Origin of the sequence: Serinibacter arcticus (genome assembly GCF_003121705.1) — a bacterium.
Taxonomy (GTDB): Bacteria; Actinomycetota; Actinomycetes; order Actinomycetales; family Beutenbergiaceae; genus Litorihabitans.
On the sequence record NZ_PYHR01000002.1, the window covers coordinates 3,450,894 to 3,508,080 of the forward strand.

At 71.2% G+C, this 57,187-nt stretch carries 55 protein-coding genes and 1 pseudogene (2 of these 56 only partly in view); 43 read left to right on the forward strand and 13 right to left on the reverse strand.

Annotation, left to right across the window (positions count from 1 at the left end; translation table 11 throughout):
• The 7 genes from C8046_RS15355 to C8046_RS15385 all read left to right on the forward strand — a co-directional run.
• Window positions 1-518: the 3' portion of a LacI family DNA-binding transcriptional regulator gene (locus tag C8046_RS15355; protein WP_109230193.1), read on the forward strand. It extends 490 nt beyond the left edge of the window; only the last 518 of its 1,008 coding nucleotides appear in the window; its start codon lies off the left edge, out of view; the stop codon is at window positions 516-518.
• 192 nt (window positions 519-710) lie between these two features.
• Entirely contained in the window at window positions 711-2,627 is a 1,917-nt protein-coding gene (locus C8046_RS15360) for a glycoside hydrolase family 127 protein (RefSeq protein WP_109230194.1), read from the forward strand.
• A gap of 74 nt (window positions 2,628-2,701) precedes the next feature.
• A complete protein-coding gene (locus C8046_RS15365) occupies window positions 2,702-4,342 on the forward strand; it encodes an extracellular solute-binding protein (protein ID WP_109230195.1) in 1,641 nt (546 codons plus the stop codon).
• Window positions 4,343-4,483: 141 nt separating this feature from the next.
• Window positions 4,484-5,380, forward strand: coding sequence for an ABC transporter permease (locus tag C8046_RS15370; RefSeq protein ID WP_235866356.1), 897 nt, complete (start codon window positions 4,484-4,486; stop codon window positions 5,378-5,380).
• A gap of 16 nt (window positions 5,381-5,396) precedes the next feature.
• Window positions 5,397-6,299, forward strand: coding sequence for a carbohydrate ABC transporter permease (locus C8046_RS15375; RefSeq protein ID WP_109230197.1), 903 nt, complete (start codon window positions 5,397-5,399; stop codon window positions 6,297-6,299).
• Window positions 6,296-7,051, forward strand: a complete 756-nt coding sequence (locus C8046_RS15380) for a YesL family protein (protein ID WP_109230198.1) — start codon at window positions 6,296-6,298, stop codon at window positions 7,049-7,051. Before C8046_RS15375 ends, C8046_RS15380 begins: the two co-directional genes overlap by 4 nt.
• Entirely contained in the window at window positions 7,048-9,144 is a 2,097-nt protein-coding gene (locus tag C8046_RS15385; protein ID WP_109230199.1) for a TIM-barrel domain-containing protein, read from the forward strand. Before C8046_RS15380 ends, C8046_RS15385 begins: the two co-directional genes overlap by 4 nt.
• A 49-nt stretch (window positions 9,145-9,193) precedes the next feature.
• On the opposite strand, the gene C8046_RS15390 is transcribed toward C8046_RS15385, so the two are convergent.
• Complete coding sequence (locus C8046_RS15390; protein ID WP_109230200.1) at window positions 9,194-10,381, reverse strand: hypothetical protein; 1,188 nt, start codon at window positions 10,379-10,381, stop codon at window positions 9,194-9,196.
• 327 nt (window positions 10,382-10,708) lie between these two features.
• Here C8046_RS15390 and C8046_RS15395 point away from each other — a divergent pair, with 327 nt between their 5' ends.
• The 17 genes and pseudogenes from C8046_RS15395 (at window position 10,709) to pstB (ending at window position 30,004) form a co-directional block, all read left to right on the forward strand.
• Window positions 10,709-13,231, forward strand: a complete 2,523-nt coding sequence (locus tag C8046_RS15395) for an alpha/beta hydrolase-fold protein (protein WP_235866357.1) — start codon at window positions 10,709-10,711, stop codon at window positions 13,229-13,231.
• Complete coding sequence (locus C8046_RS15400; protein WP_109230202.1) at window positions 13,228-13,428, forward strand: hypothetical protein; 201 nt, start codon at window positions 13,228-13,230, stop codon at window positions 13,426-13,428. Before C8046_RS15395 ends, C8046_RS15400 begins: the two co-directional genes overlap by 4 nt.
• Window positions 13,429-13,595: 167 nt before the next feature.
• Complete coding sequence (locus C8046_RS15405) at window positions 13,596-14,702, forward strand: LacI family DNA-binding transcriptional regulator (RefSeq protein ID WP_235866358.1); 1,107 nt, start codon at window positions 13,596-13,598, stop codon at window positions 14,700-14,702.
• Window positions 14,703-14,902: 200 nt separating this feature from the next.
• Entirely contained in the window at window positions 14,903-15,799 is an 897-nt protein-coding gene (locus tag C8046_RS15410) for a carbohydrate ABC transporter permease (RefSeq protein WP_199224500.1), read from the forward strand.
• Entirely contained in the window at window positions 15,796-16,665 is an 870-nt protein-coding gene (locus C8046_RS15415) for a carbohydrate ABC transporter permease (protein WP_109230204.1), read from the forward strand. Before C8046_RS15410 ends, C8046_RS15415 begins: the two co-directional genes overlap by 4 nt.
• Window positions 16,666-16,697: 32 nt before the next feature.
• The gene (locus C8046_RS15420) at window positions 16,698-18,053 is read left to right on the forward strand and encodes an ABC transporter substrate-binding protein (RefSeq protein WP_109230205.1); all 1,356 of its coding nucleotides are present in this window, start codon (window positions 16,698-16,700) and stop codon (window positions 18,051-18,053) included.
• A gap of 130 nt (window positions 18,054-18,183) precedes the next feature.
• Window positions 18,184-19,695: an alpha-N-arabinofuranosidase gene (locus C8046_RS15425; RefSeq protein WP_109230206.1), complete on the forward strand. Its 1,512-nt coding sequence runs from the start codon at window positions 18,184-18,186 to the stop codon at window positions 19,693-19,695.
• Window positions 19,696-20,008: 313 nt separating this feature from the next.
• Entirely contained in the window at window positions 20,009-20,869 is an 861-nt protein-coding gene (locus C8046_RS15430; protein ID WP_109230207.1) for a transglutaminase-like domain-containing protein, read from the forward strand.
• Window positions 20,870-20,924: 55 nt separating this feature from the next.
• Window positions 20,925-21,377 (forward strand): hypothetical protein, encoded by a 453-nt coding sequence (locus C8046_RS15435; RefSeq protein WP_235866493.1) that lies wholly within the window; start codon window positions 20,925-20,927, stop codon window positions 21,375-21,377.
• The gene (locus tag C8046_RS20060) at window positions 21,338-21,580 is read left to right on the forward strand and encodes a hypothetical protein (RefSeq protein ID WP_235866494.1); all 243 of its coding nucleotides are present in this window, start codon (window positions 21,338-21,340) and stop codon (window positions 21,578-21,580) included. Before C8046_RS15435 ends, C8046_RS20060 begins: the two co-directional genes overlap by 40 nt.
• On the forward strand, window positions 21,580-22,482 hold the full coding sequence (gene mshD, locus C8046_RS15440) for a mycothiol synthase (protein WP_109230981.1): 903 nt from the start codon (window positions 21,580-21,582) through the stop codon (window positions 22,480-22,482). The genes C8046_RS20060 and mshD overlap by 1 nt, the downstream gene beginning before the upstream one ends.
• Window positions 22,483-22,562: 80 nt before the next feature.
• The gene (locus C8046_RS15445) at window positions 22,563-24,797 is read left to right on the forward strand and encodes an RNA degradosome polyphosphate kinase (protein WP_109230208.1); all 2,235 of its coding nucleotides are present in this window, start codon (window positions 22,563-22,565) and stop codon (window positions 24,795-24,797) included.
• 34 nt (window positions 24,798-24,831) lie between these two features.
• Window positions 24,832-25,839, forward strand: coding sequence for an NUDIX hydrolase (locus tag C8046_RS15450; protein WP_109230209.1), 1,008 nt, complete (start codon window positions 24,832-24,834; stop codon window positions 25,837-25,839).
• Window positions 25,840-26,051: 212 nt separating this feature from the next.
• Window positions 26,052-27,185: a phosphate ABC transporter substrate-binding protein PstS gene (gene pstS / locus C8046_RS15455; protein WP_328587610.1), complete on the forward strand. Its 1,134-nt coding sequence runs from the start codon at window positions 26,052-26,054 to the stop codon at window positions 27,183-27,185.
• 128 nt (window positions 27,186-27,313) lie between these two features.
• A pseudogene (gene pstC / locus C8046_RS15460) lies at window positions 27,314-28,272 on the forward strand (phosphate ABC transporter permease subunit PstC).
• A 1-nt stretch (window position 28,273) separates the two neighbouring features.
• Window positions 28,274-29,182 (forward strand): phosphate ABC transporter permease PstA, encoded by a 909-nt coding sequence (gene pstA / locus C8046_RS15465; protein ID WP_109230210.1) that lies wholly within the window; start codon window positions 28,274-28,276, stop codon window positions 29,180-29,182.
• Window positions 29,183-29,224: 42 nt separating this feature from the next.
• Window positions 29,225-30,004, forward strand: coding sequence for a phosphate ABC transporter ATP-binding protein PstB (pstB, locus tag C8046_RS15470; RefSeq protein WP_109230211.1), 780 nt, complete (start codon window positions 29,225-29,227; stop codon window positions 30,002-30,004).
• Between the two features lie 82 nt (window positions 30,005-30,086).
• Here the strand turns inward: pstB and C8046_RS15475 are convergent, their stop codons facing one another.
• The 3 genes from C8046_RS15475 to C8046_RS15485 all read right to left on the reverse strand — a co-directional run bounded on the left by C8046_RS15475 (window position 30,087) and on the right by C8046_RS15485 (window position 32,782).
• The gene (locus C8046_RS15475) at window positions 30,087-31,100 is read right to left on the reverse strand and encodes an inorganic phosphate transporter (RefSeq protein WP_109230212.1); all 1,014 of its coding nucleotides are present in this window, start codon (window positions 31,098-31,100) and stop codon (window positions 30,087-30,089) included.
• Window positions 31,101-31,103: 3 nt separating this feature from the next.
• On the reverse strand, window positions 31,104-31,736 hold the full coding sequence (locus C8046_RS15480) for a DUF47 domain-containing protein (RefSeq protein ID WP_109230213.1): 633 nt from the start codon (window positions 31,734-31,736) through the stop codon (window positions 31,104-31,106).
• Between the two features lie 272 nt (window positions 31,737-32,008).
• Window positions 32,009-32,782 carry a winged helix-turn-helix transcriptional regulator gene (locus tag C8046_RS15485; protein ID WP_109230214.1) on the reverse strand — a complete coding sequence of 258 codons (774 nt, stop codon included), beginning with the start codon at window positions 32,780-32,782 and terminating at the stop codon, window positions 32,009-32,011.
• 101 nt (window positions 32,783-32,883) lie between these two features.
• Here C8046_RS15485 and C8046_RS15490 point away from each other — a divergent pair, with 101 nt between their 5' ends.
• The 7 genes from C8046_RS15490 (at window position 32,884) to dtd (ending at window position 37,428) form a co-directional block, all read left to right on the forward strand.
• A complete protein-coding gene (locus C8046_RS15490; protein ID WP_109230215.1) occupies window positions 32,884-33,624 on the forward strand; it encodes a hypothetical protein in 741 nt (246 codons plus the stop codon).
• A 185-nt stretch (window positions 33,625-33,809) separates the two neighbouring features.
• Window positions 33,810-34,400, forward strand: a complete 591-nt coding sequence (locus tag C8046_RS15495) for an FABP family protein (protein WP_109230216.1) — start codon at window positions 33,810-33,812, stop codon at window positions 34,398-34,400.
• Window positions 34,401-34,407: 7 nt separating this feature from the next.
• Window positions 34,408-34,719 carry a hypothetical protein gene (locus tag C8046_RS20065; protein ID WP_328587611.1) on the forward strand — a complete coding sequence of 104 codons (312 nt, stop codon included), beginning with the start codon at window positions 34,408-34,410 and terminating at the stop codon, window positions 34,717-34,719.
• Window positions 34,692-35,555: a YgfZ/GcvT domain-containing protein gene (locus C8046_RS15500; protein ID WP_328587612.1), complete on the forward strand. Its 864-nt coding sequence runs from the start codon at window positions 34,692-34,694 to the stop codon at window positions 35,553-35,555. The genes C8046_RS20065 and C8046_RS15500 overlap by 28 nt, the downstream gene beginning before the upstream one ends.
• On the forward strand, window positions 35,552-36,631 hold the full coding sequence (locus tag C8046_RS15505; RefSeq protein WP_109230217.1) for an FUSC family protein: 1,080 nt from the start codon (window positions 35,552-35,554) through the stop codon (window positions 36,629-36,631). Before C8046_RS15500 ends, C8046_RS15505 begins: the two co-directional genes overlap by 4 nt.
• Window positions 36,632-36,641: 10 nt before the next feature.
• A complete protein-coding gene (locus C8046_RS15510; RefSeq protein ID WP_158277235.1) occupies window positions 36,642-36,998 on the forward strand; it encodes a DUF2516 family protein in 357 nt (118 codons plus the stop codon).
• A gap of 4 nt (window positions 36,999-37,002) precedes the next feature.
• Complete coding sequence (gene dtd / locus C8046_RS15515; RefSeq protein ID WP_109230219.1) at window positions 37,003-37,428, forward strand: D-aminoacyl-tRNA deacylase; 426 nt, start codon at window positions 37,003-37,005, stop codon at window positions 37,426-37,428.
• Between the two features lie 222 nt (window positions 37,429-37,650).
• Here the strand turns inward: dtd and C8046_RS15520 are convergent, their stop codons facing one another.
• Window positions 37,651-38,091 carry a VOC family protein gene (locus tag C8046_RS15520; protein ID WP_109230220.1) on the reverse strand — a complete coding sequence of 147 codons (441 nt, stop codon included), beginning with the start codon at window positions 38,089-38,091 and terminating at the stop codon, window positions 37,651-37,653.
• A gap of 241 nt (window positions 38,092-38,332) precedes the next feature.
• Between C8046_RS15520 and C8046_RS15525 the strand changes: the two genes are divergently transcribed.
• The 3 genes from C8046_RS15525 (at window position 38,333) to C8046_RS15535 (ending at window position 42,272) form a co-directional block, all read left to right on the forward strand.
• Window positions 38,333-40,879 carry an ATP-dependent Clp protease ATP-binding subunit gene (locus C8046_RS15525; protein ID WP_109230221.1) on the forward strand — a complete coding sequence of 849 codons (2,547 nt, stop codon included), beginning with the start codon at window positions 38,333-38,335 and terminating at the stop codon, window positions 40,877-40,879.
• 168 nt (window positions 40,880-41,047) lie between these two features.
• Complete coding sequence (locus tag C8046_RS15530; protein WP_109230222.1) at window positions 41,048-41,608, forward strand: hypothetical protein; 561 nt, start codon at window positions 41,048-41,050, stop codon at window positions 41,606-41,608.
• 130 nt (window positions 41,609-41,738) lie between these two features.
• Complete coding sequence (locus C8046_RS15535; RefSeq protein WP_109230223.1) at window positions 41,739-42,272, forward strand: acyl-CoA thioesterase; 534 nt, start codon at window positions 41,739-41,741, stop codon at window positions 42,270-42,272.
• Between the two features lie 35 nt (window positions 42,273-42,307).
• On the opposite strand, the gene C8046_RS15540 is transcribed toward C8046_RS15535, so the two are convergent.
• Window positions 42,308-43,528, reverse strand: a complete 1,221-nt coding sequence (locus C8046_RS15540; RefSeq protein ID WP_109230224.1) for an MFS transporter — start codon at window positions 43,526-43,528, stop codon at window positions 42,308-42,310.
• A 76-nt stretch (window positions 43,529-43,604) separates the two neighbouring features.
• On the opposite strand from C8046_RS15540, the gene C8046_RS15545 reads away from it, so the two are divergent.
• The 9 genes from C8046_RS15545 (at window position 43,605) to C8046_RS15585 (ending at window position 50,107) form a co-directional block, all read left to right on the forward strand.
• Entirely contained in the window at window positions 43,605-43,985 is a 381-nt protein-coding gene (locus C8046_RS15545; RefSeq protein WP_109230225.1) for an L-rhamnose mutarotase, read from the forward strand.
• A 7-nt stretch (window positions 43,986-43,992) separates the two neighbouring features.
• Entirely contained in the window at window positions 43,993-44,670 is a 678-nt protein-coding gene (locus tag C8046_RS15550) for a DsbA family oxidoreductase (RefSeq protein WP_109230226.1), read from the forward strand.
• Window positions 44,667-44,879, forward strand: coding sequence for a hypothetical protein (locus C8046_RS15555; protein ID WP_109230227.1), 213 nt, complete (start codon window positions 44,667-44,669; stop codon window positions 44,877-44,879). Before C8046_RS15550 ends, C8046_RS15555 begins: the two co-directional genes overlap by 4 nt.
• A gap of 153 nt (window positions 44,880-45,032) precedes the next feature.
• On the forward strand, window positions 45,033-46,103 hold the full coding sequence (locus tag C8046_RS15560) for an ABC transporter substrate-binding protein (RefSeq protein ID WP_235866359.1): 1,071 nt from the start codon (window positions 45,033-45,035) through the stop codon (window positions 46,101-46,103).
• Between the two features lie 25 nt (window positions 46,104-46,128).
• Window positions 46,129-47,190, forward strand: a complete 1,062-nt coding sequence (locus C8046_RS15565; protein ID WP_109230228.1) for a FecCD family ABC transporter permease — start codon at window positions 46,129-46,131, stop codon at window positions 47,188-47,190.
• Window positions 47,187-48,272, forward strand: a complete 1,086-nt coding sequence (locus tag C8046_RS15570; RefSeq protein WP_109230229.1) for a FecCD family ABC transporter permease — start codon at window positions 47,187-47,189, stop codon at window positions 48,270-48,272. Before C8046_RS15565 ends, C8046_RS15570 begins: the two co-directional genes overlap by 4 nt.
• Entirely contained in the window at window positions 48,269-49,117 is an 849-nt protein-coding gene (locus C8046_RS15575; RefSeq protein ID WP_109230984.1) for an ABC transporter ATP-binding protein, read from the forward strand. The genes C8046_RS15570 and C8046_RS15575 overlap by 4 nt, the downstream gene beginning before the upstream one ends.
• A gap of 46 nt (window positions 49,118-49,163) precedes the next feature.
• Window positions 49,164-49,499 (forward strand): hypothetical protein, encoded by a 336-nt coding sequence (locus tag C8046_RS15580; protein ID WP_109230230.1) that lies wholly within the window; start codon window positions 49,164-49,166, stop codon window positions 49,497-49,499.
• A 65-nt stretch (window positions 49,500-49,564) separates the two neighbouring features.
• Entirely contained in the window at window positions 49,565-50,107 is a 543-nt protein-coding gene (locus C8046_RS15585; RefSeq protein ID WP_109230231.1) for a GNAT family N-acetyltransferase, read from the forward strand.
• Here C8046_RS15585 and C8046_RS15590 read toward each other — a convergent pair.
• The 7 genes in view from C8046_RS15590 to C8046_RS15625 are tightly spaced (at most 53 nt apart) and all read right to left on the reverse strand, a layout consistent with a single transcriptional unit that may run on beyond the window.
• Window positions 50,095-51,588 carry an HsdM family class I SAM-dependent methyltransferase gene (locus C8046_RS15590; RefSeq protein ID WP_109230232.1) on the reverse strand — a complete coding sequence of 498 codons (1,494 nt, stop codon included), beginning with the start codon at window positions 51,586-51,588 and terminating at the stop codon, window positions 50,095-50,097. The two genes, C8046_RS15585 and C8046_RS15590, sit on opposite strands and share 13 nt — an antisense overlap.
• Window positions 51,589-51,632: 44 nt before the next feature.
• On the reverse strand, window positions 51,633-52,049 hold the full coding sequence (locus C8046_RS15595) for a DUF5615 family PIN-like protein (RefSeq protein WP_109230233.1): 417 nt from the start codon (window positions 52,047-52,049) through the stop codon (window positions 51,633-51,635).
• Window positions 52,033-52,677, reverse strand: a complete 645-nt coding sequence (locus tag C8046_RS15600) for a DUF433 domain-containing protein (protein ID WP_109230234.1) — start codon at window positions 52,675-52,677, stop codon at window positions 52,033-52,035. Before C8046_RS15600 ends, C8046_RS15595 begins: the two co-directional genes overlap by 17 nt.
• Before the next feature lie 53 nt (window positions 52,678-52,730).
• Window positions 52,731-53,753 carry a restriction endonuclease gene (locus C8046_RS15605; RefSeq protein ID WP_109230235.1) on the reverse strand — a complete coding sequence of 341 codons (1,023 nt, stop codon included), beginning with the start codon at window positions 53,751-53,753 and terminating at the stop codon, window positions 52,731-52,733.
• Window positions 53,750-54,919 carry a hypothetical protein gene (locus tag C8046_RS15610; protein WP_109230236.1) on the reverse strand — a complete coding sequence of 390 codons (1,170 nt, stop codon included), beginning with the start codon at window positions 54,917-54,919 and terminating at the stop codon, window positions 53,750-53,752. Before C8046_RS15610 ends, C8046_RS15605 begins: the two co-directional genes overlap by 4 nt.
• Window positions 54,916-56,253 carry a restriction endonuclease subunit S gene (locus C8046_RS15615; protein WP_109230237.1) on the reverse strand — a complete coding sequence of 446 codons (1,338 nt, stop codon included), beginning with the start codon at window positions 56,251-56,253 and terminating at the stop codon, window positions 54,916-54,918. The genes C8046_RS15610 and C8046_RS15615 overlap by 4 nt, the downstream gene beginning before the upstream one ends.
• Window positions 56,250-57,187 carry the 3' end of a DEAD/DEAH box helicase family protein gene (locus tag C8046_RS15625; RefSeq protein ID WP_199224501.1) on the reverse strand. It continues 1,831 nt past the right edge of the window, so the window shows 938 of its 2,769 coding nt (coding positions 1,832-2,769); its start codon lies beyond the right edge, outside the window — the gene reads right to left on this strand; it ends in the stop codon at window positions 56,250-56,252. The genes C8046_RS15615 and C8046_RS15625 overlap by 4 nt, the downstream gene beginning before the upstream one ends.

The following is a 57,187-nucleotide window of genomic DNA, read 5'->3' on the forward strand; positions in this document are numbered from 1 at the left end:
AGGGGGCGCACGCCGTCGCGACCCACCTCCTCGAGCAGGGCCGGCGGCGCATCGCACTGGTGTGGAACGCGACCTCGCACGACGGGCCCGACGGCGAGCGCTTCGAGGGCTACCTGCGCGCGCTGGCCGAGCACGGGCTCACCCACGACCCCCTGCTCTTCACCACGGGGTCGGACTGGGACCGCCGGATGTCGGGCTACGAGGCCATGGTGGCGCTGCTCCGCTCGGGCGCGAGGTTCGATGCCGCCCTGTGCGTCAACGACGCCGTGGCGGTGGGGGCGATGCGCGCGCTGCGCTCCCACGGGCGCGAGGTTCCGGGCGACGTCGCCGTGACCGGCTTCGACGACACCGCCGAGGGAGAGTTCACGACGCCGTCGCTGACGTCGGTCAATCCGCGCAAGGCGGAGATGGTCGCGCACGCCGTCCGGATGCTCGTGGACCGGCTGGACGGCTTCGACGGTCCGTCGCGGTCCGTCCGCACGGGCGCCGATCTGGTCGTCCGCGCCTCGAGCGGTTGAGGCCCCGCGCCCCACGACGCGACCCCGCACCGGTCGGGCGCCCGTCCCGTTCGGCCCGAGAACTTTTTCTTGTCCTGCCGTTGACAACGCTGAATCAACGGGCAAGACTCCCTGCAGACCTCGGACGGGACCGACGCAGATGTCGGTCAGGGATCCGGGGGAACGCCCACCTCTGGTCGAGGGAGACCATCCGTGCCCACCGCCGCTGCCCGTTCCGGCCCCGTGTCGTCCGTCGCCCCGGCCGCGCCCGTCGCCGCCGTCGCCGACCACCGCGGGCTCGATCTCGCCGCCGTCCGTCTGACGCACGGCCCGCTGGCCGAGTGGCAGGAGCTCAACGCCGCCGCGACGATCCCGCACTGCATCGCGCAGCTCGAGACCTCGGGCGTGCTCGACAACTTCCGCCGCGTCGTCGGCGAGTCCGGCGCGGAGTTCCGCGGTTTCTGGTTCGCCGACTCCGACCTGTACAAGGTGATCGAGGCCGTCGGGTGGGAGATCGCCCGCACCGGTACCGAGGAGTTCGACGCGTGGCTCGACGACGTCGTCGGCCTCGTGGCCCGCACGGCCGAGCCGAGCGGCTACGTGCACACCTACATCCAGGGCGTCGCTCCCGAGAAGAAGTTCGTGCAGCTCGAGCTGACGCACGAGATGTACGTGCTCGGCCACATGATCCAGGCTGCCGTGGCGCTCAGCCGGGCGAACGGGCGCGACGACCTGCTGCGGCTCGCCCGGTCCTTCGCCGACCTGGTCGACCGTCGCTTCGGCCCCGGTCGCGAGGACGGGATCTGCGGCCACCCCGAGATCGAGACGGCCCTGGTCGAGCTCTACCGGCACACGGGCGAGGAGCGCTACCTGCGGCTGGCCGAGCGCATGGTGGACCTGCGCGGCCGCGGCCTGCTCCCGGTCGGTGGGCTCGGGGCCAGGTACTTCCAGGACCACGCCCCGGTGCGGGAGGCGACCTCCGCCGTCGGTCACGCCGTCCGCCAGCTCTACCTCAACGCCGGTGTCACCGACGTCTACCTCGAGACCGGTGACGCGACGCTGATGTCGGCGATGGACGCCCAGTGGGCGAGCGTGCACGAGCGCAAGATGTACATCTCGGGCGCCTTCGGCTCGCGCCACCGGGACGAGGCCTTCGGCGACGACTACGAGCTGCCCAGCGAGCGCGCCTACGCGGAGACGTGCGCCACCATCGCCGACCTGCACTGGACGTGGCGGATGCTGCTGGCCGGCGGGGCGGCCGGCGCCGCGACCTTCGCCGAGACGATCGAGCGCGAGATCCACAACGCCCTCGCCGCGTCGATCGACGCCAGCGGGACCCGCTTCTTCTACTCCAACCCGCTGCAGCAGCGCCCCGACCGCTACAGCGAGGAGAACGCCCCGCGCACGCGCACGCCCTGGTACGTCTGCGCGTGCTGCCCGCCGAACATCGCCCGCACCGTCGCCCAGCTGAGCTGCTACGTCGCCAGCTCGACGGCGGACACGCTGTGGGTGCACCTCCTCGCCGGCGCGGAGATCGACCTCCCGGAGCACCTGGGTGACGGCGTGCTGCGGATCGAGACCTCCTACCCGGCGGACGGCGCGGTGCGCCTGTCGGTGCACGGCCAGGTGGTCGACGGCGCACGGCTGGCCGTGCGGATCCCGTCCTGGTCGTCGGCGAGCGAGGTGCGCGACGACGACGGCGCCGCGGCCGCAGCGACCGACGGCTACGCCGTGCTCCCGCTCACCGCCGGGGCCACCTACGACCTCGACCTCGACCTGGCGCCACGCTTCACCCGGGCGCACCACCGCGTCGACGCCGTGCGCGGGACGCTGGCGATCGAGCGCGGACCGCTCGTCTACTGCATCGAGCAGGCCGATCTCGACGGCGTCGAGGTCGACGACCTCGTCCTCGTGCCGGGGGCGGGCGTCGCGGAGGGCGAGGGCACCGCGCTCACCGTGACGTGCGCCGTCGTGCCCGGCGGCGACGCGCTCTACCCGGCGGCCGGAGCGCCGCCGACGGCTGCCGCGGACCATCCGGCGACGGTCACCGCCACCGCCATCCCCTTCGCCACCTGGGGCAATCGCGCCCCGGGTCCGATGCGGGTCTGGATCCCCGTCCAGACCTTCTGACCCGCCGCGCGAGGGACCCCCGTCCCTCGCCGAACCCTGGCGAGCCCCCTGGCTCACCGTCTCGAGGAGGAGACATGTCACGGAATGCGCGAGCACCTCAGGTCGTGCGAGGACGGGCCGCAGCCGCGGCGTCCGTCGTCGCGGCGCTGAGCCTGGTCCTGGCCGCGTGCAGCGGCGGTGGCGACGACGGCTCGGACGGGGAAGATCCTGCGGACGGCTCTCCCGCCGAGCTCACGATCATGGTGATCAAGCACCCCCTGACCAAGCCGATGGCCGAGATGGGCTGGGTCTCCCAGCTCGAGGAGCGGGCGAACGTCTCGATCACCTGGGAGGAGGTCGCGGCCGACTGGGACCAGAAGAAGAACCCGATGCTCGCCGCCGGTGACGTGCCCGACCTGATCATCGGCAACAACGCGATCACCGACGCCGACCTGTCCACGTTCGGCTCGCTGTTCGAGGACCTCAGCGACGACCTCGACGCGCTGCCGAACGTGCAGGCCCTGTTCGAGGAGGTGGACGGCGCCGAGTCGTTGGCCACCCAGACGAGCGGCGAGGTGTTCTCGATCCCGAGCTACAAGCGCTTCTGGCCGACGGCGATCACGCACCAGTACATCAACCAGCAGTGGCTGGACACGCTCGGTCTGGAGCAGCCGACGACGTGGGACGAGCTCTTCGACGTCCTGGTCGCGTTCAAGGAGGGGGACCCGAACGGGAACGGCCAGGCGGACGAGATCCCGATGGACTTCGCGCCTGTCGGCACGACCGGCTTCGGCTACTTCAACCCGTCCGCGCTCCTGGGGAGCACGGGTCTGCCGATCTCCGGCGGGGGCGGCGAGGGCTACTTCCTCGAGGACGGGGAGGTGAAGAACTTCTTCACCGACGAGCGCTACCGCGACACGGTCGAGTTCCTGCACCGCTGCTGGGAGGCCGGACTCATCAGCAACGAGGCCTTCACCCAGGACTACTCCACCTACCAGTCGGTCGCCCGCGGGACGGGCGACGAGGCCAGGGTCGGGTTCTCCTGGGGCTGGTCGGGCTCCGACCGCTTCGGCCCCGGGGTGTACGAGCAGTACGAGGCCGTGGCGCCCCTGCTCGCGGAGGAGGGTCAGTCCGCCCCCGTGCGCTGGTCCTACGACTTCGAGAACCTGACGCGGAACGCGATCACCATGGCGGCGGACACCCGGAGCAAGGACGCGGCGCTGCGGGTCATCAACGAGTTCTACAGCCCCGACATGTCGATCCAGGTGCTGTTCGGAGACATCGGGCCGAACGTCGAGCAGGTCTCGGACACCGAGTTCACGGTCCTGCCGCCGGCGGACGAGAACCTGGACCCGTCGACCTGGAAGTGGACGTCGTCGATCGCCGACAACGGGCCGATCTACCTGCGCGAGGACATGGAGGTCGAGCTCCCGACCGACCTCGCCGAGGCCGTCGAGGACGCGCTGCCGCTGGAGGTGGCGTTCGAGGACTTCGACGTCGACACCAACGTGTACCCGAGCCTGTTCATCCACATGAGCCAGGCGGACATCAGCTCGACGGCCCTGAACAACACCGGGATCCTCGGGGTCGCGATGCCCAAGTTCGCCGAGTTCGTCACCACCGGCGGCGCGACCGACCAGTGGGACACCTACGTCTCGCAGATCGAGGGCCTCGGCGTCCAGCAGAACATCGACATCATGCAGACCTACTACGACGAGTACATGGCATCCAAGTAGCCACGCCCTGCCGGGACCGGCCGCGGCAACGTGGCTGCGGCCGGTCCCGGGCCCCTCACGAAACGAGATGTCATGGCAGCTGTGCTCGAGAGACCACCCGCGGAGGTGGCGGTTCGCCGCCGACCCTCGCGCGGTGCACGCGTGAAGAGGCATTTCGCCCGGCAGTGGCAGCTGTGGGCGATGCTCGCACCGGCGATCGTCGTCACCGCGATCTTCGCCTACGGCCCGATGTACGGGATCCAGCTCGCCTTCCGCGAGTTCGACTTCGCCGCCGGTCTGACCGGCGGGGAATGGGTCGGGCTGAAGTACTTCCAGCAGTTCTTCGACTCGCCGCAGTTCTGGACGTTGATGCGGAACACGGTCACGATCAGTCTGACGACCCTGGTCTTCGGGTTCATCGCCCCCATCGCGCTCGCCCTCCTCATCAACCAGGTGATCGGGGTACGGCGCAAGCGGTTCACCCAGACGGCGACCTACCTGCCGCACTTCATCTCGATCGTGGTGATCGTGGGCATGCTGCAGGTGTTCCTCTCACCCAGCACCGGGCTGATCACACGTTTCCTGGAGAACTTCGGCATCACCGGGGTGAACTTCCTGGGTGACACCTCGACCTTCGTCCCCGTCTACGTCATCTCCGAGGTGTGGCAGCACTGCGGGTGGAACAGCATCATCTACCTCGCGGCGCTCGCGAACGTCGACACCCAGCTCTACGAGGCCGCGCGGATCGACGGGGCGAGCCGTTTCCAGATCATCCGGCACGTCGACATCCCGGCCCTCATCCCCACGATGGTGATCCTGTTCGTCCTGAACATGGGTGGGGTCCTCAACACGGGCTTCGAGAAGATCTTCCTGATGCAGAACACGCTGAACCTGCCCGTGTCGGAAGTGATCTCGACCTACGTCTACAAGATCGGCATCGTCGGCAGCCAGTTCAGCTACTCCACGGCGATCGGGCTGTTCAACACGATCATCAACTTCGCGTTCCTCGTGGGCGCCAACCAGCTGGCGAAGCGTGTCGCCAACACGAGTCTCTGGTGACGGGGAGGGAGGCATCATGCTCAGCAGGCTGAAGAACCGCACCCCGGGGGACCTCGTGTTCTCCGCCTTCGTGGCGGTCACGCTCGCCGTGGTCGTCTACGTGACCCTGTACCCGATCTTCTTCGTGGTGATCGCATCGATCAGCGACCCGGCCCAGGTCAGCGCCGGCAACGTCTCGTTCTGGCCCCAGGGCGTCAACTGGTTCGGCTACGAGCAGATCCTCGCCGACCAGCGCGTCTGGACGGGCTACCGCAACACGATTCTCTACACGGTGGTGGGCACCGCGGTGAACATGCTCGTCACCATCCCGGCCGCCTACGCGCTGTCGCGGCGCGAGTTCGCCGCACGCAGGCCGCTCATGTTCTTCTTCGCTTTCACGATGTTCTTCAACGGCGGTCTGATCCCCACCTACCTGCTGTACCGGGACCTGGGTCTGCTGAACAACATGTGGGTGTTCATCCTCCCGTCGGCCCTCAACGTCTACAACCTGATCATCGCCAGGGCGTTCTACGAGAACTCGATCCCGGAGGAGCTCCACGAGGCGGCGACGCTGGACGGGGCCACGTACTTCTCGTTCTTCTTCAAGATGGCGATCCCGCTGTCCAAGGCGATCCTGTCCGTGATCATGCTCTACTACCTGGTCCAGCACTGGAACGACTTCTTCACCGGCCTGGTCTTCATCCGCGACTACGACAAGCAGCCGCTGCAGATCGTGCTGCGGGACATCCTGATATCGAACACGGCCTTCGCCGGGGGCGCCGGTGGCGCCGGCGGAACGGGCGGCGGCTACGGCCAGCAGTTCGCCGACCAGATCAAGTACGGCGTCATCGTCGTCTCCACCCTCCCGGTGGTGATCCTCTACCCCTTCCTCCAGAAGTACTTCGAGAAGGGCGTGATGATCGGGTCGGTGAAGGGATGAGGGGCCTGCTGCGTCTCAACGTCACCGTCGGCGACGTCGGGCGGCGTCTCGCGTACCTGCAGCTGCTCTGGCTCGCGTACACGCTGCTGGGGGGCGTCGTCCTCGGCGTCGCCCCCGCCACCGCGGCCGTGCACGCCGTGCTCAGGCGCGACCTCATGGTCGCGTCGGAGGTGCCGGGCGCCCACGTGCGGCCCCGGCTGTGGCGGGAGTTCGGAGCGGTGTGGCGACGGGAGCTCGTCTCGGCGAACGTGCTGGGACTGCTGCTGGCGCTGGCCTGGTCCGTGGTCGTCTACGACCACCGGGCGCTGCGGAACGTGCAGCTCGCCGCCGGTCCGGTGCTGGAGGTCGTGCTCTGGGTGGTCACCGCCGTCCTGGTCGTGGTGACCTCGACCGTCTTCCTGGTCCACGCGCACTTCTCGGGCGGGCCGGCCTCGCTGGTCCGGCGCTCGCTCGTCCTCGCGCTCGGGCGTCCGCTCGTGGGGATCGCCGCGGCGGGGATCGTCGTGGCGACGTTCTGCCTCTACTACCTGCTCCCCGGCCTCGCCGTCGTGTTCGGCGTCGTCGCCCCCGCGGCCGCGATCGTGACCCTGGTCTGGCGCTCCGGCGTGCTGCCGGTGCCGGACGTCGCGGAGGGTCTGGTGCCCGACGGGGACTCGGCACCCGCCCTGGACTCGGCACCCGCCCTGGACTCGGCGCAGGCCGCGCCGGTCACGGTCCCGCTCCGCACCCTCGACCCTGGAGTCCCTCGATGACGACGACGCCGTCCGGCGCGCACGCCACCCCTGTCGACCCCGTCACCCACCCCGCCCTCACCGTCGACGGCGCCCGGCTCACGTGGCGGGGTGACGGGGAGACCCTCGTCGTCGAGCCCTGGGGGCCGAGCTCGGTACGGGTCCGCTCACGTCTGTCCGGGGAGATCCTGGACACCGCGTGGGCGCTGCTGCAGCCGGCCGAGGAGGTCCCGTCGGCCGAGATCGAGGTGCGCCCCGACGGCGCGACGCTGGTCAACGGCGAGATCCGTGTCGTGCTGACCGCCCACGAATTCCACGACTACCAGGCGGGGTGCACGCGATCCACGGCCCGGCTCGCGTTCTACCGACGCGAGGAGCTCCTGCTGGAGGAGGAGCCGCCCGGCGGCGCGCTCAAGCGCCGCGCCCGACGGTGGGATCCGCGCGGTGGCACCCACCGGGTGGACGCCTCGTTCGTCTCCCCGCGGGCGGAGAAGCTCTACGGGATGGGGCTCTACCAGCAGGACGTCCTCGACCTCAAGGGTGCGACCCTCGAGCTCGCGCACCGCAACTCCCAGGCCAGCGTGCCGTTCGTGATGTCGAGCGCCGGGTACGGGTTCCTGTGGCACAACCCCGCCGTCGGCACGGCGACCTTCGCGACGAACCGGACCTGCTGGAGCGCGGAGTCCACCTCTCAGCTCGACTACTGGGTGACGGTGGGCGACACCCCGGCGGAGATCGCCTCGAGCTACGCCGACGCGACCGGCCACGCGCCGATGATGCCGGAGTACGGGCTGGGGTTCTGGCAGTGCAAGCTGCGGTACTCCTCCCAGGAGGAGCTGCTCGCCGTCGCGCGCGAGCACCGCCGTCGCGGTCTTCCCATCGACGTGATCGTCGCCGACTTCTTCCACTGGCCGCTCATGGGTGACTTCCGGTGGGAGGAGGAGTTCTGGCCCGATCCGCCGGCGATGATCGCCGAGCTCCGTGAGCTCGGGATCGAGCTCATGGTCTCGGTCTGGCCCCAGGTGTCGCTGGAGTCGGAGAACTTCGCCGAGCTCGCGCGACGGGGCTGTCTCGTGCGCTCCGACCGCGGCGTCGACATCCAGATGTCCTTCGAGGGCCCCTCCCGATTCCTCGACGTCACCAACCCGGAGGCCCGGGCGTGGCTGTGGGAGAAGCTGCGCGTCAACTACGAGGGCGTCAACCTGTTCTGGCTGGACGAGGCCGAGCCCGAGTTCGCCGACTACGACTTCGCCGCGTACCGGTTCGCCACGGGGGAGGTCCTCGAGGTCGGCAACACCTACCCGCAGCTGTTCTCCCGCGCGGTGCACGACGGTCAGGTCGCCGACCGGGCGGGGACCCCCGCCGCGGCGACCGGTCCGGTCAACCTCGTGCGGTGCGCGTGGGCGGGTTCGCAGCGCTACGGCGCGCTGGTCTGGTCGGGTGACATCCACTCCTCCTTCGCCTCGATGCGGCGGCAGATCACGGCCGGCATCCACATGGGGGTGGCGGGAATCCCGTGGTTCACCACGGACATCGGCGGCTTCGGCGGCGGCCGCATCGACGACCCGGCGTTCCACGAGCTGCTCGTCCGCTGGTTCCAGATGGGCACGTTCATGCCGGTCATGCGGCTGCACGGCGACCGCGGACCGCAGCACGCGGTCACGGCGGCCGACGGATCGCGTCGCTCACCGTCCGGCGCCGACAACGAGCTCTGGAGCTACGGCGAGGAGGTCTACGTCGTCCTCGCCCGCTACGCCGAGCTGCGCGAGGCCCTGCGCGACTACACGCGCGAGACGATGGCGCTGGCACACCACGAGGGGCAGCCGGTCATGCGGGGCCTGTTCCACGAGTTCCCCCACGACCCGGCCGCCTGGGACGTGGCCGACCAGTTCCTCTTCGGCGCCGACGTGCTCGTCGCCCCCGTGGTGGAGGCCGGGGCCCGTGAGCGCGAGGTGTACCTGCCCGCAGGCGCCCGCTGGACGGACCTTGAGAGCGGCCAGGTGCACGACGGCGGGACGTGGGTCCGCGCCGACGCGCCCCTGGATCGCACACCGGTGTACCTGCGCGACGGCGCGCTCGCCCATCTCGTGGGTGCGGGGTCGCAGGGGGGCTGAGGGGCGTCGTCGTCGCTTCCACCCCGGTCGGGGGAGGGGACGCCGCGCGCTACCCCCGGGCCCTCTCCTCGTCGCGGTCCGACGAGGTCGAGGTCGCCGCCTCGACAGCCTCCTTGATGCGGGCCTCGACCGCGAGGTCGCGACGACGACGCACGCGTCGCCGCAGCAGCAGTCCGCCGACGAGGAGGACGATCGCGGCCAGCTGGGACCACGGGAGGGTCCATGCCGAGTAGGTGACCTGCGCCTGGGGCAGGTCGCCCGGGATCTCGTCCGCCCCCACGGTCGTCGGGACGACGGTCAGCGTGCCGGTCGTCCGGAACGTCGGCCAGGTCCGCGGTGCCACCGTGGTGACGACGGACTGCCGGGGCAGGATCTCGTCGTGGGTCTCCGCCACGCTGCTCCGACCGGTTCCCAGGACACCGGCCTGCTCCACGGTCTCACCCGACCCGAGCCGGACGTTCCCGGTGTTGGCGACCGTGTAGGTGACCGTGAGCGTCCCGGCCGCGAACGGGTTCCACGACGGGCTCCAGCGGATCTCGTCGACCACGGGTTCCAGCGTCGGCGCGAGATCGCCGGTGACGCGCAGGTGCGCCCGGACGCCGACCCGGCTGACCATCTGGACCTCCCCGTCGGGGCTCTGGGCGAGCTCCGCGACGATGCCTGCCGGGTGGTCGCCCGGGGTGGCCTCGCCGGGGACGGTGATCGTGACAGGAAGGACGACCGTGGACTCCGGGGCGATCTCGAGGGTGATCCCGCCCCCGTCCCGCGGGGCGGCGTTCTCGATCGCACCGATCTCGATCCAGGAGCCGCTGCCGTCCGTCTGCGGTTCGCCGGGAGGGACGAGGTCGAAGGCGCCGTCCTCGGTGACGGTGCCGTCGCTCGCGTAGACGTCGAAGGTGACGGCCTGCGGGCTGAAGTTCGTGACGGCGACGTGGTCCGTCGCCGCGGTCCCGGGGTCGATCCCGTGGCGCAGCGAGACGCGGGGGTCCGGACCCTCGGCGGTGGCGGGGGAGATCGTCCAGGTGACCGACGCTCCCGCCCCCGCCTCGGCGCTCGCTGCCGCGGCGCCCTCGTCCGCCGGCGCCGCGCCGGCCGGGGCGGTGAGCGCCACGGAGGTGAGCGCGACGGAGGTGAGCACCACCGTCGGCACGATGATGAGCCGCGCGCGGCGGACCGTGCCGAGCGCTCGCGAGCGGAGGGTCGTCCGCGAGGTGGGATGGGGGATGGCTCGCGACATCGGATGGGCTCCTCACAGGTGCGGGCGGCCTGCCGGGAACCGCGTCGTCGTGGACGGGTTCGGCGGGCCGGGGCGATCTACAACGTCGTAGAAGCGACCGGTAGCAGTCTCGCCAGTTGCCGTCGGGGCGTCAAGAGGGAGTCGGGGGGAACTGCCTCGAGGAATCTCGAGCTCGACGGTTGACAGGTCCGCGAGGTGGGCCGACGATGGTCGCGACCCATCTACGACGTTGTAGAAGTCAGACGGGGGCGTTCTACATCGTAGTAGAAGCGTCGTTCGACCCGTCCGCCCCACGGCGGTCTCGGGCCCCAACGAGAGGAATCAACGGTGATCGACACTCGGAAGAATCGTCCCCCGACGGGACGTGCGGGAGGGGTGCGGCCGGGACGACGGCTGGCCGCCATGGCGCTCGGGGCGGGCCTCGTCCTCGCCGGGACCGCAGCGATCGGGGCTCCGGCCTCGGCCGCGACCCCCTGGCTGACCGTGGACGAGGACGGCTTCGCGCGGTTCTCGGTCTCGGTGACCGACGTCGAGGCCGCCGTCGGCCAGGACGTCAGTCAGATCGTGGCCGAGGGCAACTTCGGCCCGTCGGCGAACTGGGCCGAGTTCGGCCTGACCATCAGCGGCGACCGTGCGACGGGGATCCTCGGACCCCTCGAGCCCGGGCACTACTACTACCAGGTGACGGCGGACGACACCCTCACCGTCAAGGACCCGACGAACTCCACCTCCGTCGCCTCCGAACCGGAGTGGAGCACGTTCTTCGTGGCGGGCGAGGGCGCCGAGCTCATGGCCGACGCGCCCCAGGAGAGCCGCGGAGAGGTCGCGGAGATGACCTACCGCAGCTCGGTGGCCGGTCAGGACCGGAGCGCACTGGTGTGGACACCGCCCGGTTACGACGCCGACCGCGCCGAGCCGTACCCGGTGCTCTACCTGCAGCACGGCGGCGGTCAGAGCTACCGCGACTGGGTCGAGGTGGGCCGCGCCGCTCAGATCTTCGACAACCTCCACGCCCAGGGCTCCATCGAGCCGATGGTCGTCGTGATGGGCAACGGCAACGTCTCGAGCTTCGCCGACGAGCTCCTGCGCAACATCGTCCGCACGGCCGAGAGGCAGTACAACATCAGCTCCGACCCGGCGCAGCGTGCGCTGGCCGGGCTCTCGATGGGCGGTGGCCAGACCTTCGACGTCATGGTCTCGGACCCCGGGGAGTTCGCCTACCTGGGGACCTTCGGCGCGGGGCGGTTCAACAACCTCGACGCGCTGCCGGCCGAGGCCATCAACGCGGGTACCGCACTGCTGCGGTTGTACGTCGGCAACCCGACGGACGTCGCGTACAACGACGTCGCCGCGGCGCTGCCGAAGCTCGACGCCGCGGGTGTGCGCTACCAGTTCGACGGCGCCAACCCCGACGCCGGCCACAACTGGGACGCGTGGCAGGAGAACCTGATCGACTTCGCGCCGCGTCTGTTCGGCGGCGAGAGCCTGCCGGGGATGAGCCCGGGGCACACCGCGATCGAGGCTCCGTTCACCACACCCCCGTCCGGCACGACGCCCACGCCGTGGGTGTCGGAGGACGGCTACGTGACCTTCGAGACCTCCACCGAGTTCGCGAACGCCAAGCACGTCACGGTGTGGGCCAACTGGGGCCCGAGCCACCTGTGGACGCGGGTCGAGCTCTCCAAGGTGGGTGACCGCTGGCGCGGCACCGTGGGTCAGCTGGAGCCGGGCTGGTACCACTACCGCCTCATCGTCGACCGGGTCGCGGTGAAGGACACCTCCAACCCGACCTCCGTCACCACCGAGCCGACCTGGAGCCAGTTCCTGGTGCCGGGCGAGGGTGCCCGTCTCGTGACGCCGGCCCCCGAGGGGGAGCGGGGCACGGTGGCGCCGATGGCCTACCCCAGCATCACGGGCCAGCAGCGGACCGCGCTCGTGTGGACGCCCGTCGACTACGACGCCGAGAGGGCGGAGCCCTACCCCGTCCTGTACCTCCAGCACGGCGGTGGCCAGTCCTACACGGACTGGACCGAGATGGGTCAGGCCGCGAACATCCTCGACAACCACTACCGCGACGGCAACCTCGAGCCGATGGTCGTGGTGATGGGGAACGGCAACGTCCCGGACTTCACCCGCGAGCTGAAGGAGAACATCGTCCCGACGGCGGAGGCGACGTTCAACATCTCCTCCGAGCCGGCGGACCGGGCGCTGGCCGGACTCTCCATGGGTGGCGGTCACACCCTGACCGCCTGGCGGACCAACCCCGGCATGTTCTCCCACATCGGGGTGTTCTCGGCCGGGTACTCCGGCAACGGCTCGGATCTCGACGTCGACGCGCTCAACGCCGGGACCACGCTGCTGCGGCTCTACAACGGCAACGTCACGGACTTCACCTACGGCGGAGTCGTCACCATGCTGAGCGTCTTCGACCGGGTCGGGATCAAGTACGAGTTCGACGGCTGGTTCGAGGGTCCGCACGGGTGGGACACCTGGCAGTACGCCCTGGCGGACTTCGCTCCGCGCCTGTTCACCTCGGCCACGGCCGAGGACGGCGCGGGGATCCCCGTCGAGGCCACGGTGCCCCCGATCGCCCAGGGGCACCTGTCGATGACGGTCGCCGCGTACGGGGAGAAGGTCGTCCTCGGCGAGGCGCTCAACGTCGGTGACCGGCTGCGGCTGGCCGGGGCGCTGCCCCAGCTGACCGTCACCGACTCCCGCAGCGAGCAGCAGGCCGGGTCGAGCGGCTGGGCCGTCGCCGGCCAGTCGAGCGATCTGACCGGTGGGTCGCGGGAGATCCTCGCCGGCCACCTCGGGTGGACGCCGAAGGTCCTCACCCCCGCGAGGGCGTGACCGCGGCTGCTCCCGCGGCCACGGTGCTCTCCGGTGGCACGGGTCTGGCGGCTCCGAAGCGGCTGGCGCAGGCCGCTGCCGAGGGCCGCTCCGGGTCGACGGCGCTCGGCGCCGACCTGCTGCTGGAGGTCCCCGTGGACACGGTCCAGGGCACCTACAGGGGCACGGTGACCGTCAGCCTCTTCCCGACGGACTGACCCCGACCAGGACCGGCGCGGTCGGCCGAGAGCTCTCGGCCGGCCGTGCCGGTTCCTCGTGACGGGCGTCCGCGACGTCGGGCTCCTCCCGCGAGGGGGCCGCAGGAGCGGGGCCGTAGCATGACCGGGCGGACCGTCGGACGGTCTCCGCGTCGATGGAGGTCGGAATGACTGAGGAACACGCGCCGGTGCGCGTCCCCGCCACCATGCGCGGTGCCGTCACCATGCGCGAGGTCGCGGAGCGGGCCCAGGTCTCCCTCAAGACCGTCTCGAACGTGGTCAACGGCTACCCCTACATCAGGGCCACGACCAAGGAGCGGGTCGAGAGGGCCATCGAGGACCTCGGCTACCAGGTCAACCTGTCGGCCCGGAACCTGCGACGCGGCCGGACCGGAATCATCGGGCTCGCGGTGCCCGACCTCGCGGAGCCGTACTTCGGCGAGCTCGCCGGCATGGTCGTGCGCGCCGCGGACGAGCGCGGTCTGACCGTCCTCGTCGAGCAGGCGGCCGACCGCCGCCAGGAGCTCGACGTGCTCACGAGCGCCCGGCGGTCGCTGACCGACGGCCTGCTGTACTCGCCGATCGCCGCCAGCGTCGAGGACCTCGACGTCAGCACGCATCCCTACCCCCTGGTGCTCCTGGGGGAGCGGACCTTCGGCGTCGGGGTGGATCACGTCTCGATGGCCAACCTCGAGGGCGTGCGGGAGGCGACGCGGATGCTCCTGGCCTCCGGGGCGCGTCGGATCGCCGTGCTCGGCGTCCCGCCGGTGGAGGACAGGCGGCCCCCCGGCGAGCTGAGCGACCTGCTCGAGCGCGACGCCTCCTTCACGTCGGACTCCGCGGCGCTTCGCCTCGAGGGGTACCGGCGCGGGATGGCCGACGCGGGGATGGCGGTGGAGCCCGAGCTCCTCCTGCCGCTCACGTCCTGGCGGCGGTCTGCGGCCGCTGACCTGATGACGCGGACGGTCCGGGCCGGGGTGCAGTTCGACGCCGTCATCGGGCTGAACGACACGGTCGCGCTGGGAGCCCTGCACGCGCTCCAGCTGGCCGGGCTGCGGATCCCCGAGGACGTCCAGGTCGTCGGGTTCGACGACACCGAGGAGGCGCAGTTCGCCACCCCCGGTCTGACGTCGGTCTCCCCGAGCCGGAACCTCATCGCCGTCACGGGGGTCGAGCTGCTCCTCGAACGGATCGCGGGGCACGACGGGCCGCCGCGGCTCGTCGTGCCGCCCTTCGCGCTGGTCGAGCGCGGCAGCACGCAGCCGCAGCGCTGACCTTCGGCGGCGCCCTCTCCTGACGCGGCCCCGCCGGCTCTGCCGCGGCCACCCGAAACCGCGCCGACCCGCCATCTACATCGATGTGCAGAAGAGGTCGACGGATCTTCTCCATCGATGTAGAGTCGCCGCAGAGATCGACGCTCACCGAGGAGCGTCGTCGCCCGAGAGGCGCTGAGGGCCGAGGAGGGTCCGACCACGTGAAACGAATTCTGTACTCGCAGAAGCTGGCGCCGTACTTCTTCATCATGCCGTTCCTGATCACCCTGGCGATCTTCTGGCTGGTGCCCCTGCTGCGCTCGTTCGTGATGAGCACGCAGGAGGTGCTGTACGGCGAGGCCACCAGCGTCGGGATGAAGAACTACCAGCAGATGTGGAACGACCGCGTGTTCTGGCAGGCGATGTTCAACAGCCTGCGCTACATGGTCCTCACGCTGCTGCTGCTCATTCCGATCCCGATGGCGCTGGCGGCGATCACGAACGCGAAGTTCGGCGGCGAGCGGTTCAAGAACATCTTCAAGTCGACGATGTTCGTCCCCGCCCTCACCTCCGTGGTGGTGGCCGGCATCATCTTCCGGCTCATGTTCGCCGAATCGGAGAGCGCGCTCATGAATCAGGTGGTCGGCTTCTTCGGCTTCGGACCCGTGAGGTGGCTGCGGGAGGACATTCCGGGACTCGTCGCACTCCTGCTGCTGGCGCTCTGGCGCTGGACCGGTGTCAACATGATGTACTTCCTCGCCGGGATGCAGTCCATCTCGAAGGACTACTACGAGGCGGCCTCCCTCGACGGTGCGGGCAAGGTCGCGCAGTTCTTCCGGATCACGATCCCGAACCTCAAGCCGACCATCGTCTACGTCACGACGATCAGCGTGTACGGCGGGCTGGCGATGTTCCTCGAGAGCTTCATGCTCTACGCCGGGAACCAGTCGCCCAACAACCAGGGTCTGACGATCGTCGGGTACCTGTACCGCAAGGGGATCGAGGAGAACAACCTCGGATTCGCCTCCGCCGTCGGCGTGGTTCTGCTGGCTCTCATCATGATCATCAACATCACCCAGCTCACTGCCAGTGGCATGTTCCGGAAGGAGGCGCGATGAGCGCCCAGACCTCCAGGAAGCCTGCGGTCCGCCCCGTCACCCAGAGGACGGCGCGGGTGGTCCAGGCCGTCTTCCTCGCCCTGATCTCGCTGATCTCGCTGGTCCCGCTGGCGGCGATCGTCATGGGGACGTTCCAGAACGGCAGCGACGTCATCCGCAACGGCATCACGTTCGACGTCGACCTCTCGACGCTCTCGCTGGAGAACTACGTCCTGCTCTTCACGGACTCGGGCCTGTACTTCCGGTGGTTCGCCAACACGCTGGGACTCACGGTCGCCCAGGTCGTCGGCACGCTGCTGGTCAGCTCGTTCGTGGCCTACGGATTCGCCATGTACCAGTTCAGGGGGAAGACGGCTGCCTTCATCGCGGTGCTGCTCCTGATGTCGACGCCGTTCGAGATGTTGATGCTGCCGCTCTACGTCCAGGTCAACGAGCTGAACCTCTCGGACAGCTACGCCGTGATCGTGATCCCCTTCCTCGCCGCCGCCGTGACGATCTTCTTCTTCCGGCAGTACTTCCTGGGAATCCCGAAGGAGCTGCTGGAGGCCGGACGTGTCGACGGTGTGACGGAGTTCGGAATCTTCTTCCGTCTGATCATGCCCATCTCCCGGCCCGCGCTCGCCGCGATGGCGATCCTCAACGGGATGCTCGCGTGGAACAACTTCCTGTGGCCGCTGCTCGTGCTCCGCAGCCCGGAGAAGTTCACGCTGCCGATCGGCCTGAACACGCTGCTGACCCCGTACGGCAACAACTACGAGCTGCTGATCGTCGGCGCGTTCTTCTCGCTCATCCCCATCCTCGTTCTTTTCCTCGCCTTCCAGCGATTCTTCGTCGAAGGCATGACAGCAGGCGCGGTCAAGGGATGACCGCACCGAAACCCTCGAAGGAGAGAGTAGATATGTCGAAGAAGCGAATCCTGACCTCCGTGGCCGGCCTCGGCCTGGCAGTCTCCCTGGTCGCCGCGTGCGGTGGAGGTGGCGGGGGCACCGGTGGGACCGGGGGCTCCGGCGGGGAGACCAACGCCGACGGCGCCACACCGGTGGAGATGTGGGTCTTCGCCGAGCTCCACGCCGAGTACTACGAGGAGATGGCGCAGCAGTGGAACGAGAAGAACCCTGACGAGCAGATCGAGCTGAACGTCATCGTCTACCCCTACCAGGACATGCACAACAAGCTGCAGCTCGCGGCCAACTCCGGTCAGGGGATGCCCGACGTCGTCGACATCGAGGTCAACAAGTTCGCGAACTTCGTCAAGGGCTCCAACCCGCCCCTGTACGACCTGACGGAGGCGGCGGAGCCGTACGCGGACGACATCGTGCAGGCGCAGCTCGACCTCTACAGCCGTGACGGCAACCTGTACGCCTACCCCACGCACGTGGGCGCGTTCGTGGCGTTCTACAACACGGAGCTGCTCGAGGGTGCGGGGGTCGACTACACGACGATCGAGACGTGGGAGGACTTCGAGGCCGCCGGCGTCACGTACAACGAGGCCACGGGCAAGGCCTTCGGCGTCGCCAGCACGTCGGTGTTCTTCCAGGAGCCCCTCATGGTCGCCCAGCTCGGCGGGCAGATCTTCGAGGACGACGGGCTGGGTGCCGTCTCCATCGACACCCCGGAGATGACGGAGGTCATGGAGCAGATGGCCGGCATGAAGGAGGCCGGGGCCATCTCGACGATCCCCGGGGCCAGCCCGGACGACGAGGAGGCCTTCGGCGCCATCAACCGCGGTGACTACGCGGCCATCGTCTACCCGGCCTGGTACACCTCCCGGTTCGTGGACTACATGCCGGACCTCGCGGGCAAGATCGCGATCGCCCCGGCCCCGGCCCCGGCCGACGCCGAGGTGCTGACGATCGGTGGCGGTGGCACGGGAGCCGCCGTCGCCAAGGACTCGCCCGTCGCCGAGCTCGCGGCCGACTGGCTGTCCTTCGCCAAGCTCTCGCCCGAGGGCAACGTCGCGGTGTGGGAGGTCCTCGGCTTCGACCCCGTGAACATGTCGGTGTGGGAGGACACGGCGGTCACCCAGGACCCGGAGAACAAGTTCAACCAGTACTTCACGACGAACCTGTTCGACGTGCTGAACGAGGTCAAGAGCGGGATCGGCCACTTCGAGTCCTTCGCCAACCCGAACCTGCCCGCCGTGGACAACCAGTTCCGCACCGTCACCCTGAACGAGATCTACGAGAACGGCGTGGATCCCGCCCAGGCCCTGGCCGACTCGCAGAGCGACCTCCAGAACGAGCTCGGCGAGTGATCCGGCGCGAGAGCTAGGACGACCCGCAGGACCAGCAGCACCCGCACCACCAGCAGCAGGTGACGGCCGGGGCGCACCACCGCCCCGGCCGTCGCCCACCTCACCAGAAGCCGCCTCGCAGAGGAGAACCATGACCCCCGCTCGTCTCACGCTCGACCCCGCCTTCTGCGTCGGTCCCGTCCGCCGCCGCACCTTCGGGTCGTTCGTGGAGCACCTCGGACGCTGCGTCTACACCGGGATCCACGACCCGGCGCACCCGAGCGCCGACGCCGACGGCTTCCGGCAGGACGTCATCGACCTGACGCGCGAGCTCGGCGTCTCCACCGTGCGCTACCCGGGCGGCAACTTCGTCTCCGGCTACCGCTGGGAGGACGGCGTCGGCCCGCTCGAGAACCGCCCCACGCGCCTCGACCTCGCCTGGCACTCCTCCGACCCGAACACGGTCGGCGTCGACGAGTTCATGAGGTGGGCCAGGAAGGCGGGCGTCGAGCCGATGATGGCGGTGAACCTCGGCACGCGCGGCGTCCAGGAGGCGCTGGACCTGCTCGAGTACTGCAACGTCGGCAAGGGCACGGCTTTGGCGGACCGACGGCGGGCCAACGGCGCCGAGGAACCTCACGGCATCCGCATGTGGTGCCTGGGGAACGAGATGGACGGCCCGTGGCAGATCGGGCACAAGACCGCGCACGAGTACGGCCGACTGGCCGCCGAGACGGCGCGCGCGATGCGCATGATCGACCCGGGCCTCGAGCTCGTCGTCTGCGGCTCGTCCGGCTCCGGCATGCCGACCTTCGGCGCGTGGGAGCAGACCGTGCTGACGGAGACCTACGAGCACGTCGACCACGTCTCCGCCCACGCCTACTACTGGGAGGAGGACGGCGACCTCGACTCCTTCCTGGCCTCCGCCGTCGACATGGACGGCTTCATCGACGCGGTGGTGGCGACCGCCGACGCCGTGCGGGCGGCCGGCAAGCACACGAAGCGGATCAACGTCTCCTTCGACGAGTGGAACGTCTGGTACCAGAAGCGGGCCGAGTCCAGGCCGCCGACGGGCGACGACTGGCCGATCGCACCGGTCCTGCTCGAGGACACCTACACGGTGGCCGACGCCGTCGTCGTGGGCTCGCTCATCATCAGCCTGCTGCGCCACACCGATCGTGTCCACGCCGCGTCGCTGGCCCAGCTGGTCAACGTCATCGCACCGATCATGACCGAGCCCGGCGGGCGCGTCTGGAAGCAGACGATCTTCCACCCCTTCGCGCAGGCCTCGCGCCTGGCGCGCGGCGAGGTGCTGCGCCCGGTCATCGCCTCCGACACCTACGCCACGGCGAAGTTCGGCGACGTCCCGCTCGTCGACGGCGTCGCGACCTACGACGCCGAGACGGGCGAGACCGTCGTGTTCGCCGTGAACCGCTCGACCACGGACACGGTCCCGCTCGCCGTCGAGCTCCGCGCGCACGGCATCACGCTGATCGAGGCGACGAGCTACGCGCACGCCGACCCGCGCTGGTCCGCGAGCGTCGATGACGACGACACCGTGCTGCCGCGTCCCAACGGCTCGGCCGCGATCACCGCGGACGGCGAGGTCACCATGGACCTGCCACCGGTGTCCTGGAACGTGCTGCGGCTCGGCCGCGCGTGAGTCGAGGCGGCGCGCCGGGCGGGTGCGTCGCGGCACGGGCGGTGCGACGGCGGTGCTCGCGGTCGCCGTCGTGACCCACCTCGTGCGCGGGAAGGTGTGGTGCGCAACCCCCTCGCGGGTGGTGCGCACCCCCCTCGCGGGTGGTGCGCACCCCCCTCGCGGGTGGTGCGCAAGCCCCTCGCCGGTGGGTGGGCGACGGCGGCCGTGCCCTCGTCCGCCCGGAGGCCCTAGCCTGGGGGCACCCCCGCGATGGACCCCGGCGCGACCGACGCCCGACCCGCCCCGCACCCGCCCTCTCCCACCAGGAGCCCCCATGCGCCGCAGCGTCTCCTCCACCCTCGAGCTGACCCTGAGCGAGGGCGAGGTCCAGCTCGCGTTCATGGTCGCCGTCGCGCGCGTGCCCGGGCTGCGGATCGACGAGCGGCTGACCATCCACCTGGGCGACGAGCTCGTCGAGGCGACCGAGATCCCGGCGCCGCACAACGGCGTCGTGCACGACCTCACCGTGAACCCCGGCGTCTCGGGCACGCCCCTGGTGCTGAACTACCACGCCATCGTCGAGACCAACTGGGACGAGGTCGCCGCCGCGCACGACGACGCCGAGGGGGAGGAGATCGTCGGCGAGGCCGGCGGCCCCATCGACCTGCTGATGTACCTGCGCCCCAGCCGGTACGCCGAGTCCGACCGCTTCTTCGGCACCTCTCGCGCCGAGTTCGCGGGTCTGGCCGGGCGCGAGCTGGTGCTCGCCGTCGCCGACTGGGTCAACCACCACCTGCGCTACACGCCGGGCGCGAGCCGTCCGACCGACGGCGCCGTCGAGACCCTCCTGGCGCGCCAGGGGGTGTGCCGCGACTTCGCGCACGTCGCCGTCGCGCTGCTGCGGGCGCTCGACGTCCCCGCGCGCCTCGCGGCCGTCTACGCCCCCGGCCTGTTCCCGATGGACTTCCACGCCGTCGCCGAGGCCTGGGTCGAGGGCGGGTGGCACGTCATCGACCCGACCCGGCTGGCCCCGCGCCAGACGCTCGTGCGCGTGGCGACGGGCCGCGACGCCTCCGACACGGCCTTCCTGTCCAGCTACGGCGCCCGCCTCACGCTCGACCGGATCAAGGTGCTCGCGACGTCGGACCCCTTCCTCCCGACCGACGACCACCGCTCGATGCTGCGCGTCCCCTGACCCGGGACCTCGCCGACCTCGTGCCGCAGCGGCGACGCGGGGGACAATGGAGCCCATGACAGATGCCAGCGGAACCCCCGACGTCCCCGGCCGTCCGCGCCGCCCCGCCTCGCTCGACCCGGTCCAGGCGGCCCAGGTGCCGGGTGGGGTGGATCCCGCCGCGCGCGCCCAGGCGGCCCACGTCACCGCCCACGCGCTGCTCGGCCGCGGCCACGAGGCCGGGATCGCCCCCGACGAGGTGGCCCGGCTCGTCCGGCTGGTCGAGACCGAGGGGGTCGACACCGTCGCCGCCCTCTGGGCCGACAGCGCCGGCGACTCCCTCCCCGGGGCGCTCTGGCGTCTGTACATGCTGCGCGAGTGGATCCGCCGCGTCCCCCTGGAGGTCGCCGACCGGTACGCGCTCGGATCGCGTCGCGCGGAGGTGGCCGACGCCGTCGCGGGGCTCCCGCACCCGCCCACCCCGAGGAGGTGGCGGCGCTCGCGGACGCCGTCCTCACCGGGGCGGTGACCGCCGACCTCGACGTCGCGCTCGACCGCGCCGCGGCGTTCTACCGCGTCGTCGGCACGGGGACGGCGCTCGACGCCGACCTGCACGACCTCCCGCACGGCCCCGAGGCCGAGACGGCCACCCGCCGCGCCGCCAACCTCGTGCGCACCTCCGAGGAGCTGCGACACGCCGCGCGCCGCGCCCGGGCGGGGGAGCTCCAGTGATGCTCGAGGATCTCGTCCCCACCGGCACCCCCGGCGACACCGAGTCCGTCGAGGCCGTCCTCGCGCTCGCGGCCCGCGCGGAGGCGCACGACGGCGTCGCGCCCCTCTCGGAGGAGTTCCTCCTCGCGCTCCGCTCCGGTGGCGACCACCTCGCGCTCGGGCCGGGAGCCGGGCACCTCGTCAGCCGCGCGCAGGACGGCAGCGTCGACGGCGTCGCGGTGCGCGCGGGCGACGGCGTCGAGATCGTCGTCGACCCCGCCCACCGTCGGCGCGGGGTCGGTCGCGCGCTGCTCGACGCCGCCCGTGCGGCGGTCCCGACCAGCCGGTTCTGGGCGCACGGCGACCTGCCCGGCGCGCGCGCCCTCGCCGTCGCGACCGGTCTGGGAGCCGCCCGCGAGCTGCTGAAGCTGGGCCGGTCGGTGACGGCGGAGGACGCCGCCTCGCCCGAGGCCCCGGGGGTGCTGACGCTGAGCGACTACGGCGACAACCGTGACGCGGGCCTGGACGACTGGCTGCAGCTCAACGCCCTCGCGTTCGCCGACCACCCCGAGCAGGGGCGGTGGACCACCGGCGACCTGGCCGATCGCGTCGCCGAGCCCTGGTTCGACGCCGACCTGCTCCTCCTGCTGCCCCGGGACGGGGCGCGCGGCGAGCCGCTCGAGGCCAGCCTCTGGCTCAAGCCCCAGGGCGAGGTCTGCGAGATCTACGTCGTCGCCGTCCACCCCGACAGCGCCGGCCGCGGTCTCGGGCGCGCGGTGCTGGTGCACGCGCTCGGCGTCGCGGCGCGCCGCGGCTTCGCCGACGTCGAGCTCTACGTCGACGGCGGGAACACCGCCGCGCGACGGCTCTACGAACGCGCGGGGTTCGACGTGCGAACGCGGGACGTCCAGTACGCGTCGTGACCGGGAGCGTCGCCGTCGACGTCCGAGCGCGCCGGTGAGCAAGGATCGCCGTCGACCCCGGCGGGTGCCACGATAGGGACATGACCGATCGCCCCCTCACCGAGTCCGCCGCGCAGGACGCCTCCGACGACGTCGACCTCCACCACGAGGGGATCGAGCTGCCGTCGGCACCGGTCGAGGAGGAGCTGGACGAGCTGGCGCCGCTGCCCGCCGACAGGTTCGCCGACCGTGAGCTGAGCTGGCTCGCGTTCAACGAGCGCGTGCTCGAGCTCGCCGAGGACCCGAGCATGCACCTGCTCGAGCGGTGCCGGTTCGCCGCGATCTTCGCGTCCAACCTCGACGAGTTCTTCATGGTCAGGGTGGCCGGCCTGAAGCGGCGCATCGCGACCGGGCTCGCCGTCACGGCGGCGTCCGGCCTCACCCCGCGGCAGGTGCTCGAGGCGATCTCCGTGCGGGGGCACGAGCTCATGGAGCGGCACGCGCGCGTGTTCGCCGAGCTGCTCGCGCCGGCGCTCGCGGAGGAGGAGATCACCTTCGTCCACTGGGACCAGGTCCCCGACGACGAGCAGGACCGCCTGCACAAGTACTTCCGTCGCCAGATCTTCCCCGTGCTGACGCCGCTCGCCGTCGACCCGGCGCACCCGTTCCCCTACATCTCCGGGCTCTCGCTCAACCTCGCCGTCGTCGTGCGCAACCCCACGACGGAGAAGGAGCACTTCGCCCGCGTCAAGGTGCCGCCGTCCCTGCCGCGCTTCATCGCCGTCGACGAGGCGGTGGCCAAGGGCGAGGTCGAGGCGAGCCGGGCGCGCCGCTTCATCGCGCTCGAGGAGCTGATGGCGGCCCACCTGCACTACCTGTTCCCCGGGATGGAGGTCGTCGAGCACCACTCCTTCCGCGTCACGCGCAACGAGGACGTGGAGGTCGAGGAGGACGACGCCGAGAACCTGCTGAAGGCCCTGGAGAAGGAGCTGCTGCGGCGCCGGTTCGGTCCGGCCGTCCGCCTCGAGCTCGCGCCCGACATCTCGCCGCAGGTGCGCCGCCTGCTCGTGAGAGAGCTCGGCGTCAGCGAGCACGAGGTCTACGTGCTGCCGACCCCGCTCGACCTCACGGGGCTCAACGTCGTGGCCGACGTCGACCGCCCCGAGCTGTCCTACCCGCGGTTCGTCGGGCGCACGCCCCGCGCGCTGGCCGAGGTGGAGAGCGCGAACCCCACCGACTTCTTCGCGGCGATCCGCGAGCGCGACATCCTGCTGCACCACCCCTACGACTCCTTCTCCACGAGCGTGCAGCAGTTCCTCGCCCAGGCGGCGGCCGATCCGTCGGTGCTCGCGATCAAGCAGACGCTGTACCGCACGTCGGGCAACTCCCCGATCGTGGACGCCCTCATCGACGCCGCCGAGGCGGGCAAGCAGGTGCTCGCGATCGTCGAGATCAAGGCGCGCTTCGACGAGCAGAACAACATCTCCTGGGCCCGCAAGCTCGAGCAGGCGGGCGTCCACGTCGTCTACGGCATCGTCGGACTCAAGACGCACTGCAAGCTCTCGCTCGTGGTGCGGCAGGAGGCGGACGGTCTGCGCCGGTACTGCCACATCGGCACGGGCAACTACAACCCCAAGACCGCGCGCATCTACGAGGACCTGGGCCTGCTCACGTGCGACGGCGAGGTCGGCCAGGACCTCACCCGCCTGTTCAACCAGCTCTCCGGCTACGCGCCCAAGAGCCGGTTCCACCGCCTGCTCGTGGCCCCCCGCTCCATCCGCAACGGCCTGGTGGAGCGCATCGAGCGCGAGATCGACAACCACCGCGCCGGTCGCGAGGCCTGGGTCAACATCAAGGTCAACTCGATCGTCGACGAGGCCACCATCGACGCGCTCTACCGCGCGTCGCAGGCGGGGGTGCCGGTCGGCGTCGTCGTCCGCGGCATCTGCGCGATCAAGGCGGGCGTGCCCGGCCTCAGCGAGAACATCACGGTGCGCTCGATCCTCGGGCGGTTCCTCGAGCACTCGCGCATCTACGCCTTCGCCAACGACGGCGAGCCCGAGTACTTCATCGGCAGCGCCGACCTGATGCACCGCAACCTCGACCGCAGGGTCGAGGTGCTGGTGCGCCTGGTCGACCCCGACCACCTCGCGAAGCTGCACCACCTGTTCGAGGTCTCGCTCGCCGACACCACCCGCTCGTGGCACCTGCGCGACGCCGGCGGCGAGCAGCAGTGGGTGCGCGTGGCCACGGGGGAGGACGGCGAGCCGCTGCTCGACCTCCAGGCCAGCCTCATGCCGCGCTCGCGCCAGCGCGCCCGCACGGGCCTGCGCTGACGCGGCGGGCGAGCGCCGGCGGAGCGGGTCGAGCATGGTGTCGACGCCGAAGGTGACGGGGACGGTGCACGCGGCCGGGGCGGTCGTGTGGCGAACGAGCGGCAAGCGGCTCGAGGTGCTGCTCGTGCACCGACCGCGCTACGACGACTGGTCGTGGCCGAAGGGCAAGCTGGACCCGGGGGAGACGATCCCGGCGTGCGCCGTGCGCGAGGTCGCGGAGGAGACCGGCGAGGACGTCGTGCTCGGGCTCGCGCTGCCCCAGGTGCGCTACCGGCTCGACGACGGGCGCCTCAAGGTCTGCCACTACTGGGCCGGCCACGTCGTCGACCCCGACAACCCCTCGGTCCTGGCGCGGGGCGAGATCCCGCCCTGCGACCCCCGCGAGATCGACGAGTCGCGGTGGGTGCACGCGCGCGAGGCGCGCGAGATGCTCACCCGCCCGGCCGACCGCGCCCCGCTGGACGCGCTGGTGGACCTCTGGGAGGACGGAGTGCTGGACACCCGTGCCTTCGTCGTGCTCCGGCACGCCCGGGCCCGCAAGCGCAGCGCCTGGAAGGGGGGCGAGACCGACCGGCCGCTGACGGCGACGGGGCTGCACGACGCCGTCGCCCTCGTGGGCACCCTGGCCGCGTTCGGGATCGTCGAGGTGGCCTCGAGCCCGTGGGAGCGGTGCACGGCGACGGTCGCGCCCTACGCGAGCGCCGCGCAGCTGGAGATCCTCGAGGTGCCCGAGCTCACGGAGGCGTCCACCGCGGCCCGCCCGAAGCACGCCGCCAGGGCCGTCGAGAAGCTGATGGCGGCGTTCCGCCCGCGGCGGGCCGCCGACCCCGCCAGTGACGGCGCCGTGGTGTGCACGCACCGGCCGGTGCTGCCGACGGTCCTGGAGACGCTGTCCGGGCGCGCGCCGCGTCGTGTCAGCGCACAGTTCCCCGACTCCAACCCCTATCTGCGCACCGGCGAGATGCTCGTGACGCACGTGCTGCCGCGGCACCGTCGCGGGGTGCGGATCGTCGCCGTCGAGCGGCACCGTCCCACCGCGTGAGGGTCCGCACCCGAACCACGTCGTCAGCGTTTCGCCAACGTGTCGTCAGCGCTCCGTCAACTCGTTGTGAGACCGCTCACACGCGGGCAAGGTGTCGGACCTCGTTCAACTTCCGTTCACCTTCGGCGGGGGCGCGCGTCATCCTCGTTCCCTACGTTCTCGTCATGGCAAGGCGCGTCAGCGCTTGTCCACACGACGAGAGGGTTTGAAAAGTGAAGCTGTCGATTCGCCGCGGTGTCACCACCGCGATTGCCGCGAGCACCGTCCTCGTGCTCGCTGCCTGTGGCGGCGGAAGCTCCGACCCCGAGACCACCGACGGTGGTTCGGAGTCGTCGAGCACGTCCGAGGGTGGCGCGGACCTCGCCGACCTGAGCGGCACGCTCGCCGGCGCCGGCGCCTCCTCGCAGGAGAACGCCATGAACGGCTGGCTCGCCGGCTTCCAGGAGCAGGCGCCCGGCGTCCAGCCCTCCTACGACGCGGTCGGCTCGTCCGGCGGTCGTGAGCAGTTCCTGTCCGGCGGCGTGCAGTTCGCCGGCTCCGACTCCCCGCTGAAGGAGGAGGAGATCGCGACCGCCCAGGAGATGTGCACCGAGCCGCTCGAGCTGCCGCTCTACATCTCCCCGATCGCGGTCGTCTACAACCTCCCGGACGTCGACGCGGACAACATCAACCTCGACTCCGACACCATCGCCAAGATGTTCGCCGGCGAGATCACGTCGTGGGACGACGAGGCCATCGCCGCGCAGAACGAGGGCGTCGAGCTCCCCGCCGTCGACATCATCCCGGTCAACCGCGCCGACGGCTCGGGCACCACCGAGAACTTCCAGGAGTACCTGGTCGCCACGGCGCCCGACTCCTGGCCCTACGAGGCCAGCGACACCTGGCCGGTCTCCGGCGGTCAGTCCGGCAACGGCACGTCCGGCATGATCTCCACGGTCGAGTCGACCGAGGGCACCATCGGGTACGCCGACGCCTCGCGCGCCGGTGACCTCGGCACCGTCGCCCTCAAGGTGGGCGAGGAGTACGTGCCGTTCTCGCCCGAGGCCGCCGCGACCGCCGTCGACGCCTCGCCGCTGACCGAGGACGCGACCGACCTGCGCATCACCTACGAGCTCGACCGCACCACGACCGAGGCCGGCGCCTACCCGCTCGTCCTCATCTCGTACTCGCTGGCCTGCCAGACGTACGAGAACGCGTCGGACGCCGCCAACGTCAAGGCGTTCCTGTCCTACGTCGCCAGCCCCGAGGGCCAGGACCGCGCCGCCATGCCCGACGTCGCCGGTTCCGCCCCGATCTCCGAGGACCTCCGCACGGACATCCTCGCCGCGATCGACCAGATCTCCTGATCTGACGACGCCTCCGGCCGCTGCGGCCCCCGCCAGGGGGCCGCAGCGGCCGGGCCTCGCCCGGTCCAACCGAAGGGAACAGCGTGTCGATCGCCACGCAGGCGCCGCAGTCCGCAGGCGACCCCGGCCTGCCTGACACCACGAAGCCGGTGCGGAAGGGGAAGCACCCCGGACGACTGGGCAACCGGCTGTTCGCCGGCATCTCCACCACCGCCGGGATCATCATCCTCGCGGTGCTCGCCGCGGTCGCCGTGTTCCTCCTCATCCAGGCCGCCCCGGCCCTGCAGGCCTCGGCGGACGAGATCGCCGGTGAGTCGATCACGCGCGACGCGGGCAACCTGTGGAGCTACATCGCGCCGCTCCTGTTCGGCACGGTCCTGTCTGCCGTGCTCGCCATGATCGTGGCCGTGCCGCTCAGCGTGGGCATCGCGCTCTTCATCGCGCAGTACGCCCCAAGCGCATCGCCTCGACGATGGCCTACCTGATCGACCTGCTCGCGGCGATCCCCTCGGTGGTCTACGGACTCTGGGGCGTGTACTTCCTGCTGCCGGTCGTCAGCCCCTTCTTCTCGTGGCTGAGCAGCACGCTCGGCTTCATCCCGCTGTTCGCCGACTACCAGGCGCCGGCCCGCAACGTCCTGTCGGCCTCCCTCGTGCTGGCCGTCATGTGCCTCCCGATCATCACCGCCGTCTCCCGCGAGGTCTTCCTCCAGACGCCGCGCCTGCACATCGAGGCCTCCCTCGCCCTCGGGGCGACCAAGTGGGAGATGATCCGCCAGGCCGTGCTGCCCTTCGGGCGCTCCGGCGTCGTGTCCGCCTCGATGCTGGGCCTCGGTCGCGCGCTCGGCGAGACGATGGCCGTCCTGATGGTGATCTCGCCCGGATTCCTCATCAACTTCTACCTGCTCAAGCCCGGCCAGCACCAGAGCATCGCCGCCAACATCGCGGCGCAGTTCCCCGAGGCGAGCGGTCTGTCCACGAACATCCTCATCGCGACGGGTCTGGCGCTGTTCGTGCTGACCCTGGGCGTGAACATGCTGGCGCGCTGGATCGTCTCGCGCCGCGCCGAGTTCTCGGGAGCGAACTGACATGGCCACCACCGTGACCGAGCGCCCGGGCGACGCCCCCTCGTTCGAGACCACCCCGATCGGCCGCCGCCGCAAGCGGACCGACCTGGCGATGCGCATCGTCGTCACGCTCGCGTTCGTGATCGCGCTCGTCCCGCTGATCTCGCTGCTGTGGCTGACGATCAGCAAGGGCCTCGCGTGGCTGAGCTGGGACTTCGTCTCGACCGACATGGTCGGCGTGTTCGGCAGCATGACCAGCGGCGGCATCCTGCACGCCATCCTCGGCACGCTCCAGATCACCGCGTGGGCGACGCTCATCTCGGTCCCGATCGGCCTGCTGACGGCGATCTACCTGGTCGAGTACGGCCGGGGTGCCCTCGCCCGCACGCTGACGTTCTTCGTCGACGTCATGACCGGCATCCCCTCGATCGTCGCGGGCCTGTTCGCCTTCGCGCTCTTCACGCTCATCTTCGGGACGTCCTACCGCGCCGGGATCATGGGCTCGATCGCCCTGTCGGTGCTGATGATCCCCGTCGTCGTGCGCTCGACGGAGGAGATGCTCAAGCTCGTGCCGAACGAGCTCCGCGAGGCCGCGTACGCCCTCGGCGTGCCCAAGTGGCTGACGATCATCAAGGTCGTGCTGCGCACCGCGCTCGGCGGTATCGTCACCGGAGTCGTGCTGGCCATCGCCCGCGTCATCGGTGAGACCGCGCCGCTGCTGCTCACGGTCGGCCTGGTGGCCCAGGTGAACACGAACATGTTCGACGGCCGCGTCGCCACCCTGCCGGTGTTCGCCTACCGGTCCTACCAGCAGGGCGGCATCGGGATGGACCGGGCGTGGGCGGCCGCGCTCGTGCTCATCGTGATCATCATGGTCTTCAACCTCATCGCCCGCGCCATCAGCAAGAAGTTCTCGATCGCGCAGAAGTAGCGCCCCCGAGACCCGACGCCGCACCTTCCCAGGAGAACCTCAATGTCCAAGCGCATCGATGTCAGCGATCTCGACATCTACTACAGCGACTTCCTCGCCGTGAAGGGCGTGACCATGGCCATCGAGCCGCGTTCCGTGACCGCCCTCATCGGCCCGTCCGGCTGCGGCAAGTCGACCTTCCTGCGCACGCTGAACCGCATGCACGAGGTCATCCCCGGTGCCCGCGTCGAGGGCAAGGCCGTCATGGACGGCGTCGACCTGTACGGCGCCGGGGTCGACCCGGTCGAGGTCCGCCGCCAGATCGGCATGGTCTTCCAGCGTCCGAACCCGTTCCCGACGATGTCGATCCGCGAGAACGTGCTGGCCGGCGTCAAGCTCAACAACCGCCGCCTGCCCAAGTCCGCGGCCGACGAGCTCGTGGAGGCCTCGCTGCGCGGCGCCAACCTCTGGAACGAGGTCAAGGACCGTCTCGACAAGCCCGGCTCCGGCCTCTCGGGCGGCCAGCAGCAGCGTCTGTGCATCGCCCGCGCGATCGCCGTCCAGCCCCAGGTTCTCCTCATGGACGAGCCGTGCTCCGCGCTCGACCCGATCTCCACGCTCGCGATCGAGGACCTCATCAGCGAGCTCAAGGCGGACTACACGATCGTCATCGTGACCCACAACATGCAGCAGGCCTCGCGCGTCTCCGACCGCACCGGCTTCTTCAACCTCGAGGCGACCGGCAAGCCCGGCCAGCTCGTCGAGATGGACGACACCACGACGATGTTCTCCGCACCGTCCCAGAAGGCCACCGAGGACTACATCTCGGGCCGCTTCGGGTGATCTGAGACCCCCGCACGCAGCGAGACGGCCGGCCTCCCCTCGGGGAGACCGGCCGTCTCGTCGTTGCCGGAGCGGGACAGATCTACAGCAGGAAGAAGTGCAGGATCCAGAACGTCAGGGCGGCGATCCCGGCCGCCATCGGGATGGTCAGCACCCAGGCGATCGCGATGTTCTTGGCCACGCCCCAGCGCACGGCGGAGAGACGCTTGGTGGCGCCGACGCCCATGATCGCCGACGTGATCGTCTGCGTCGTGGAGACGGGCGCGTGCAGCCCCATGGCCATGACGTAGAGGACGACGGCGGAGACCGACTCGGCCACGAAGCCGCGGGCCGGGTCGAGGTCGATGATCTTGCGACCCAGGGTCCGCATGATGCGCCAGCCGCCCGCGTAGGTGCCGAGCGAGATGGCGGCGGCCGCCGAGAGCTTCACCCAGAGCGGGATGCCGTCGCCGTCGTTCGCCCAGCCGACCGTGAGGAGCGCCAGGAAGATGACGCCCATCGTCTTCTGGGCGTCCTGCAGGCCGTGGCCCAGGGCCATCGCCGCGGCGGAGACGGTCTGCGCGAGCCGGAAGCCCCGCGTCGTCGGACCCGGCCGGGCGTTGCGGAACAGCCACAGCACGCCGATCATCAGCCCGAACGCGAGCGAGAAGCCCACGACGGGCGAGACGATCATCGGGATGACGACCTTCTCGAAGACCGAGCCCCACTGGACGATGAAGGAGCCCGCGAGCCCGGCCCCCACCAGCCCGCCGATGAGGGCGTGGGAGGAGGAGGACGGCATCCCGAACCACCAGGTGACCAGGTTCCAGCCGATGGCTCCCACGAGGGCGGCCAGCACCACCACGAGCGCCGCGTGGGCACCCTCACCCGAGGACGTGTCGAACGTGACGATGTTGCGGGCGATCGTGTCGGCGACCGACGTGCCCAGCAGGGCGCCGATGAAGTTCATGACCGCGGCCATCAGCAGCGCGGCGCGCGGCGTGAGGGCGCGGGTCGAGACCGACGTCGCGATCGCGTTCGCGGCGTCGTGGAACCCGTTCGTGTAGTCGAACCCGAGCGCCAGGGCGACGACCAGGATGACGAGGGCGACCTCCACCGATCAGGCTTCCTTGAGGACGATGGTCTCGACGGCGTTGGCCGCCGTCTCGAACGCGTCGATGGCCGCCTCGAGGTTGTCCGCGATCTCCTTGATCTTCATGATCGCGATCGGGTCGGAGCCGGCCGGTGTCTGGCCGTCGAAGATGTCGCTGATGAGGCGGCGGTGGGTGCGGTCGCCCTCGTTCTCGAGGCTGTTGATCTCGACCCAGTACTCGCGCAGGTTCTTCATCGTGCTCAGGCGGGGCATGGCCTCGGCCGTCAGCTCGGCGCAGCGCTGCAGCACACCGACCTGCGCGACGACGCCGGCCGGCAGCTCGCCGAGGCGGTACAGGACGATGAGGTCGGCGACCTCCTCCATGTAGTCCATGCAGTCGTCGAGCCGGCTCGCGAGCTCGTAGATGTCGTCGCGGTCGAACGGGGTCACGAACGTCTCGTTGACGCGGCGCAGGATCGCGTGGGTGGCCTCGTCGGCCTGGTGCTCGGCGTCGCGCATCTGCTCGGCGAGCGCCACCCGCGCCGCCGGGGCGCTGCCCACGACCTGCGCGAGGATCTCCGCCCCGACCGGCAGCAGCTTCGCCTGGTCGCTGAGGAGGGAGAGGACTGAGGTGTCGCGAGGCTTGAGGCGCAGACGCACGAGTGACTCCGGTCGATGGTCGGTCGGTGGGACGCCGGACCGGGAAGCGCCTCTCGGCGCGTGGCCGCTCGAAGCGGCAGATGTTGGAGCCCGGGGCTTGCCCGGCCCGACGTCGACGTAACTGTAACGCCTCGATGGACGGCACGTAACGCGAGTGCGAACACCGTCTGAACGGCTGGAATCGGCACCGGAAACCCCGCCGCCACAGGGGCGACGGGGCAGGCGGACGGGAGGTTCGGGAAGCGTTCGGGCGCTCCGCCGACGCGGGCGGCTCAGGCCCGGGCGGAGCCCTGGCCGGAGCGGCGGGGGAGGGGTGCCGGGGCGTCGGTCTCGTCGGCGTCCAGGTCGTCGTCGTTCGCGGCGTCGCGACGATCGCGCGGCGGCTCGAACCGGTAGCCGACGTTGCGGACGGTACCGATCAGCGTCTCGTGCTCGATGCCGAGCTTGGCGCGCAGGCGGCGGACGTGGACGTCGACCGTCCGGGTGCCCCCGTAGTAGTCGTAGCCCCAGACCTCCTGCAGGAGCTGGGCGCGGGTGAAGACGCGGCCCGGGTGCTGCACGAGGTACTTGAGGAGCTCGAACTCCTTGTAGGTGAGATCGAGCGGACGGCCGCGGAGCCTGACCGTGTAGCCGGACGGATCGATCGCGAGCTCGCCCGCCTGGATCTCGGCGTCCTCGTCGGCCACGCGCTGCTGGCGGGTGCCCTCGGCGAGCAGCCGCAGGCGCGTGGACAGCTCGGCCGGACCGGCGGTGTCGAGAACGATGTCGTCGGTGCCCCAGTCCGAGTTGACGACGGTCAGCCCGCCCTCGGTCAGCACGAGCAGCAGCGGGACGGTCAGCCCGGTGGAGCGGATCAGGCGGCACGTCGTCCGGGCCGTGGCGAGGTCGCGCCTGCCGTCCAGGATCACGAGATCGGAGTCGGGGGCGTCCAGGAGCGCGGAGGGCTCCACGGGCAGCACCCGCACCCGATGGTTGAGAAGCCCGAGGGCGGGGAGCACCTGGGAGGAGCCCCCCGGTTCCGACGTCAGCAGCAGCAGCTCGGCCACGCGCGTCCCTTCGCTCGGGTGTCCGGATCGGCCCCACTGTATTGCAGTACCGTGGACACGGCCCCGCGAGGGTCACCAGACGTCGGACGAAGGAGCAGTGGGTGCGGACCCTGATCGGTGCGTCGACCCGTGCTGTCATCAGCTCCGTGGCCACCGCGGCGTTCGCCGCGGTCGCCCTCGCGAGCTGGGACATCGCCCTCGCGATCATGGTGGTCCTGGTCCTCCTGTTCGCCTGGGGCTGGCCCCAGCTGCTCGCTCTGCCGGCCTTCACCGGCACCCGCGTCCTCCTCCTGGTCGTGGCCGCCGCGGCCTTCGCCGCGGTGTGGCTGACGGGCGACCTGACGGCGCTGACGCTGGTCGGCGCCCTGGCGGTGGTGGCCGCGTTCGTGCGGGAGTTCGCGCGACGGGACGGTCGTCCACGCCTCATCGAGTCGCTCGCGGCATCGGCGACCGGCATCGTCGTGGTCGTCTCGGCCGCCGGTTGGGTCGCCGTCGGCGAGGGGCCGCTGCAGCTCACCGTCGTGCTCACCGCCGCGGTGACGCTCGCGGCCGGTTCGGCCTGCGCCGCGCTCCACCTCCCGCCGTGGCCGCACGCGATCGTCACGATCCTGGCCGCGACGGGGATCGGCATCGGGGCCGGGTTCGTGCTCCCGGACGAGCTCGGGTACGTCGTCTCCGGACTCGTCGGGTTCGCGGCCGGTCTGCTCAGCGCGGCGCTGCACGCCCTGCTCGGGCGCTACCCGTCCGCGGGGCGCCCCGCGGCCGCCGTCGCCGCCGCCGTGCTGCCGGTCGCCGTCGTCGGCATCCCGGTCTACGTGCTGCTGCGCTTCTTCCTCGTCTGAGTCCACGGCCGGGTCCACGGCCGGGTCCGCGGCCGGGTCACGGCCGGGCTCACCTTCCGGTCCACGACGTAGGCTGGTGGCATGAGCACCCTGCACCTCGTCTTCACGATCCTGATCGGCGTCGTCGCCGTCGCGATCATGTGGTTCGCCGGCTACGTCGTCTACCGGCTGCTGAAGCAGAGCCGATGAGCTTCGAGCTGCCATACGACCTGTCGCCCGACCTCTACCCGCTGGCCTGGCTGGTCGGAACCTGGCGCGGTCCGGGCGTGCTCGCCTACCCTGACATCCCCGAGCGACCGATCGTCGTGGACGTCGAGCTGACGCACGACGGCGGCCCCTACCTCGCCTACACCTCGACCATCTCGCTGCTCGAGGGTGCGCTGCCCGACCGCGAGCAGCAGTTCGACCCGGCGGCGCTCGAGGCCGGCGCCATCTGGTCGCGCGAGTCCGGCTTCTGGCGCCCGTCCTCGGCCGGCGAGGCGCTGCCGGTCGCGGGCGCTCCCGCCGACGCCCCGTCGCCCAGCGGCCTCGAGGTCATCGTGGCCGAGGCCTCCGGCGCGGCGTGGCTCTTCACCGGCTCGGCCCAGGGCCCGCGCGTCGACATCGCCAGCCAGCACGTCGGCCGCACGGCCACGGCGGCCGACGTCGTCGCGCAGCGCCGGATGTACGGCTGGGTCCGCGGCGAGATCTTCTTCTCGATCGAGCTGGCCGCGTTCGGCCACGAGCTGCAGTCCTACGCCACCGGCCGCCTGACGCGCTCCGCGCCGGGCGCGTGACGCGGTGATGCTGCCGCTGCCCGGCGCCGTCGTCGGCGCCGCCCCCGACGGCGGGGTGGCCGCGCACTACGGCGACCCGTCGCGCGAGCAGCGGCGCCTGGCCGCCGGCCGCGCCGTCGTCGACCTCGGCAACCTCGCCGTCGTCGCCGTCACCGGTTCCGACCGGCTCAGCTGGCTCGACACCCTCACCTCCCAGCGCGTGCGCGATCTCGCGCCCGGGGCGGCGAGGGCCGCAGCGCCGAGCTGCTGCTGCTGGACGTCCACGGCCGCGTCGAGCACTCCGCCGCGCTGGTGGACGACGGCACGACCGCCCACCTGATCACCGAGGGGGCGCACGCCGAGGAGCTGGCCGCGTTCCTCGAGCGGATGCGCTTCATGCTCGACGTCGCGGTCGCGACGGCGGACGTCGCCGTCCTCGGCTTCGTCGCACCCGACGGCGTGCGCTCGTCGCCGCTCGCGCAGGAGCTCGCCGTCGCCGTCGGGCACCGCGGTGGGTCGCTCCTGCTGTGGGCCGATCCGTGGCCCGGCGTCGTGGAGGGCGGGACGCGCTACGCCGACGTCGCCGAGCACCCCGGATCCCTGACCCCGTTCGTCCTCGCGCTGGTGGAACCCGCGGCGGTGGACGACCTCGTCGCGCACCTCGCGCGCGAGGGCGTCGGTGTGGCCGGGTCGCTCGCGTGGGAGGCGCTCCGCGTCGCCGCCTGGAGGCCGCGACTGGCCCGCGAGGTCGACGACAGGTCGCTGCCGCACGAGCTCGACTGGCTGCGCACCGCCGTCCACCTGGACAAGGGGTGCTACCGCGGCCAGGAGGGCGTGGCGCGCACCTACAACCTCGGCAGGCCGCCGCGTCGTCTCGTGATGCTGCACCTCGACGGCTCCGACCACCTGCTGCCCGAGGTGGGCGCCGCCGTCGCGCTCGGCGAGAAGGTCGTCGGACGCGTGACGAGCGTGGCCCGCCACCACGAGCTCGGACCGATCGCGCTCGCCGTCGTCAAGCGCTCGGTGCCGCCCGAGGAGGACCTGCGGGTGCAGGGCCCGGCGGGCGACATCGCCGCGTCGCAGGAGCTCGTCGTCGGGGTCGAGGGGTTCGGCGAGGGCCGCCCGCAGGCGCGCGCCGCCGTCACCCCGGGACTTCGCCGCCGCCAGGAGCCGTGAGCTCCCGGGTCCCGCGCGGCCTGCGCCTGGGACTCGATCGCGCGCGGGACGGCCTCGTCCCCGTCGCCTGGGTGAGCCTGGCCACGGGCGTGGCCTACGCCGTCGCCGGGCTCGTGCTGGGGCACCCCTACCCGTTCTTCGCCGCGGTGGCCGCGTTCTCGGCCCTCGGCTTCACCGCCGACGTCCAGCCGCGACGCGTGGGGGAGGTGGCGCTGGGGATATCGCTCGGCGTCGGGATGGGCGAGGCGATCCAGCTGACGTTCGGGTCGGGGCCGCTGCAGACCACCGCCGTCGTGTTCGTCGCGGTGATGATCGCCAAGGTCCTCGACCCCTCGCCCGTGCTCACGACGCAGTCGGCGGTGCAGTCGATCGTCGTGCTGGGGCTGCCCATCGTGTCCTCCTCCGGCGGCGGGATCGGCCGTTGGACGGACGCCCTGATGGGCGGCGCCGTCGCCCTCGTGTTCTCCCTGGTCATCCCGCGCGACCCGCGCCGTCGTCCCCGTGCGCTCGCGCGGACGACGCTCGCGGAGCTCGCCGAGGTGCTCGGACGGCTCGGACGCGGGCTGCACCGGGGCGACCCCGAGTCGGTGGCCGATGCGCTGCAGCGCGCCCGATCCACGCAGGCGCTCCTGGTGTCGTGGGAGGGCGCGGTGAGCTCCGCCTCGGCGACGGCGCGGTTCTCCCCGGCCTGGCACCGCCACGTCGGCACGGTCGCCGATCTGGCGGACGCGTGCGAGTTCACGGACCGGGCCATCCGCACGACGCGGGTGCTCGCCCGGCGCGCGGCGGTCGCCGTCGCCGACGGCCACGCCGACGAGCGGCTGGCGGGCGTGGTCGAGGAGCTCGGCGTCGTCACGCGACGGCTCGGCGCGCTCATCGGGTCCGGACGCGACGCGGCCGAGGCGGTGCCCGAGCTGCGGGCCGTGGCCGAGCAGCTCGGGACGGCCGCCGAGCGCGATCCGGTGCGCCACACGCTGCTGTCGCTGCTGCGCTCGGTGACCTTCGACCTGCTGCGGGCCGCCGGTCAGGACGAGCGCCAGGCCGCCGAGGCCCTGCGGCAGCGGGGCGGCGCGTAGGCTCGTGGTCGTGACCGGCCTCATCCAGTACTACGTCTTCGTCGTGCTCTTCGCGATCGGCTTCCTGCTCTCCGCATGGGCGCTGATCGACGCGGTGCGTCGGCCCGCCCGCTCCTACGTGAGCGCCGAGAAGCGGACCAAGCCGTTCTGGGTGGGGATCGTCGCCGCCGGGACGCTGTTCGGCTACCTCTCGATCCCGCAGGTGAACGTCTTCGGGTTCCTGGTCGGGTTCGGCCTGCCCGTGCTCATCGGACTCATCGCCGTGCTGCCGGGCGCGATCTACCTCGCCGACGTCAAGCCCGAGGTGATCCGGTACACGCCGCGCAGCCCGGGCTCGGGGTCCTCGGGCCCGACCGGCCGCTGGTAGGGACGTGCGCGCCCTGCTGCAGCGGGTGGACCACGCCCGCTGCGTGGTCGCCGGCGAGGTCGTCGGGGAGATCGTCGGCGAGGGGCTCGTCGCACTGGTCGGCGTGACGCACGGCGACGGACCCTCCCAGGTCGCCACGATCGCGCGCAAGATCGCCGAGCTCCGGATCCTGCGGGGCGAGCGCTCGGTGCTCGACGCCGGGGCCGGGGTCCTGGTGGTCAGCCAGTTCACGCTCTACGGCGACGTCCGCAAGGGCCGCCGTCCCACCTGGAACGCCGCGGCGCCCGGTGACGTGGCGGAGCCCCTCGTGGACGACGTCGTGACGGCGCTGCGCGCCGCCGGGGTCACGGTGGCGACCGGGGTGTTCGGCGCGGACATGCGGGTCGAGCTGGTCAACGACGGCCCGACCACCCTGCTGGTCGAGGCCTGACCCACCCCCGCGAGGGGGTTGCGCACCGCCGGCGAGGGGTTTGTGCACCGCCGGCGAGGGGTTTGTGCACCTCGAGGAGAGTCGTCCCCGGCTCAGCCGCTGCGCCGTGGCCCGTGCGGGACGCCGGGCTGCTCCTTCCGAGCGTGGTGCCAGGGTGAGCCGAGGACGACGGGGGAGCGGCCGCCGTCGGGATCCGTCCCGACGGCGGCCGCGCGGTCGTGGTCAGGCGGGCTGCTCGCCGTCGCCCTCGCCGGCCGCGAACATCTCGGCCGCCTTCGCCTCGTCCATGAAGAACGGCTCCCAGACGTGGCCGTCGAGGTCGCGGAAGCTGCGCGTGTACATGAAGCCGAGGTCCTCGGTGGGACGGGCCTCCGTGCCGCCGGCCGCGACGACGCCCTCGAACAGCGCGTCCACCGCCTCGCGCGAGTCGAGGTCGAAGGAGAGGAGGACCTCGGTCGTCGCCCGCGAGTCCGACGCGGTCGTGCCGGGCAGGAAGCGGGCGAAGGAGTCGGCCTCGTGCAGCATGACCGCGACGGCGTCCTTCTGGAGCTCGAGGCACAGCACGTCCTCGGTCGTGTACATCGGGTTGAAGCCGTAGCCGAGCGAGGTCCAGAACTCGCGCGTGGCCGCGGCGCTGGCGACCTGGATGTTGGGGAAGAACATGGTGGGCTCCCTGGGTGGGTGGTCGGGACCCGTCCGGTCGGTGGACCCCGTTGCGTCTATGACGGAGCACGAGCGTGGAACTCATCGGTCACCGCGTGGGGAGGCGCGACGATGTCGGGGAGCGGCAGTTTCACGCCTGGGGCGAACAGCGGCATGTTTTGTCCGACCCGGCCGTTAGCCTGGGTGAACGCCGCCCGACGGTCGTGCATCGCGACCGGTTCAGCCGGAAAGAAGGTGCGCCATGTTCGAGAGATTCACCGACCGAGCCCGTCGCGTCGTCGTCCTTGCCCAGGACGAGGCACGCATGCTCAACCACAACTACATCGGCACCGAGCACATCCTGCTCGGGCTGATCCACGAGGGTGAGGGCGTGGCCGCCAAGGCCCTGGAGTCCCTCGGCATCTCGCTCGACGTCGTGCGCCAGCAGGTCGTGGACATCATCGGCGAGGGCCAGCAGGCCCCCACCGGCCACATCCCGTTCACGCCGCGCGCCAAGAAGGTGCTCGAGCTCTCGCTCCGCGAGGCTCTCCAGCTGGGCCACAACCACATCGGCACCGAGCACATCCTGCTCGGCCTCATCCGTGAGGGCGAGGGGGTCGCGGCGCAGGTGCTCGGCAACCTCGGCGCCGACCTCGGCCGCGTCCGCCAGCAGGTCCTGCAGCTGCTGCAGGGCCAGCCGGGCAAGGAGCCCGTCGCCGCCGGCGGTCCGCAGGAGGGCACGCCGTCCGGCTCCGCCGTCCTGGACCAGTTCGGCCGCAACCTCACGCAGCTCGCCCGCGAGGGCAAGCTCGACCCGGTGATCGGTCGCGAGACCGAGGCCGAGCGCGTGATGCAGGTGCTCTCCCGCCGCACCAAGAACAACCCGGTGCTCGTGGGCGAGCCGGGCGTCGGCAAGACGGCCGTCGTCGAGGGCCTCGCGCAGGACATCGTGCGCGGCACGGTCCCCGAGACGCTGAAGGACAAGCAGCTCTACACGCTCGACCTCGGCGCGCTCGTGGCCGGCTCCCGCTACCGCGGTGACTTCGAGGAGCGCCTGAAGAAGGTGCTCAAGGAGATCCGCACGCGCGGCGACATCATCCTGTTCATCGACGAGATCCACACGCTCGTCGGGGCCGGTGCCGCCGAGGGCGCGATCGACGCCGCGAGCATCCTCAAGCCGATGCTGGCGCGCGGCGAGCTCCAGACCATCGGGGCCACCACGCTCGACGAGTACCGCAAGCACGTCGAGAAGGACCCGGCGCTCGAGCGCCGCTTCCAGCCGATCACGGTGAACGAGCCGACGCTCGCGCACACGATCGAGATCCTCAAGGGCGTCCGCGACCGGTACGAGGCGCACCACCGCGTCACGATCACCGACCCGGCGCTCGTCGCCGCGGCCACGCTCGCGGACCGGTACATCAACGACCGCTTCCTCCCGGACAAGGCGATCGACCTGATCGACGAGGCCGGCGCGCGCCTGCGGATCCGTCGCATGACGGCCCCGCCGGAGCTGCGCGAGCTCGACGAGCAGATCGCCGAGGCCAAGCGGGCCAAGGAGTCGGCCATCGACGACCAGGACTTCGAGAAGGCTGCGCGGCTGCGCGACGACGAGAAGAACCTCGCCGCCCGTCGCCTCGAGCGCGAGAAGGCCTGGAAGTCCGGCGACATGGACACGGTCGCCGAGGTCGACGAGGAGCTCATCGCCGAGGTGCTGGCCGCGTCCACCGGAATCCCGGTGTTCAAGCTCACCGAGGAGGAGTCCTCGCGTCTGCTCCGCATGGAGGACGTGCTGCACCAGCGCATCGTCGGCCAGAAGGCTGCCGTCACCGCGCTCTCGCAGGCGATCCGCCGCACGCGGGCCGGCCTCAAGGACCCCAAGCGTCCGGGTGGTTCGTTCATCTTCGCCGGCCCCACCGGCGTCGGGAAGACGGAGCTGGCCAAGGCGCTCGCGGAGTTCCTGTTCGGGGACGAGGACGCGCTCATCCAGCTCGACATGAGCGAGTTCTCCGAGAAGCACACGGTCTCCCGCCTGTTCGGCTCGCCCCCCGGCTACGTCGGGTACGAGGAGGGTGGCCAGCTCACCGAGAAGGTGCGTCGCCGTCCGTTCTCCGTGGTCCTGTTCGACGAGGTGGAGAAGGCTCACGCCGACATCTTCAACTCGCTGCTCCAGATCCTCGAGGACGGTCGCCTCACCGACTCCCAGGGTCGCGTGGTCGACTTCAAGAACACCGTGATCATCATGACCACGAACCTCGGTGCCCGTGACATCAGCAAGGGTCTGCAGACCGGCTTCCAGGCCGGCGGCGACCTGTCGACGTCGTACGAGCGCATGAAGTCCAAGGTCAACGACGAGCTGAAGCAGCACTTCCGCCCGGAGTTCCTCAACCGCGTGGACGACGTCGTGGTGTTCCCGCAGCTCAGCCGCGACGAGATCTTCCAGATCGTCGACCTGCTCATCGCCCGCCTCGCGCTCCGGCTCGAGGACAAGGACATGGGCATCGAGCTCACGGAGGCCGCGAAGGTCCTGCTCGCTGAGCGCGGCTACGACCCGGTCCTCGGCGCCCGCCCGCTGCGTCGCGCCATCCAGCGCGAGATCGAGGACACCCTCAGCGAGAAGATCCTGTTCGGTGAGATCCGCGCCGGGCAGAAGATCATCGTCGACGCGCGCGGCGAGGGTCTGCTCGGGGAGTTCCTGTTCACCGGTGTGGACAAGGACGACCCGCGGCTCGAGGCCGAGGTCGTGACGGTGGGCGCCGCGAGCGACGCCGCCCCGACCTCCACGCAGGACGCTCCGGTCCAGGAGTCCTGAGGTCTGCACGACCCAGCACGACGGCGAGGGCCGTCGCACCCCACGGGGTGCGGCGGCCCTCGCTGCGTGGGCGGGCAGTCCAGCCTGAGGTCCGACCTGCGACTGTGTGGCAGCGCAGGCAGTGTCCGATCGATGCTGCCGAGGGTGTCGCCACTAGGATCGGCAGTCGTGACCACTCCTCCGCCCGGGTACGGGCAGCAGCCGCACGACTCCGTCCCGCAGCACGGCGCCGGGACGCCCGCGCCGGCCGGGTACGGGCAGCAGGTGCCGGCCGGGTACGGGCAGCCTGTGCCCGCCGGGTACGGCCAGCAGGCTCCGGCGCAGTACGGCCAGCCCGCTCCCGTCGGCCAGGGCGGCCACGCCCAGATCGACCTCACGGTCCAGGGCTCGTTCATGACGCGCAGCTTCATCGCGCCCACCGTGTGGGTCAACGGGCACGTGCTGAAGAGCGAGTACGGCAGCCGCCTGGTGCCGGTGCCCGCGGGGCCGGTGCGGGTCGACGTCCAGTGCAGCTGGATGCGGACGTACGGTCAGGCGTCGCTGAGCTTCACCGCCGGCCCCGGCCAGACCGTGCCGGTGTTCTACGCCTCCCCGATGCACCAGTTCACGACCGGCAACATCGGTCACACCAAGCAGACGCACAAGGGCATGGCGCTCATGTGGAGCATCTTCGGCTTCGTCATCGCGATGGGGCTGCTGAGCATCGTGCTGGCGGTCGTCTCCGGCTGACCCGCCGCCGTTGCGCGCACGGGTGGTCGCTTCACCGGGCGTGAAGCGACCACCGGTGCGCGCAACGCGGGTGAGGGGCGGCCGGCCGGCGTGGCCGGGCGGCCGCCGTGGCCGGGGTAGGTTGCCAGGCATGGCCCGTCAGCTGCACCTGCTCGCCGCGACGACGCGGCCCCGCTCCGCCGTCGCCGGCATGGACCCCCTCGGCGTCTCGATCACCCGGATGCGGGTGCGCCCGAGCGACCTCGACCTCTACCTGCACGTCAACAACGGCGTCTACCTGCAGATGATGGACGTCGCCCGCAGCAACTACATCGCCGACCTCGGCGGTTTCTCGCTCCTCGCCGAGCGGAAGTGGTACCCCGTGGTGGCCGCCTCGACGATGCGCTACCGGCGCTCGCTCACGCTCGGCCAGCGGTTCGAGATCCGCACCCGGATGGTCGGCTGGGACGAGCGGATGGCCTACCTCGACCAGGAGTTCGTGCGCGACGGCGAGCTGTGCGCCCGAGGCATCGTCGCCGGCCGGTTCCTCACCCGGGGGACGGGCGCCAAGGTGGCGGCCCCGGACGTCGTCGAGCTCCTCTCGCCCGGGCTCGCCCAGCCGGTCCTGCCGGAGGACGTCGCGGAGTGGGCGCACGCCGTCGGCGTCGCCTACCGCGGGGACTGACGCCGCAGCCGCCCGCCCTCAGCAGCCGCCCGCCCTCAGCCGTCGAGCCCCGCCCGACGGCGCGTCGTGCGGTTGGCGTGCACCGAGTACCGCGGCACGAAGCGCCACAGCGCCGCGGCCGCGCCGAGCGAGAGCACCGCGACGGCACCGATGCCGCCCGCCAACGAACCCAGTGCCGCGCCCGCGGACAGGACGAGCGGCCCGCCCGCGCTGCCCGTGTCCTGCAGCAGTCGCCACGCGCCGAGGAACTGCGCCCGGGTCGCCGGTGGCGCCACGTCGGCCCCGAGCGTCATCACCACACCCGAGCCCATGCCGTTCCCCAGCCCGAGCAGCAGGGCGACGACGCCCAGGCCGGTCGCCGTCGTCGTCAGCGGTACGAGGGCGAGCGCCACGCCCATGGTGAGCATCGAGGGGATCGCGATCCAGAGCCGCCCACGCGCGTCCATCACCTTGCCGGCGGGGTAGAACAGCAGCATGTCGACGGCGCCGGAGATGCCGAAGACGAGCGCCGTCGTCGTCGGGTCGAGGCCGAGGTGCTCGCCCCACAGCGGCAGCACGACCTGGCGCGCGCCCCGGATGAGGCCGATCGCGCCGGTCGCGATCCCGAGGCGCGCGAGCACCCCCGCGTGCTCGCGAAGAACGGCACCGACGCCGGTGTGGCCGTCGGCCGCCCGCACCACGGCGGCACCGGGCAGCTCGCGCGCGAGCGTGACGATGAGACCCGCGATGAGCGACGTGACCACGGCTAGCCCGAAGGCCCGGATCGGCGGCCCGCCGGCGACCACCGCGATCCCGACGAACGGGCCGAGGAAGAGCCCGATCCGGTGCACCCCGCCCAGTGTCGAGAGCGCCCGGGCCCGTCGCAGCGGCGGCACCACGGCGGTGAGGTAGGACTGCCGCGCGAGCCCGAAGACGGCGTCGGCGCACCCCACGAGGAACAGGCAGACGGCGAGCACCGCGAGCGACGGCGCGACCAGCGCCCCGCCCATCGCGACGGCCACAAGCAGGCACGCGGCCTGCATCGCGCGGCGGTCGCCGATCCGGCCGGCGAGCGCCCCCGCGGGGATGTCCGCCACGATGTGGCCGACCGGCAGCATCGCGGCCAGGATGCCGGCGACGGCGAGCGAGCCGCCCTGCGCCGTCACGATCGCGGGCAGGAAGGGCACGACGGCGCCGATCCCGATCTCCACGACGATCGCCGGGAGGTACACCCCTGGCCAGAGACGTCGCAGGCTCCAGGGCTCGGTGGGGGGCACGGACCCATCCTCCCGCGACCCGCGGGCATCGTGGGCGGCGGTTGACCCCGTCTCACGCCCTGCCTAGGTTGCCCCCATGGCCCGCCACCGCATCTGCTTCGTCTCCCGGGTCCGTCCCGACCGCCTCGCGGAGTACCGCCGGCGGCACGATCCGGTGTGGCCGGAGATGCTCGAGGCGCTGCGGGACGCGGGCTGGGAGGACTACCACCTGCACCTCTCCGCGGACGGACTGCTGGTCGGGCACTTCGTCGGGGAGAGCTACGAGGCCGCGCAGGCGGCGATGGCGGCCACGGTGGTCAACGCCCGGTGGCAGGCCGAGATGGCCGAGTTCTTCGTCGACCCGGGCAACCCGGACGAGGGCTTCGAGCTCTTGCCGGAGGTGTTCCACCTCCAGGGGCAGCTGGCGGCGGCAGGGCTGCCGACCTCGCCGGAACAAGCCGGCCGCACCGCTGGTTGACCTCCAGGTGAGCGAACCCCTGAAGGTCGAGATCTGGTCGGACGTGCAGTGCCCGTGGTGCTTCATCGGCAAGCGCCGCTTCGAGACGGCGCTGGCCACCTCCGGCGAGGATGTGGAGATCACCTACCGGTCGTTCGAGCTCGCGCCCGACACCCCGGTCGACTTCGACGGCACGCCCGCCGACTACCTCAGCGACCGCAAGGGCATCTCGCCCGACCAGGCGCGCGCGATGATGGCCCAGGTCACCGAGATCGCCGCGGAGGAGGGCCTCGCCTACGACTTCGACCACGTGCACCAGACCAACACGGTGCTCGCGCACGAGCTGCTCCACCACGCCAAGGCGCACGGCAGGCAGGCCGCCCTGAAGGAGCGGCTGCTGGCCGCCTACTTCGAGGAGGGCCGCCACGTGGGCCGGGTCGACGAGCTCGTGGCGCTCGCCGTCGAGGTCGGTCTCGACGGCGACGAGGCGCGGGCCGCGCTCACCGACCACCGGCACCTGCCGGCCGTGAAGGCCGACGTCGCGCAGGCGGTCGCCTACGGCATCCGGGGCGTCCCGTTCTTCGTGATCGACGGCGCGTTCGGCGTCTCCGGGGCCCAGACCCCCGACGTCTTCGAAGCCGCGCTCGCGCAGGCGCGCGCCGCCAGGCAGCCGCAGCCCGGCGCGGCGTTCGGGGTGACGTCGTGACGACGACGGCGGGGTCGACGCCCCCGGTGGACCGGACGCCCCCGCTCGACCCGACCTCCACGACCGCTGCCGCCGAGCCCTCCCTCGCCCTGCCCACGTTCACGATGGTGGGGTCCGAGGCGGACGCGGGCCTCTGCGTCGACGGCGTGTGCGCCGTCCCGACGCCGCCCGCCGACGCCCCGACCGAGCGGGTCGGGCCGACGTTCTGACAGACCGTTCTGACAGCCTGTCGCCACCCTTCCCGGCGGTGCCCCGACGTGACGCAGCACTCAGCGAGTCACCCAGGTTCTTAGGTTAGGCTCAGCAACGCTTCGGCAACGGCGCCGCGAGTATCCGTTGATCTCGACTACCCGAGGAGACCCGTGTCCTCCACCTTCCTGCGCACCGCGCGCCGCCGCGCTGCCGTCATCGGTGCCGCCGGCGCCGCCCTCGCGCTGACGCTCGCCGGCTGCTCCGGCGGTGGCGACTCCGAGCCGACGGCGTCCGAGACGTCCGCCTCGACCGAGGAGTCCGCCTCGACCGACGGCGCCTACCCCGTGACGATCGACGGCGCCCTCGGCTCCGTCACGATCGAGGAGAAGCCCGAGCGCGTGGTGGCGCTCGGCTGGGGCACCGACATCGCCTACTCGCTCGGCACCGTGCCGGTCGGCGTCGAGGCGCAGCCGTGGGGCGGCGACGCCGACGGCTACACGCCGTGGTTCCGCGAGGCCCTCGAGGCCGGGGGCGACGAGCTCCCCGCCACCATCGCCAACACGGGCGAGTACGACGTCGACGCGATCATCGCGCTCGAGCCCGACCTGATCCTGGCGCCCAACTCCGGCCTCACGCAGGAGCAGTACGACCAGCTCTCCGACTTCACCAACGTCGTGGCCTACCCCGAGGGTCCGTGGCTGACGCCGGTCGACGAGCAGATCGAGATCACCGCGCAGGCGCTCGGCGTGCCGGAGCAGGCGCAGGAGCTCATCGACGCGACGGACGCCGTCGTCGCCGACGCGGCCGCCGCGAACCCGGACCTCGCGAACTACACGTTCACCTACGTCTACCTGGGCGCCGAGGCCGGCACGCTCGACATCTACCCGCAGGGCGACGGCCGCGTCGACCTGCTCACGGGCCTCGGCCTGCAGCCGGACCCGGTCTGGGCCGACTACGCCCCGACCGAGACGTCCTTCGTGATGTCGCTCGGCCTGGAGAACGCTGACCAGCTCGCCTCCTCGGACATCATCGTCACCTGGTTCAACGACGAGACCGAGCAGGCCACGGCCACCTCGCAGCCGCTGTGGCAGTCGATCCCGGCCGTCCAGAACGATGCCGTCTACGAGGTGCTGGACCGCGGCCTCGGGCTGGCGACCACCGTCTCCACGCCGCTGTCGGTGCCGTGGGCCATCGAGGCCTACGTGCCGATCCTCAACGAGACCGTCGCCAAGGCGGGCTGAACCCCACCGCACGCGAGCGCAGCAGATGTCCGTCGTCGGACAGGAGCAGGGTCGGGCCGCGAGGCCCGACCCTGCTCGGCCTTCCTCCCACCGGTTCGCGACGGCGTGGGGCCGCCCGACCGTCCTGCTCGTCGGGCTCGGCCTGCTCGTGCTCGTCGTCGGCCTGAGCATCGCGATCGGCTCCAACCCGCTGCCGCTCTCGACGGTGTGGTCGGCGCTGCGGGCCCCCGACGGCTCGTTCGAGGCGGCCGTCGTCGACTCGCGTCTGCCGCGCACCCAGCTCGGCCTCCTGGTCGGCGCGGCGCTGGCCGTCTCGGGCTGTCTCATCCAGGGCGTGACCCGCAACCCCCTGGGGGACCCCGGGCTGCTCGGGATCAACACGGGCGCGGCGGCCGCCGTCGTCACGCTCGCGGCCGTCTCCGGGATCTCCTCGGGGCCGATCCTCACCCTCGTCGCGGTGCTCGGCGCGTTCGCCGCCGCCCTGGTCGTCTACGGGGTCGGCTCGGCGGGACGCGCCTCCACGCCCGTCCGCCTCGTGCTCGCCGGTGCCGCCGTCACGGCCGTGACGGGGGCATACATCCAGGCGCTCACCCTCATCAACCCCGAGGTCTTCGCGACCTACCGGTACTGGGCCATCGGCTCGATCGTCGGTCAGCACCCGAGCACCGTCACGCTGCTGTGGCCGTTCGTGCTCGCCGGGCTCGTCGCTGCGTTCCTCCTCGGTCGCCCGCTGAACACCCTGTCGATGGGCGAGGAGACCGCCGTCGCCCTCGGGGCCCGGACCGGCCGCACGCGCCTGGCCGCCGCCGTCGTGGCCACCGTGCTCGCCGGCGTCACGACGGCCGCCGTCGGCCCGATCGGGTTCGTCGGCCTCGCGGTGCCCCACATGGTCAGGCCCTTCGTCGGCTCCGACCACCGCTGGCTGCTGCCGGCCAGCGCCGTCTACGGCGCGGTGCTCGTGCTCGCGGCGGACGTCCTCGGGCGCGTGATCGCGCGCCCGAGCGAGATCGCGGTCGGCATCGTGGTCGCGTTCATCGGGGCGCCGTTCCTCTACCTCGCCGTCCGCCACTCCCGGAGCGGGCTGTGACCGCGGGCGCCGCCGACCGTGTCGCCCCGCCCCGTCCGGCGGGCGACGCCGTCGCGCGGTCGGGCGCCGGCTTCCTCCGCCTCGGAGCCCTCGCGCTGCCGTGGAACGGCCGGGGCGTGCTCGTCGGGCTCGGGTGCGTGCTCGCGTGCGTCGTCGGCGTCGTGCTCGCCCTGAGCGTGGGCGACCTCGGCGTCGCCCCGGGGGAGATCCTCGGCGTGCTGCTCGGCGACGGTACGAGAATCCAGACCTGGTCGGTGTTCTCCAACCGCCTGCCGCGCGCGCTGGCCGCGCTCGGCGTCGGCGCCCTGTTCGGGATGTCCGGCGCCGTCTTCCAGTCCGTCACGCGCAACCCGCTCGGCAGCCCCGACGTCATCGGGCTGTCGGCCGGCGCGGCCGCGGGCGCCGCCGTCGTGAGCCTGATGTTCACCTCGATCCCCGTGCCGGTGGGGGCGCTGGCCGGCGGCCTGATCGCCGTCACGATCGTGGTGGCGGGCAGCGGGAGCGGGCTCTCGGCGCCGCACCGGATGGTCGTCATCGGGATCGGCGTCGCGGCGATGTCGGTCGCCGTCGTGCAGTTCGTGCTCGCGCGGGCGCAGGAGCAGGAGGCGCTCGCGATCGCGGGCTGGATCCACGGCAGCCTCTCGGCGCGCGGCTGGGAGCACGTCCGCCTCGTCGCGATCGTCGTCCCCGTCCTCGGCCTGCTCACGCTGCTGCTCTCGCGCGGCCTGGCGGTGCTGGAGATGGGTGACGAGACGGCCCGCGGCCTCGGGATCGCGGTCACGCGGACGCGGCTGCTCGCCGTCGTGATCGGGGTGGTGCTCGCCGCGATCGGGGTCGTGGTCGCCGGTCCGATCGCGTTCGTCGCGCTCGTGGCGCCCCAGCTGGGCCGGCGGTTGACGCGGGCGAGCGGCCCGGGCATCGCCGTCGCGGGGCTGGTGGGGGCGGCGCTGCTGTGCGTCGCCGACGTCGTCGCGCAGCACGCGTTCGGCTCGCCCGTGCCGGTGGGCATCGCCACGGCCGCCGTCGGTGGCGTGTATCTCGTGTTCTTGCTGATGAGGGAGTGGAGGCGGGCATCCGCATGACGCAGGTGGCTGACGGCACGACGGGCGACGACGTGCACGACCCCCTGGTCGGGGTCGGGCTCACGCTCTCCTACGACCGGGTGGAGATCTCGCGTGACCTGGACGTGTCGATCCCGCGCGGCTCGTTCACCGTGATCGTGGGACCGAACGGCTGCGGCAAGTCGACGCTGCTGCGGGCCCTCGCGCGCACGCTCACCCCGAGGGCGGGTCACGTCGAGCTCGAGGGCCGGCCGATCACCTCCTACGGGTCCAAGGAGGTGGCGCGGCTGCTGTCGCTGCTGCCGCAGTCGCCCGTGACGCCCGAGGCGATCTCGGTGCGGGACCTGGTCGGTCGGGGTCGCTACGCCTACCAGACGATGCTGCGCCAGTGGTCGTCGGCCGACGGCGCCGCCGTCGCCCGTGCGATGGCCGCGACCGGGACGACGGAGCTCGCCGACCGGCGCGTGGCCGACCTCTCGGGCGGTCAGCGGCAGCGCGTCTGGCTGGCGATGGTGCTCGCGCAGGACACCGACGTCATCCTGCTCGACGAGCCGACGACGTTCCTGGACATCGCGTTCCAGGTCGACGTGCTCGAGCTGTGCGCGCAGATGCACCGCGAGGGGCGCACGCTCGTGGCGGTCCTGCACGACCTCAACCTCGCCGCTCGCTACGCGACCCACATGATCGCGATGCGCGACGGCGCCGTGCTGTGCGAGGGCGAGCCGGGCGAGGTGGTGACGGCGGACCGCGTGCGCGAGGTGTTCGGGCTCGCCAGCCGCGTCATCCCCGATCCCGAGACCGGGTCGCCGCTCGTGGTGCCGCTGGCGCGGGTCGCGCCGGGGACGGTGGACGAGCACACGGTCTGAGCCCCGGGTCGCCCGGAAGTCGTAGGCAGGTCGAGACCTCTGGGGGATGTGGCCGTGGCCCTCGCCGCGTGACGATGCGACCGGCGTCGCGGTCGCGGCGTTCGTCGCGACGGCGAGGGGCGGGTCAGTAGGCGTGGTCACCGTGCTCGCCGCGCTCGTGGGCGTGATCGTCGACCTCGGCGGCGCCCGGCTGCACCGCTCCGGGCACCGCGGCTGGCTCGCCGGGCTGGGAGGACTGGTCGCCGTCGCGATCGGTTCGCGCGTCCTCGCCGTCGACGGCGGCGCGAGCCTCGCGCTCGCGGGGGCCGTCGGCGTCGCGGCCGGCTGGGTGGCGAGCGGCGCGGGCAGCCCCGAGCCCGCCGTCGGGGCCGACGAGGCCTGAGGGTTCCTACGCCGGGGTTTGTCTGGGCTCGCCCGGGCTTGTCGGTGGCTGTCTACGCTGGCTCGATGACGACCTGGCGCCTGATCTGGGAGAGCGACCTCACCCCGTCCGACCACACCGCGCTCGCCGCGATGCTGGCCCGGGCGTTCTCCAGCAGCGATCTCGGCGGCCGGAGCTGGGCCTCCGAGCGGCCCGAGGGCCGCGTGGTGGGGTACGACGACGGCGGTGCTCCCGTCGCGCACGCGGCCTTCCTGCGCCGTTTCGTGCGGGTCGGGACGGGGGAGCGGCGTGAGCAGGTGCTGGTGGCCGACGTCGGGCTCGTCGCCGTCGAACCCGCCCGGCAGGGGAGCGGCCTGGGCCGCGCGCTGCTGACCGAGCTCGCGCGGGTGGCCGCCGGCCTCCGGGTCGAGGCGGGCCTGCTCACCACGGGTGAGGGCAACGTCGGCTTCTACGCGACGGGCGGTTGGGAGCGCACGCCCACCCAGCTCACCCGCACGTTCGAGGCCGACGGGTCCGAGCAGGTCTGGACCGAGGCGACGCTGCACCTGCCGCTGTCCGGTCGGGCGTTCCCCGCCGGGGAGATCGTCCGGGACGGCTACGAGGTCTGAGACGCCGGCCCACTACGCTCCTCGAGCGCCGCAGCCACCACCTCAAACTCGGCGAGAGCCGCCGTGAGATCTTCGACGATCTCGCGAGCAATCACCTCGGGTGCGGGGAGGTTGTCGAGGTCCTCGAGTGAGGCGTCGCGCAGCCATGTGAGGTCGAGGTTGGTCTTGTCGCGGGCGAGCAGGTCAGCGACGTCGAACGCGCGGAATCGTTCACTCTCCGTGCGCTCCTCGCGCGGCCGGTCGGGGGCGAAGCAGTCGACGAAATCCTGCAGGTGGGCACGGGTCAGCGGGTTCTGCTTCAGCGTGAAGTGCTGGTTGGTGCGCAGGTCGTAGACCCACAGCCTGGAGGTCCAGGCCTGCTCGGAGGCGGGCTTGCGGTCGAAGAACAGCACGTTCGCCTTGACGCCCTGTGCGTAGAAGATTCCGGTGGGCAGGCGGAGCATCGTGTGCAGTTCGAAGTCGTTCAGCAGTCGCTTGCGCAGCGTCTCGCCGGCTCCGCCCTCGAACAGCACGTTGTCCGGGAGGACGACGGCGGCGCGCCCGTTGATCTCCAGAATCGTCATGATGTGCTGGAGGAAGTTGAGCTGCTTGTTCGAGGTGGTGACCGTGAAATCGGTCCGCTCGATCTCGAGCTCCTCGCGCACTTCGCGGCCGTCGGCTGCGATGAGCGTGAGCGAGGACTTGCGGCCGAACGGCGGGTTCGACAGCACCACCGACCAGCGTTGTCCGGGGTCGGCGATGAGCGAGTCCTTGACCTCGATGATCGGCTCGCCTGTCGGGGTGCCGATCCCGTGCAGCAGCAGGTTCATCGCGGCGAGGCGGGCGGTGGAGTCCACGAGCTCGACGCCGTGCGCGAAGGTGTCGCGCAGGTGGGTGCGCTGGTCGCGATCGAGCGCGTCGGCGTCGCGCGATGCGAACTCGTGCGCGGCGAGCAGGAAGCCGGCGGTGCCGGCGGCCGGGTCGGTGACCGTGTCGGCGACGGACGGCCGGACCACGTCGACCATCGCGTCGATGAGCGGCCGGGGTGTGAAGTACTGGCCGGCGCCGGACTTGATGTCCTCGGCGCCCTTGGAGAGCAGCGCCTCGTAGGCGTCGCCCTTGATGTCGACGCCGGACTGGGACCATTGCTCAGCGTCAATGAGGTCGTGGATGAGGCGGCGGAGCTTGGCCGGGTCCTGGATGCGGTTCTGCGCCTTGCGGAAGATCGTGCCGAGGGTCCCGGGCTGCTGGGCGAGACCGATCAGGGTGCGCAGATACTGCGCTTCGAGCTCGACGCCGTCGGCGTCCAGCAGCCGCTGCCACGAGAATTCCTCGGGCACGATCACCTCGGGCTTGAGGGGGCGTGTCGCCCGCTCGTGCGCCATCTTGAGGAAGAGGAGGTAAGTGAGCTGCTCGGTGTATTCGAGGGTGCCGACGCCATCGTCACGCAGAACGTTGCAGTAGGCCCAGAGCTTGTCGATGAGGCGGCGCGGGTCGGTCACTGGTCCATCTTGCCCCGTGCGGAGTCCGCGTCCCGCCGCGCGGCTCACGGGTCGACGTTGCCCGGGGATTCAATCCGGAGGCGCGTCAGTCCGGACGGGCTCAGCCCGACGAACCACGGCCGCTCGGGGTCGTCCCAACGCCGTTCGAGAGCGCCGAGGTGCGATCGGAACAACGTCTCCTGTTCGCTGCTTCTCAGCTGACCGGAGGTGAGGCAGACGACACGGAGCTGGGATCGGGAGAGCAGGTACTTCTCGGCTGGATTTCGACGGATCCGCTGGTCCTTGCACAGCACGACCATGTCTCGATCGTCCGCCCACTGCATCCACTCGGTGTCCGGTACGGGGCGCTGACCGAACTGCTCGTGCAACGTGACGACCTTGTAGCCCGCTTCGCGGAAGACTCTGGGCACGGCGATGCCGCCGAGGCTGATGTCGACGAAGACGTCAGGCAGCCTGCGCATATCCGCGAGCGAGCGACTCGACGAGCTCGCGTGAGACGCCGAACTCACGCGACACGGTCTCGATGCTGTCTCCGGCGAGCCACATCTCGACGACGTCCTCGACGCGAACTCCGAGGCCCGTAAGGATCGGTCGTCCGAACGCCACCGTATGGTCGACGACGACCTCTGCTCCGGCGTACCGGTCGAGGGCGACGCGGGCGGGTAGTCCGTCCTCTGCCCAGGTGATGGGGACCAACGCGTTCTCGATGATTCCTCGGATTCCGCCCTGACGATCCCGGGCACGCTCCCACTCGACCGCGGCCTCGTCGTCGTGGAGGTCGACAAGGGTGTCGCGGCCGTCGTGTGCGAGGCGGCCTTCCTGCAGCATGCGGGGTCCGAGCGCGTCTCGGACTGCCGCCATGCCCTCAGTGATGGCACGGAGACTCAGCCCCTGACCGCGCAGGTGCGAGAAGAACTGGACCTCAGCGACAGCCACAAAGGGCAGCGAGGCGCCACGTGGAGTCTCGGGCGTGAGAGAGGAGATCAGGTCACCGCGGTTGACCCAGCGTCGAAGAGTCTCGTCGTTCATGCCGACGAAGCTCGCGACGTCTCGAACGGTGTAGCGCGCCAGGTCGTAGCGCAGGTCCATGGTTCCTCCTTCCCTGTGCACCGATTGTGCCGCACACCACCGACACCGGCGGGTCAGGACTCGTCGGCCTCGACCGCGAGCACTCGACGCAGCGGGACGACCCCGCGCCACCGTGGCTCAAGCTGGTCGTAGTGCTCGAGGTAGAGGTCGACGATCTCTCGACCGCCGAGCAGGCGGAGTCGGCGGTTGTGTCGCTCGGTGTGCGCGGCGTCCGTGCTGTAGGAGCCGAGAGTCACGAACAGCCCGAACTCGTCGCCGACCAGAGCGCCGACGAGACGCTGCACGTCCGGGTTTCCGATCGTGTTAGTGGTGTGCTTGCACTGCACCTTGATGATCGGTGGCTCGGCGCCGAAAGGGTCGCGGTGGGCGATGACGTCGATTCCACCATCGCCGGAGTAGCGAGTGGTGCGGGCCTGGTAGCCCATCGCGCGCAGCAGCGCGGCGGTTAGCTCCTCGAAGTCCCTGTCGGAGACGCCGCGGTGTAGCCGCTCGAGCACGACGTCGCGCGTGTGCTGCTCGATCCGGGCGGCGCTGGGCTCGTCGGTTGAGTCGTCCTCGGCAGCATCGGCGACCTGCTCGATCCGGCGCTCGGCGTCCTCGACCGAGTCGTCGGGCAATTCGAGGGCGGCGAGGAACTCGTCGGGGTGCTTGCGGATGGCGAAGACCGTGAGGAAGGCGCCGATCTCGTACAGCGCGGGCTGGGTGAAGACGGTGCGAGAGAGGCCGACCTTCTTCCACGCGACGGGGCGGCGGTGCCGGTGCGTCGGCTGCTCGGGATGGAAGGAGTACTCACCGGTGATGACGCCGATGTTCACCGTGCTGTCCGGCTTGTACGGCGCGACCACGACGTCACCCACCTGCATCTCGTCGCGGAAGCGGGCCAGGGTGCCCGCCCAATTCGCGATTCCGCGGGGCTTGGCGTCGGGGTGCGCGACGGTGAGTGCGTCCTTCAGGCCGTCGCGGCCGCCCGGGATGGTGCGGAGGTCGCGGTTGACGGCGTCCCAGCCGATGCTGATGAATCCCTGGTCCACGAGGTCGTGGGTGAGAGTGTCGTTGTGAATGCCCCACATGGTCATGCGGTGATCGCCTCCTCGACGCGGTGGGGCCAGTCGGAAGGGGCGCAGGCGGTCAGGTATTGGAGCGTTGCGTCGATGAGCTGGACAAGGTCGTCGGCCGAGGCCCGGGCGAAGTCGATGGTGGACTTCGCCTCGTGTCGGAGGGTGCCGTCCCCGAAGAAGTCGGGTGTGTGAGTCAGGCGGGTCCCCTTGACGGCCCCGTCGGTGCCTCGGCTGTGCAGACCTCGCTCGACGACGGCATCCCAGTCGCCGCGAGCGCGCGGCCGACCGGTCCCCGTTGTCGTTAGGAGAAGGTCCAACGGAGACTGGTCGGTGCGGAGCGCGAGTTTGAACGAGTTCACCGAGATCTTGTCTGACATCGCGCGAGCGAGGCCGTAGGCGCTCGCGCGCGTCGCTGGTCCTTCGAAATCGACGCCGAACCGCAGCTCGCCCGCTCTGAGGCCCTCGTGCCAACGAACCTCGGCGATCAGGTACTCGCCCCGTTCCTCGTCGATGGTCGCCCACGCCTGAGCGATCGCCAGCCCACCGCCAGAGGTCACGTGCGCACTTGACATCCACGTTTCGGCGAGGCGCTCGGCGATACGACGCGCGGAGAGGCGTGCCAGGAACTTCTTGTTCACCGCGAGGAGGTCGCGGCGCTGCGGGGAGCTCGACGGCTCGAACACGTCGTCAAGCAGCTGGTCCCACCCTCTCAGCACGGCGACTGCGGCTGCGGCTAGCTGCGCAGCCTCGACGCTGCAGGAGGAGACCCAACGGCCAAAGAGATCAGTCAGGGAGATGAAGGACCAGCGGCTGTGGTCCCGGACCAGCCGACGATCAATCTCCACGCCTGCGAGCACAAGTGCGGCGGTGGCGGGTGCGCTCGCCTCGTATCGCCGGCGTTGGTCGGCTGAGAACACGTGCGAGAGCTTGACCTCCACCAGCGCGAGCGTCGTGTTGTCGAGAGTCAGCTCGAGATCAGCGGTGCCCGAGACGCGCTGGCCCTTGAGCCGGCGGAGCGAGCGCTCACGGGTCGATCCCGTGGGGGCGTGCTCGATGCCAGGAACGGTTGCCCACGGCTTCGGATCGAGGTCGGTCAGATGTTGAAGCAGATCCGAGATGTTCGTCTCCCGAGCGAGAAGTCGAGCCAGCCCCCGGAGTTCAGTGGTCTCGTCGTGGCCAGTCATGCGGTGATCGCCTCCTCGGCGCGGTCGAGGTCGGAGTCGTGGCCGGTGAGGCGGCCCGAGAAGGCGGCGTCGAGGAGACCGCGACGGAGGGCGGTGGAGCGGGCCGCGACGACTCCGGCGGATTGAACCAGGTCCATGGCTCGGCTTCTCGCCGCCTCGATGCGAGCAACTGCTTGAGATTGATGGTCAAGCGGTGCGACGGGGATCGGAAGCTGGCGAATGGTCGAGAGGCTGATAGACGCGAGGTTGACACTCTGACGTCCGTGGCGTTGTGCCCAGCGTGTTCCGTAGGTGTTGGCGCACCAGGCGAGCCAAATCGGGAGCACCGTGTCGTGGGGGCGTGCGCGAAAAACGTGGTTCTGGTGGATGCAGTTCTCGATCTGCCCCTCCCACACCCATCCGCGGGCGAGCTTGTCTCGGTCGCCCCCTTCGTTCAGCAGCACGTCACCCGAGCGCAGGCGGAGCTGCTCGGCGCGCGCGGCCGGTACGCGGATCTCATGTACGTGAGTCAGATCGAGCGTGGCCCGCTGGACGTTGGCGACACGAAGGTAGGGCACGCTCGGGAGGTTGGGATCGCTCTGTTTCTTGGTGTCTTTCGTCACCCCACCGACGACCTCCGACTCTGCACCGAGAGTGCTCCACCTCCACCCCGGAGGAAGGTCCGGCAGGACGTCGTTGGCGACCGACTCGACTCCAGACGACCCGAGCCTCGGAATGAGGAGCCCGATCGCCGAGGCGTCAACCATGGAAGGCGCGCGACGAACTCCTAAGCGAATGCTGGCGTCGGCGGCGTCGAGGCGGGAGAGGTGGCCCTCGAGGATCTCGACGATGCGGTGCTGCTCCGCGAGAGGCGGGAGCACAACGGGGATCTGGCGGATGAGCTTCAGACCAAGCCGTTGCCGGCCAACGCCGTGAAGGCGATCGGTTGCCCAGCGGCGAGTCGCGGGGAGCTGCATCGCGTAGGTAACCCAGCGCGCGTCGGCTTGCGGTCCGAGTCGGACGCGGATGCAGTCAGCCTTGACGATGGCCGGTCCAAGGTCGTCAGGCGCCAGGCAAGCTCGGGGCAAGTTGTCGCCGAGCGACGCGACGAGTAGGTCGCCAGCCCGGACTTCGTGCTTGCGAAGCGACGCAAAGTGCTCCGGTGAGATGTGCGCGTCCGCATGACGAAAGGTGCCGTCGCCGATGTTCTGCAGCCGGACGACGCGCGGTCCGTCCTCGGTGTAGTGGGCGCTGGTGAGATTCGAGCCGAAGGGGCCGTCGGTGATCGACCCACGTTCGGGCTCCGCAAGATCCTCCAGAGCAACCCGCGCCCACCCGTCCGGCAACTCCGTCACGCCGTCAGCTCCCTGTTCATCTCGTCCAGCAGTGCGGCCGCGCGGTCGGCGCCGAGCGCCTGTACGGCACCGTCGATTCCACCGCGCTCCGTGAACGGTGCCGACTCGAGGTCGTCTGCCGAGACGCCAGCCGAGGCGGCGACGACCTCGGCGATCCGGTCGAGCCACCAGCGCTGAGACTCACCAAAGACCACGCCCGCCTGATCCTGCTGCAGCAGCCACCCCGCGAACCGCTCCCGCACGCGCTCGGCGTAGGGCACCAGCTCGCCGTCGAACCCGAACGTGAACCTCAGCAGCGACACGAGGTCGGTGAGCCGGGCACGGTCGTTGTGTCGGACCCGTCCGGCCTCGACCTGCTCGTACGCCTGCCACACCAGATCGATCGTCCAGGAGTGCGGCGGCCGGGCGATGCGGTCGGCCAGCTCCTTGATCGAGGCGAACGGCACGGCGTCGTGCTGCGCCTGCGAGAGCAGCTGGATCGCCGTGATCTCCGCCCGGTGCTCCTCCAGGTACGCCTGCCACGACTCCACCACGCTCCGCGCGCGATCGGGGTCGATCACGCCGTAGGCGTCCAGCAGCACGTCGGCGTTCTCGTCGATCACCCGATCGTGGCTCTGTCGCAGTTCCAGGATGCGGGCGCGCAGCTCTGGGTTGGCAGCGAGCGGAGTGATCGCGGCCTCGACGAGGTCCGCCACGACGTCGTCGTGACTCGAGCCGGGCGACGCCTCCACGGCGCGCTCCACGACATCCGGGTCGACCGCGTCGATGAGCCCGCGCACGATGCCCTGCAGGGGACGGCCCGCGACGTCGTTGAGCTCGGTCCGCTCGGCCGGCGTGAGCTGCAGCTCGAGCGCCGCGAGACGCGAAGCGAGCGTCGCCGTCTCGTCCTGCGTGATGGTGAGCGTCGCCACCTTCCCGAGCAGCTGCTTGAGCG

Excerpts from the sequence above, each read along its gene's own strand:
- C8046_RS15525 (WP_109230221.1), top strand. The coding sequence starts at position 38,333 with ATGTTCGAGAGATTCACCGACCGAGCCCGTCGCGTCGTCGTCCTTGCC.
- C8046_RS15610 (WP_109230236.1), bottom strand. The coding sequence starts at position 54,919 with ATGACTGGCCACGACGAGACCACTGAACTCCGGGGGCTGGCTCGACTT.
- C8046_RS15450 (WP_109230209.1), top strand. The coding sequence starts at position 24,832 with ATGGTGTCGACGCCGAAGGTGACGGGGACGGTGCACGCGGCCGGGGCG.
- C8046_RS15415 (WP_109230204.1), top strand. The coding sequence starts at position 15,796 with ATGAGCGCCCAGACCTCCAGGAAGCCTGCGGTCCGCCCCGTCACCCAG.
- C8046_RS15375 (WP_109230197.1), top strand. The coding sequence starts at position 5,397 with ATGCTCAGCAGGCTGAAGAACCGCACCCCGGGGGACCTCGTGTTCTCC.
- C8046_RS15600 (WP_109230234.1), bottom strand. The coding sequence starts at position 52,677 with ATGGACCTGCGCTACGACCTGGCGCGCTACACCGTTCGAGACGTCGCG.
- C8046_RS15585 (WP_109230231.1), top strand. The coding sequence starts at position 49,565 with ATGACGACCTGGCGCCTGATCTGGGAGAGCGACCTCACCCCGTCCGAC.
- pstB (WP_109230211.1), top strand. The coding sequence starts at position 29,225 with ATGTCCAAGCGCATCGATGTCAGCGATCTCGACATCTACTACAGCGAC.
- C8046_RS15575 (WP_109230984.1), top strand. The coding sequence starts at position 48,269 with ATGACGCAGGTGGCTGACGGCACGACGGGCGACGACGTGCACGACCCC.
- C8046_RS15445 (WP_109230208.1), top strand. The coding sequence starts at position 22,563 with ATGACCGATCGCCCCCTCACCGAGTCCGCCGCGCAGGACGCCTCCGAC.
- C8046_RS15430 (WP_109230207.1), top strand. The coding sequence starts at position 20,009 with ATGCGCCGCAGCGTCTCCTCCACCCTCGAGCTGACCCTGAGCGAGGGC.
- C8046_RS15580 (WP_109230230.1), top strand. The coding sequence starts at position 49,164 with ATGTGGCCGTGGCCCTCGCCGCGTGACGATGCGACCGGCGTCGCGGTC.
- C8046_RS15405 (WP_235866358.1), top strand. The coding sequence starts at position 13,596 with ATGACTGAGGAACACGCGCCGGTGCGCGTCCCCGCCACCATGCGCGGT.
- C8046_RS15545 (WP_109230225.1), top strand. The coding sequence starts at position 43,605 with ATGGCCCGCCACCGCATCTGCTTCGTCTCCCGGGTCCGTCCCGACCGC.
- C8046_RS15595 (WP_109230233.1), bottom strand. The coding sequence starts at position 52,049 with ATGCGCAGGCTGCCTGACGTCTTCGTCGACATCAGCCTCGGCGGCATC.
- C8046_RS15495 (WP_109230216.1), top strand. The coding sequence starts at position 33,810 with ATGAGCTTCGAGCTGCCATACGACCTGTCGCCCGACCTCTACCCGCTG.
- C8046_RS15380 (WP_109230198.1), top strand. The coding sequence starts at position 6,296 with ATGAGGGGCCTGCTGCGTCTCAACGTCACCGTCGGCGACGTCGGGCGG.
- C8046_RS15365 (WP_109230195.1), top strand. The coding sequence starts at position 2,702 with ATGTCACGGAATGCGCGAGCACCTCAGGTCGTGCGAGGACGGGCCGCA.
- C8046_RS15435 (WP_235866493.1), top strand. The coding sequence starts at position 20,925 with ATGACAGATGCCAGCGGAACCCCCGACGTCCCCGGCCGTCCGCGCCGC.
- mshD (WP_109230981.1), top strand. The coding sequence starts at position 21,580 with ATGCTCGAGGATCTCGTCCCCACCGGCACCCCCGGCGACACCGAGTCC.
- pstA (WP_109230210.1), top strand. The coding sequence starts at position 28,274 with ATGGCCACCACCGTGACCGAGCGCCCGGGCGACGCCCCCTCGTTCGAG.
- C8046_RS15535 (WP_109230223.1), top strand. The coding sequence starts at position 41,739 with ATGGCCCGTCAGCTGCACCTGCTCGCCGCGACGACGCGGCCCCGCTCC.
- C8046_RS15385 (WP_109230199.1), top strand. The coding sequence starts at position 7,048 with ATGACGACGACGCCGTCCGGCGCGCACGCCACCCCTGTCGACCCCGTC.
- C8046_RS15420 (WP_109230205.1), top strand. The coding sequence starts at position 16,698 with ATGTCGAAGAAGCGAATCCTGACCTCCGTGGCCGGCCTCGGCCTGGCA.
- C8046_RS15565 (WP_109230228.1), top strand. The coding sequence starts at position 46,129 with ATGTCCGTCGTCGGACAGGAGCAGGGTCGGGCCGCGAGGCCCGACCCT.
- C8046_RS15425 (WP_109230206.1), top strand. The coding sequence starts at position 18,184 with ATGACCCCCGCTCGTCTCACGCTCGACCCCGCCTTCTGCGTCGGTCCC.
- C8046_RS20065 (WP_328587611.1), top strand. The coding sequence starts at position 34,408 with ATGCTGCCGCTGCCCGGCGCCGTCGTCGGCGCCGCCCCCGACGGCGGG.
- C8046_RS15390 (WP_109230200.1), bottom strand. The coding sequence starts at position 10,381 with ATGTCGCGAGCCATCCCCCATCCCACCTCGCGGACGACCCTCCGCTCG.
- C8046_RS15520 (WP_109230220.1), bottom strand. The coding sequence starts at position 38,091 with ATGTTCTTCCCCAACATCCAGGTCGCCAGCGCCGCGGCCACGCGCGAG.
- C8046_RS15605 (WP_109230235.1), bottom strand. The coding sequence starts at position 53,753 with ATGACCATGTGGGGCATTCACAACGACACTCTCACCCACGACCTCGTG.